We start from the raw sequence: 48,018 nt of genomic DNA, 5'->3' as shown, positions 1-48,018 counted from the left end.
TGTGGTTTCGCGACTTACACAATACCGCAATCCATCGTCCGTTTTCATTAATATCAAATGGTTACGTCATCAGTGATGCCTTAAGTAAGTGTCATTCGGGTCAGGCCCCAAGGGGAACTTCGGGCCCTGTCCTCAGGGCCCGTGGCGTCCTCGCGGCGCGTTTCATACCAGCTCGCGCCGTTCTTCCTTTGCCTTGCGGCGATCGCGCAGTACCGCGCGGATGATCAGCGCCAGCACCCCCAGGGTGAGGGCGGGCCAGATCAGCACGTAGAAACCATAGAGTGCGGTCATGTCGAATCTCCTTCGGGCGCCGCCGACGCACGGCAGCGCCCGCGTTGCGTTGGGTTCAGCGTGATGAGATCAGCGCTGGGCAGCCAGTCCGGCGGCAGCCGGGACGCCGTCGTCTTCGGAAGGGGTCGGCGCCTCATGGGGGGCGTCGTAGTCGCCGACTCGTTCGCCGATGGTGGCGAAGTCGAAGCGCTCGCGGCTGGCCAGGCTCATCACCACGCAGACCAGGGTGCTGGCGCCGTAGGCGGTGAGGGAGGCGAGCAGCACGGTGTAGTCGCGCAGGAAGCCGGTGGCGAAGACCAGCATGGCGATCAGCGCCAGGGCGCCGGCGACGAAGCCGGCGGTGCGGCCGAGGAAGCCGAACACCATCAAGCCGATGATCACGCCGCCACCGATGCTGGCCAGCAGTTCGAAGAACAGGCCGCCGGGGCCGGCCAGCTCCACCAGCTCGAAGCGCGCGGCACAGAACAGCACCATGGCCACCAGCACCGAGGTGGTGAAGGCTGCGTTGGTCACGCGATTCCAGAAGCAACTGGCGATGACCGGGAAGACGATGGCCCCCCACAGGGCGCCGACGAAGACCAGCATCACCAGGATGTCCAGGGAGAAGCTGGCGAAGACGATGCCGATGGCCGTGGCGACGATCATGGTCAGGCGCCCCACCAGCAGCATGCGCCGCGGATCGGCCTTGCCGCGGGCGAGGTTCTTGCCGTAGACGTCGGCCATCATGATCGCCGACAGCGCCGAGAGGTCGGAGTCGGCGGTGGAAGAGAGCGAGCCGATCACCAGGATGAAGAACAGCGCGATGAACACCGGCGGCAGGTAGCCGGAGACCATCTGCGGAATCAAGTTGTTCATGTCGCCGTTGAGCGGCTCCACGCCCAATGTGAGCGCCATCAGGCCGATCATGCCCAGGCCGATGACGATGGCGCCGTAGCCCACGGTGGCGGTGAGGAAGGTGGGTTTGATGTGGTCCTCGTTCACCGCGAACAGGCGCTGGGAGATGGTCTGGTTACCGATGGCGTAGGCGAGCACGGCGACGAAGAAGGGCGCGCCCTGGTTGAGGATGGCTTCGAAGGAGAAGAAGTTCGCCTGCTCGGCGCTCAGGGTGTCGAGGCCGGCGACCAATTCGCCGGGGCCGCCCATGGCGAAGAAGACGGCGGGGATGATCACCACGGCGATGGCCATCAGCGCCACCAACTGGGCGAAGTCGGTCAGTACCGAGGCGCGGAAGCCGGACCACAGGGTGTAGAGCAGCACGCCCAGGCCGGCGATGATCACCCCGGCCTGGAAGGAGAGCGGCGAGAGTACCGAGACCAGGGCGCCGGCAGCGGTGAAGTTCACCATCAGGCTGATCACGCTGCCCAGTACGTTGGAGAGTGCCAGGATCAACTGGCTGGAGGCGCCGTGGCGGGCGTGGATCAGCTCGCCCAGGGTGTGGGCGTTGGGGGCGAGCTTCCTGAAACGCCGGCCGAAGGGGTAGATGAAGAGGATCATCAGCGCCCCCCACAGGCCATAGTGGATCGGGCCTGAGACGCCGTAGGTGTAGCCGGAGGTAGCGGCGGCATAGAAGGAGGCGGCCCAGATCCAGGTGGCGGTCATGCTGGCGGCGCCGATGCCGAAGCCCACGCGGTGATTGGAGACCATGAAGGCGTCGGCATCTTCGTTTTTCTTGCGGATGCCGAGCGTCAGCAGGTAGGTGCCGCCGTAGAAGGCGAGCAGCAGCAGGATGACGGTCGGGGTCGAGAACTGGTAGAGCGATTCGCTGTTCAAGGGCGGTCCCTCGGCAAGTGGAACGGAGGCGTTCCGGGCATCCCGGGCGGGCCTGGATGCCGAACGCGGCGATGGAGCTGGGGGGGGTGCCAGGGTCACGACACACCGACGCTGTGCGGCAGCCCGACATCGGGCGACCGGCACCGGAAGCGGCGCGGCGTCAGGGGTGGCGATCAGGCACGGCAGAGCCTGCCGTGGGAGGCATTACCCCGCGAGGGGGAGGTCGGGCGGCGGGCGGCGCGGCATGCACCGGCCCTCATCGGCGTAGTGGCGCGACATGGATTCCTTCTCTATCGATGGCGTCGTCGACGGTCAGTCGAAGGTACGGCGATCCAGTCTGCGGTGAGGCAAGACCAGGGTGGCCTGGCGCGGTGGCCGCGGCCAGTCGGGGATCGGGGTTGTCGGTGTTGTCCTGATCCGGGGGCCATCACCCTACCCATCCGAAGGTCGAATGTCCAATCTGCCCCGATCCGGAAGGCAACTGCCCTCAGCTCCGGCGAAACCGGCGGTGCGGCTCGGGGCGCCTGGCACTCGACGGTTCCTGGCCCGCGGTCATGCTGCCCGCCACTACCAGCACCGCGGCCACCGGCAGCCGCCAGTCCGGCGCCGTCACCCCGGCGAGCACCAGGAAGAGGGTCGCCAGCACCGGCACGGCGTGGGCCAGGTTGCCCAGGCGCTGGGCCTGCGGGTCCTTGAGGGCACGGTCCCAGGCCAGCATGGCGATGCCGTAGGGCCCGAGCCCCAGGGCCGCGGTGGCCAGCAGGGCGTCGGGCGAGGGCAGGGTGCGCACCCCCTCCAACAGCAGGCTGGCGGCGCCAGTCATGACGCTGGCGATGAGCAGCAGGTGCGGCATGCGCTCGCCGAGGCGATAGGCGGGCACCCGGCAGGCCAGCGAGTAGAGCGCCCAGCACAGCGCCGCCACCAGCGCCAGCAGGTAGCCCTCCCAGGCGCCGGAGAAGCCGCCCGTCAGGGCCTGGGGAGCGACCAGCAGGGCGGCGCCCGAGAACGCCAGCAGTGCGCCCCCGAGCGTGGCCGGCGACAGGCGCCGCCGCGCCAGCCACTGGCCGGCCAGCAGGAAGAGCACCGGCCAGGTATAGGTGATCAGCGCTGCCTCGGCGGCCGGCGCCAGGGAAAGGCTGGCGAAGCAGGCCCCCACCGCCCCGGCCACCAGCAGCGACACCCCGAGGTAGACCACCACGCCATGCCGCCTCGTGAGCGGCGCCTCGCGATGCCGCCGGCGGCGCGCCATGGGCAGGGTGCCCAGGGCGCCGGCCAGCAGCGCCAGCGCCGAGAGGCGCAGCGGCGGCAGTTCGCCGGCGGCAGCCACCAGCAGCGGCACCAGCGCCCAGAGCAGCACCGCCAGCCCGGCGGCGCCGGCGCCTTGCCAGCCGGAACGGGTGAGATGGGGCGTCTGGATCTGCATGGCGGGACCTCCTGGCCTGGGTGGGTGGCGCAGGCATCCTATCCGGTCCACAATCATCACAAAATCGATCTTTATTGATTGAATTCATCAATATTGGTGATGTATTGATGCGCGCCCCGACCCTCGACCTGAACCTGCTGCGCACCCTGGTGGCCGTCGCCGATACCGGCAGCGTCACCGCCGCCGCGCGGCGCCTGGCCTACACCCAGTCCACCGTGAGCATGCAGCTGAGCCGGCTGGAGTCGTCGCTGGCGGTGGCCCTGCACGAGCGGGCGGGGCGGCGGCTGCGCTTCACCGCCGAGGGCGAGCGGCTGCTGGGCCATGCCCGCCGGCTGCTGGCGCTGAACGACGAGGCGCTGGCCGACATGCGCACGCGCCGGGTCAGCGGCGAGGTGAACCTGGGCATTCCCGAGGACTATGCGCCCTTGCTCACCTCGGTGTTCTCCTGGTTCCACCAGCTCTACCCCGAGGTGCGCCTGCAGGTGGCCTGCGGCACCAGCGTCCACCTGGTGGAACGGGTGCGTGCCGCCGAGCTGGATATGGCGCTGGTGACCCGTCAGCGCCATTCGCCGGGCGGCGAGGTGATCCGCCGCGAGCCGCTGGCCTGGGCGGTGGGGCTGGAGCGCCAGCCGGCGCTTTCCGACCCGCTGCCGCTGGCGCTCTATTCGCCGGGCGCCGACCTGTTCCGCGAGGTGGCCGAGGCGGCACTGGCCGCGGCGGGGCGCGACTGGCGGGTGGCCTACACCAGCCAGTCCATGGCCGGGCTGGCGCCGGTGGTGCAGGCGGGTCTGGCCATCGTGGTGGTGACGCGCAACATGCTCACCCCGCAGCTGCGGGCGCTGGACGAGTCGAGCGGCCTGCCGGCGCTGCCCGCCGTGGAGCTGGCCCTGCACCGCGCCGCGCGGCGGCCCACCGAGCCGGCCCGGCGCCTGGCCGAGCTGATCCGCGAGCAGCTCACCCTGGAGGGCTGAACGGCCGGGGAACTCTAGTCGTGGCGGGGCGAGGGCGAAGGGACCGAACGAGGGGCGCCGGGCACGGGTCGAAAGCCCCAATCCCGAGCGATATACTCGGGTACCCATCCACCGGCTGCGCCGCAGCCGTCGACCGGAGCCGCCATGTTTCCCGAGTTCACCCTGCGCTACGCCCGCCTGCCCGAGCGTTTCCACGTGCGCTTCGCCCCCGTGCCGGTGCCCGAGCCTCGGCTGGTGGCCTTCAACCGGCCACTGGCCGAGGAGCTGGGCTTCGACCTGGGCGCCTTCGACGAGCGCCAGGCCGCCGACTGGTTCGCCGGCAATGCGCTGCCGGAGGGTGCCGATCCCATCGCCCAGGCCTATGCCGGCCACCAGTTCGGCAACTTCGTGCCGCGCCTGGGCGACGGCCGCGCCGTGCTGCTGGGCGAGGTCCGGGACCGGAACGGGGGCCTGCGCGATATCCAGCTCAAGGGGGCCGGGTGCACGCCCTTCTCGCGGGGCGCCGACGGCCGCGCCCCGCTGGGGCCGGTGCTGCGCGAATACCTGATCAGCGAGGGCATGCACTGCCTCGGCGTGCCCTCCACCCGGGCGCTGGCCGCGGTGACCACCGGCGAGCGGGTGTTCCGCCGGGTGCCGGAGCCCGGTGCCGTGCTGACCCGGGTGGCGGCGAGCCACCTGCGGGTGGGCACCTTCCAGTACTTCGCCGCCCGCGGCGACCTGGAGGCGGTGCGCACCCTGGCCGACATGGCCATCGAGCGTCACTACCCGGAGCTGGCGGAGATCGATGCGACCCGGCGCTACCTGGCCCTGGTGGAGGCGGTGCAGGCGCGTCAGGCGGCGCTGGTGGCGAAGTGGATGGGGCTCGGCTTCATCCATGGGGTGATGAACACCGACAACTGCGCCATCGCCGGCGAGACCCTCGACTACGGCCCCTGCGCCTTCATGGAGGCGTACGATGCGCGCACGGTGTTCAGCTCCATCGACGAGGGCGGCCGCTACGCCTACCGCAACCAGCCGTGGATCGCCCAGTGGAACCTGGCGCGCTTCGCCGAGACCCTGATCCCGCTGATCGACGACGATCAGGAGCGCGCCGTGGAGCGGGCCACCGAGGTGATCAAGCGCTATGAAGGCCAGTACGAGGCCGAGTGGCTGGCGGTGATGCGCGCCAAGCTGGGGCTGGCGGCCGAGGAGGAGGGCGACCGCCAGCTGGCCGAGGACCTGCTCGAGGCGCTGCACGCCGGCCGCGCCGACTTCACCCTGAGCTTCCGCCGCCTGGCCGAGCTGGCCGGTGACCCGCAGGCCGAGGCCCCGCTGCTCGAGCTGTTCGAGCGCGACGACCCCATCCGCACCTGGCTGCCGCGCTGGCGCGAGCGGCTGGCCCGGGAGGGCATCGAGATGGCGGACATCGCCACGCGGATGCGCGCCGTGAACCCGCTCTATATCCCGCGTAACCACAAGGTAGAGGAGGCGCTGGCCGCGGCGGTCGAGAAGGACGACTTCGCCCCCTTCGAGGCCCTGCGCGAGGTGCTGGCCGAGCCCTTTACCGAGCAGCCCGGCCGCGAGGAGTACACCCTACCGGCGCCGCCCACCGAGCGCGTGTTCCGCACCTTCTGCGGGACCTGAGGAGCAACACGCCATACTCGTCCGCCCAGGTAGTTGGAAGAGTCTCTGTAGACGCGGGCGGGGGCGGCTGCTCGTGGGCTACTGCAGCTGGGCTTGGGTGGTCCGCTTCAGGGTCTCGGAAGGCAGCTCACCGAAGCGCGCCTTGTATTCCTGGGAGAAGCGCCCCAACTGCTGGAAGCCGCAGTCCATGGCGATGCTGGAGACGCTCTCGTGGGGGGCGGCCCGTTCCAGACATTGACGCGCGTGCTCGAAGCGCAGCCGACGGAAGTGGGCGATAGGCGAGACGCCGAAGTGGGCATGGAAATCGCGGTAGAGGCGCTCTCGGGAGACGCCGGCGACACGCTCCAGGTCGGCCAGGCCCAGCGGGTGGTCCAGGGAGTCCCGGAACAGGGTCTCGAGACGGGTGAGATAGGCCGGCCGACCCTGCTGGCGGTCCAGTAGTTCGCTTGAGTAGTTGTGGGGCTGAGTGTAGAGCAGGCTGGTGATCAGCGAATTCTCGAAGTTGCTCCACACCTCGGGCAGGTCGCACAGCGAGCTGTCTGCGTCCAACATCTCCTGTAGATTCGCGACCATTCGCCACCACTCCTGCACCGTGCCGCTCAGCGGCATGCGTGGATCGAAGATGACCGGGCGGGACAGTTCGCGGCTGAGCACCTGAGATAGCTTGCGTTCGATGGCCTGGCGCGACAACCGTACCAGGCGCTTCCGGCAGCTCTCGTCCATGCTCAGCTGCAGCGGCTGGCTGGGCGAGATGATGGCGGCCACATCGGTGTCGGAGCCGAAGGCGTTGCCCCGGAGCTCGAAGTTCTGGGTACCGTGCAAGGGCAGGCTGATGCTGTAGCTATGGGTCAGGTCGGCGATATCGATATGGACGGGAGTCGAATATTCGATGATGCCAATGGAGACGTTGCCCAGGCTGGTGCCCTGGTGACGAAAGCTGAGCTCTCGGGGGCGCGGCACCTCGAGGCGATGAGGGCCGTTGATGCCACTCATCCAGCGGCAGGCCGAGTCGGGGTTCTGGAACTCGGCAGCGATCTGTTGCCGCGTCGGGGCAGGGGATACAGTCATGGTTCCTCCTTGCCTCGCCGTCGGGAGTGGTTGTCATCGGGCCATCGCGATGGCCGTGGAGAGACGGTCGAGGCCAGTGTTCGCATATCGTTCTTATGTGCGCATTGCGAACTGGTGGGCTCATTTTGCCACCCTGGTCAAGCAATGACCAGTTCCATAGAAGATACCGCCAATCGGCGTTGAGACAAAGCCGCTTCCTGTTGCTTCCCTGAAGCCGTCACTGGCCGGCGCGGTTCAGAGACTGCCGGCATGGGCATCCTGCCTGGCGGAAAAAGTGAATAGCCTTCCTCCAATAACCGCATAGTGGCCCCAGGGGGGGATGCCTAAGGTTGGTCGTACCCGACAAGCAACAAGACGGTAACGACCGATGACAGCACAACGCTCTATCCCCGAGTGGCAGCAATTCGTCGAGAACTGTCTCGATTTCCGCCCCGATGACGGCGTCTACCAGATGGCCCGGGAAATGTTCACCGACGAGGCGCTGTTCGATCTCGAGATGGAACTGATCTTCGAGAAGCAGTGGATCTTCGCCTGCCACGAGAGCCAGATCCCGAACAACAACGACTTCATTACCATGCAGGCCGGTCGCCAGCCGATGATCATCGCTCGCGACGCCAAGGGCCAGCTGCGGGCCCTGGCCAACACCTGCCAGCACCGCGGCGCGACCCTGGTGCGCACCGAGTGCGGCAACCAGTCCACCTACACCTGCCCCTTCCACGCCTGGTGCTACAAGTCCGACGGCCGCCTGGTCAAGGTCAAGGCGCCGAGCGAGTACCCGGCGGACTTCGACAAGTCGAGCCGCGGCCTCAAGCAGGCACGCATCGAGAGCTACCGCGGCTTCGTCTTCATCAGCCTGGACGCCGAGGGGACCGAGAGCCTCGAGGACTTTCTCGGCGACACCCGGCTGTTCTTCGACATGATGGTCGAGCAGGCCGAGGACGGTGAGCTGGAGGTGTTGCCGGGCAAGTCCACCTACACCTTCAATGGCAACTGGAAGCTGCAGAACGAGAACGGCCTGGATGGCTATCACGTCAGCACCGTGCACTACAACTATGTCTCCACCGTGAAGCACCGCCGCGAGCTCGAGGTGCAGAAGCACGGCGACAACGGCGACACCCTCGACTACAGCAAGCTCGGCGCCGGCGACAAGGACACCGACGATGGCTGGTTCTCCTTCGCCAACGGCCACAGCCTGCTGTTCAGCGACATGCCCAACCCCCAGGTGCGTCCCGGTTACGCCACCGTGATGCCGCGCATGCTCGAGATCCACCCCCGCGAGCGCGCCGAGTGGACCATGCATCGCCTGCGCAACCTGAACATCTACCCGAGCCTGTTCTTCATGGACCAGATCAGCTCGCAGCTGCGCATCGTGCGCCCGGTGGCCTGGAACAAGACCGAGGTCATCAGCCTGTGCCTGGGCGTGAAGGGCGAGTCCGACGCCGACCGCGAGAACCGCATCCGCCAGTTCGAGGACTTCTTCAACGTCTCCGGCATGGGCACCCCCGACGACCTGGTGGAGTTCCGCGAGCAGCAGCGGGGCTTCCAGGCGCGTGCTTCCCGCTGGAGCGACATCTCCCGAGGGCACCAGGACTGGCAGTACGGCGAGACCCACAACAGCCGCGTGCTCGGCATCCAGCCGGTGATCACCGGCACCGAGTTCACCCACGAGGGCCTCTACGTCAACCAGCACGGCACCTGGCAGCGGCTGCTGCTCGAGGGCCTCGAAAAGAAAGCACTCAAGCTCCAGGAGGTGTAAGCCATGACTCTTCAGCAATCCATCGAGCAGTTCATGTACCGCCTGGCCGAGCTCTGCGATGACCGCGACTGGGACGGCTACCTCGACCAGTTCGCCCCGGAGTGCGAGTTCCACATCCCGCAGTGGAAGAACGAGGAAGAGGTCACCCGCGATCCCAAGCGCGAGATGTCGCTGATGTACTACGCCGACCGCACCGGTCTCGAGGACCGCGTCTTCCGCCTGCGCACCGGCAAGTCCGCGGCCTCAACCCCGCTGCCGCGGACCCTGCACCTGATCGACAACGTGCGCTGTGAGGAACAGGGCGGCGGCATCGTCCAGGTCAGGGTCAACTGGGTGACTCACTTCCATCGCTTCGGCGAGAGCAACCACTTCTTCGGCACCGCCGACTATACCCTGCGTGGCGAGGGCGACGGCTGGAAGGTCCTGCGCAAGCACAGCGTGCTGCTCAACGACAAGATCGATTCCGTGCTGGATTTCTACCACGTCTGAGTTTCTCTGGAGGGCGAGTCATGCATAACACAGCCGCCATCGTCTTTCGGGACGGCATCACGCGCTTCGTCAAGGTCGACGACAACGAGCTGCTGATGGACGCCGCCCAGCGCCACGGGGTCAACCTGCCGGTGGACTGCCGGGAAGGGGTCTGCGGGACCTGCCGCTGCCTGCGCGAGGCCGGCGAGGTCGACGTCGAGTACATCGACGAGGAGGCGCTGACCGAGGACGAGGTCGAGCAAGGTCACGTGCTGGCCTGCCAGACTCGCCTGCTCTCCAACCACGGCTCCTTCTACTTCGATGTCGACTCCAGCGTGTGCAGCGTGGCCACCGAGGTGCACGACGCTACCGTGAGCGCCGTGGAGCAGGTCTCCGACGCCGCCGCCATCCTCGAGATCACCCTCGACGATCCCGCCCAGGCGCTGAAGTACCTGCCCGGGCAGTACGCCCGCCTCGAGGTGCCGGGCACCGATGAATGGCGGGCCTACTCCTTCGCCACCTCGTCGGTGAAGGACGGCAAGCTGCGCTTCTTGATCCGCCTGCTGCCCAGCGGGGTGATGAGCGACTATCTGCGCGAGCGCGCCCGGCCGGGCGATGCGATCTCCCTGGAGGCCCCGCTGGGCGCCTTCTACCTGCGCGAGGTGCAGAACCCCCTGCTGATGGTGGCGGGCGGCACCGGGCTCTCGGCCTTCCTCGGCATGCTCGAGCAACTCGAGGAGGCGGGCGACTGCGCCCAGCCGATCCGGCTGTGTTACGGCGTGACCCAGGAGACCGACCTCAGCGAGCTCGACCGCCTGGATCGCTTCACCGACACGCTGCCGGACTTCGCCTACGAGACCGTGGTGATGAATCCCAGCGAGGCCTGGCGGGGCAGGAAGGGCGTGGTCTGCGATCTCTTCGACCTGGATTTCCTGGCCCGGCCCTTCGATGCCTACCTGTGCGGCCCGCCACCGATGATCGAGGCCTCGAAGCAATGGCTCGAGGAGCGCGACGTCGGCGAGCACCGGCTGTTCTTCGAGAAGTTCGTCTCGAGCTGACCGCCACCGCCGGGTGGCTCCCGCCCGGCTCCAGCGACTTTCATTGCATGCAAGCGGCGCCCCGAGGCGAGCCGCCTGGAGACTCCGATGTCCGACATCCTGATTCACGAGGTCGAGACGCTGCTGGTCGACCTGCCGACCATCCGGCCGCACAAGCTGTCGATGACCACCATGGCCTGCCAGACGCTGGTCATCATTCGCCTGCGGTTGTCCGACGGCACCGAGGGCCTGGGCGAGGCCACCACCATCGGCGGCCTGGCCTATGGCCCCGAGAGCCCCGAGGGCATCAAGCAGACCATCGATACCTACCTGGCGCCGCTGCTGATCGGCCAGGCGCCCGACAACCTCAACGCCCTGCGGGCGCGCATGGCCCGTCATGCCCGCGGCAACAGCTTCGCCAAGTCCGGGCTCGAGACCGCCCTGCTAGACGCCGAGGGCAAGCGCCGCGGCTTGTCGGTGGCGGCACTGCTCGGCGGGGCCCGCTGTGATCACCTGCCGGTGCTGTGGACGCTGGCCAGCGGCGATACCCAGAAGGACATCGACGAGGCCTTCCAGCGCCTCGAGGAGCGCCGCCACTGCGACTTCAAGCTCAAGATCGGCGCCAACCCGGTGGATCAGGACGTGCGTCACGTCGGTGCCATCAAGGCGGCGCTGGGTGACCGGGCGAGCGTGCGGGTCGACGTCAACCAGGCCTGGGACGAGGCCACCGCGGCCCGCGGTATCGATGCCCTGGAGGCCGCCGGGATCGATCTCATCGAGCAGCCGATCCCGGCCCGGGAGTTCGCTGGCCTGACCCGGCTGGCGCAACGCTTCGTGGTGCCGATGCTGGCCGATGAGGCGGTCCATGACGCCCGCGACGGCTTCACCCTGGCCGCCTGTGGCTTCGGCGATGCCTTCGCGCTGAAGATCGCCAAGGCCGGCGGGCCTCGCAGCGTCCTCGAGCTGGCCCATGTGGCCCAGGCGGCCGGCGTGAGCCTCTACGGCGGCACCATGCTGGAGGGCACCATCGGCACCGCGGCTTCCCTGCATGCCTGGTCGACCCTCGGCGAGCTGACCTGGGGCACCGAGATGTTCGGCCCGCTGCTGCTCAAGGACGACATCGTCGCCAGGCCGCTGCATTACCACGAGTTCGGCGTCGACCTGCCGACCGGACCCGGCCTCGGCATCACCCTCGACGAGGACAAGCTCAACCATTATCGGCGCCGCGACTGAGCCGCGCCCTGCATCCCAAGGAGACGCCCATGCTCTTCCAGGTGGAAATGACCGTGAAGCTGCCGCCGGACATGCCGGCCGAGCGGGCCGCCGAGATCAAGGCGACCGAGAAGGCCTACGCCCAGGACCTGCAGCGCGCCGGCAAGTGGCGCCACCTGTGGCGGGTCGCCGGCAGCTACGCCAATGTCAGCATCTTCGACGTGGAGGACAACGCCGAGCTGCAGGAGATCGTCTCGAACCTCCCGCTCTTTCCCTACATGGAGATCCGCGTCACGCCGCTGTGCCGTCACCCGTCCGCGATCCGCGAGGACGACAGCTGAACCCGGCCCCGCCGGTCGCCAACGACACGACAATAACCGAGGAAACGACCATGACCGTGAAGATCTTCGATACCCCCGAGGTGCAGGACTTCCTGAAGGCCGTCGCCGGCTTCGACCAGGACGGCGGCAGCGAGCGCGCCAAGCAGATCCTGCATCGCCTGGTCGGTGACCTGTTCAAGCTGATCGACGACTTCGACGTCACGCCCGAGGAGTTCTGGTCGGCGGTGAGCCTGGTGAACGAGCTCGGCAAGGAGACCCAGTTTGGCCTGCTGGCCCCGGGCCTGGGTTTCGATCACTACCTGGACATGCGCATGGATGCCGCCGATGCCGAGGCCGGCCTGACCGGTGGCACGCCGCGCACCATCGAGGGCCCGTTGTACGTGGCCGGCGCGCCGGAGCTCCAGGGCTCCGGACGCATGGACGATGGCACCGACACGGACGGCGAGGTGATGTGGCTGACCGGGCAGGTGCGTGACACCGACGGCAACCCGGTCGCCGGCGCCAGGGTCGAGATCTGGCACGCCGACTCCAAGGGCGGTTACTCCTTCTTCGATCCTTCGCAGAGCGAGTACAACCTGCGCCGCACCATCATCACCGACGCCGAGGGCCGCTACGCGGTGCGCAGCATCATTCCCTCCGGCTACGGCTGCCCGCCGGACAGCCCGCCCCAGCAGGTGCTCGACCTGCTCGGCCGTCACGGCCAGCGTCCGGCGCATATCCACTTCTTCGTCTCGGCGCCGGGGCACCAGCACCTGACCACCCAGATCAATCTGGCCGGCGATCCCTACACCTTCGACGACTTCGCCTTCGCCACCCGCGAGGAGCTGGTGGTGCCGGGCCAGCGGATCGAGGACGCCGCCGAGGCCGACAAGCGCGGCCTCGAGGGACCCTTCACCGAGGTGGTGTTCGACGTCGAGCTGTCGGCGACCGCGGATCCCGAGCTGCAGCATCGCCACAACCGCCCGCGGGCCAAGGAAGACGAGCAGGATCAGGCCAGCCAGCAGGCCGCTACCGCCAAGGTGTAACGCGCCCCGCGTCGATAGCCGGCCCTCCGGGGCCGGCGCCACCAGCGAAGACTACAACAAGAGAGACCCTCCTCATGAACACGCTCAAGACCCTGATGACCGCCGCCGTGGCGACCACCCTCGCCGTCGCCGCCTTCAGCGCCCAGGCCCGTGACTTCCGGCTGGGCCTGATCACCCCCCAGTCGCATATCTGGACCCAGGAGGCCGAGGGCTTCGCCGAAACCCTGGCCGAGCGCTCCGGCGGCGAACACAGCGTCAGCATCTTTCCCGCCCAGCAGCTCGGCACCGAGGCGCAGATGGTCCAGCAGCTCCAGGCCGGTTCCCTGGACATGGCCTTCCTGACCCTGGCCGAGATCTCCAACCGCATCCCGGACTTCGGCGCCCTCTACGCGCCCTTCCTGGTGGAGGACATCGATCATGCCGTGGCCCTGCTGCACTCGGACACGGCCGAGGGGCTGCTCGACAAGATGCCGGCTCAGGTCGGGCTGGTCGGGGTGGGCTACGGCATGGCCGGCATGCGCCAGATCCTCAGCCGTGAGCCCATCGACAGCGCCGATGACCTGAGCGGCCTCAAGGTGCGTATCACCCCCTTCGATCCGATCCGCGACTTCTATGTGGCCACCGGCGCCGCTCCCACGCCGCTGCCGCTGCCCGCGGTCTATGACGCCCTGGCCAATGGTCAGGTCGATGCCATCGACATGGATTACGACTCCATCCGACTGCTCAAATTCTACGAGCAGGCCGACAACCTGGTGATCGCCAATCACATGATGTTCCCCATGGTGGCGGTGGTCTCCGGGCGCGTCTGGGCACAGCTCGACGGGGTGGATCGCGAGCTGATCCGCAGCGCCATGGCCGAGCATGCCGACAACGTCATGACCCGCTTCCAGGAGCACCATGAGGCCTGGGGCGAGGAGCTGCGCAGCCAGGACATTACCGTCACCGAGGTCGGCCCCGCGTTCTTCGAGGATGCCATCGCCGACTGGGAGGCCACCTGGACGCCCAAGGCCCCGTCGCTGGCCGCGCTGCGCGAGACGGCCGCCGAGCTGGCCGAGTAACTCCCGCCCGATCCCGATCCCGAACCGCCCCGGCCAGGCGCCGGGGCACCTGGAGGCCGTCATGCTCAAACGACTCTCGTCCGGCATCGCCCGCTGTGAAGGGGTGATCGCGGCGGGGCTGGCAGCGGTGATCAGCCTGCTGATCCTGCTCAACATCGCCACTCGCTCGCTGGGCCATGCCCTCTATTGGACCGACGAACTGGCCATCCACGCCATGATCTGGATGACCTTCTTCACCACCTCGGCGGTGCTCAAGCGCCGCGAGGGCGTCGCCGTGACCCTGCTGGCCGATGCCCTGCCCGGCGGGTTGCGTCAGGGGCTGGATCTGCTCGTCGACGCCATGGTGCTGTTCTTCGCGCTCTTCCTGGCCGTGCTGTGCTGGCGCTGGTACGACCCGGCGACCCTGTGGGCCACCGGCTTCGACCTCCAGGCCTTCCAGGGGGAGACCTTCAACTTCATGTATTCCGAAACCTCGCGCACGCTGGGCATTCCCAAGTTCTGGGCCTGGCTGTGCCTGCCGATCTTCGCCGTCTCGCTGAGCCTGCATGCCGTCGTCAACCTGATCGACGGCCTGAAGGGCCTGGTGGGCGCGGAAAGGAGGCTCGCATGACTCTCGTCGTCTTCGCCGTGCTGCTGCTGGGTGCGGTGCCCATCGCCCTGGTGCTGGCGCTCACCGCCGCCTGGTATATCGCCGATTCCGGCAATACCCTGCTGTTCGCCTCCTATCCCCAGCAGCTCTACGGCGCCATCGAGAACTACGGCCTGCTGGCCATTCCGCTCTTTATGCTGGCCGGCGAGCTGATGAACGAGGGCGGCCTGACCCGGCGGCTGATCGACCTGGCGCGTATTCTGGTCGGCGGCTTCCGCGGCGGGCTGGTCTATATCAACCTGGTGGCCAACATGATGATGGCGGCCATCGTCGGCTCGGCGGCCTCGCAGATCGCCATCATGTCGCGGGCCATGGTCCCGGCCATGGAACAGGACGGCTACGACAAGCCCTTCGCCGCGGCCATTACCGCCGCCGGCGGCCTGCTGTCGCCGATCATCCCGCCGTCGATGCTCTTCGTGCTCTACGGGGTGATGGCCCAGGTGCCCATCGCCGACATGTTCATCGCCGGCATCATCCCGGGGCTGATGATGGGCGGACTGTTCTTCCTGGCCATCGCCGCGGTGGGCCTGGTGCAGCAGTATCCGGTGGGGGAGTGGCCGAGCCGCGAGCAGGCCAGGCGCTTTCTGCTGATGGGGCTGCCGGCCATGAGCATCCTGGTGATCATCATCGGCGGCATCCTCGCCGGCCTGGCCACGCCCACCGAATCGGCGGCCCTGGCCTCGCTGGCGGCGCTGCTGATCGGCCGCTATGTCTACCGCGACCTGACCTTCGCCCGACTGCCGGAGATCCTCCGGCGCACCGCCTTCAATGCCGGCCTGGTGATCATGCTGATCGGGGCCGCCGGGGTGTTCGGCTGGGTGGTGGTCTACGAGCAGCTGCCGCAGATGGCCGCGGCCTGGATCGCCGGGCTGACCGACGACCCCTTCCTGTTCCTGCTGCTGGTGGTGGGCATCCTGCTGCTGGTGGGGATGATCGTCGACGGCATCGCCGCGCTGATCCTGGTGGTGCCGATCCTGCTGCCCATCGCCCAGGGGCAGTTCGATATCACCGCCTACCAGTTCGGGGTGGTGGTCTGCCTGACCCTGGTGCTGGGGCTGCTGACGCCGCCGGTGGGCGCGGGGCTGTTTATCGGCTCGTCGATGACCGGGGTGCCGCCGCTGAAGATCTTCCGCGCGCTGTGGCCCTTCCTGCTGATGAGCCTGCTGGCCCTGGTGTTGCTGGCCTGGCAGCCCTGGCTGACCCTGGCGCTGTTGTGACCTTCACCCGGAAGTAAATAAAGCGCTTCCTTGTTAAGTTAGATTCGGATTGGGTCGAGACGAATTCAGGGAAGCGCTGTTGATTATTGTCCTCTTCTGTGACGCTTGATAATGATAAATACATGGCTGATGGGGCGTTTCCCAAGGAGGTGAGTGGAAGAAAGTCGCTGATATAAAGATTGTAATTTCCTTAATTTAATAAAATAATCTGGGATCTCTTGATGAAATTAAAAAAACCAGTCGCCCGGCCCAGGTTCGCTATACCCATAGCGCCGGGCCCAATACCTTCGCGGTCTCCCTGGAAGATCCCTCCTATGCGCTCTCGCCGGTCAACGGCGGGGCGGATATCGAGAACCCGCTGCCGACCCTGACTGCCCGCTATCAATATGGGCGCAACTTCGGCATCTCCGCCCTAGTCAAGGAACTCGCCACCAACGAGGCCACCAGTGGCATGGACGAGAGTGCCACCGGCTACGGCGTGGCCGCCCAACTGGCCCTGCCCCTGGGGAGCGCCACCACCTTCAAGGCCAATGCCACCGTCGGCAGCGGCCTGGGCAGCTACCTGAGCTACGTGCCGGACGCCGTAGCCGGCCTGCGTACCCCGGACGCCTATATCGACAACAACGGCTCGCTGGAGAGCGTCGATTCCCAGGCCTTCGGCGTCTCCCTGGAGCATAACTGGAACGGCGACTGGTCCAGCGCCATCGGTACCTCGCGCTTCAGCCAGGACCTGCCGGACGATATCGCCGGCTTCCAGGCCGGCCTGGATGAGGTCCAGTACTCCTTCGTCAACCTGATCTGGGACGTCAATCAACGCCTCTCCACCGGTATCGAGTATCAGCACTCCGATATCGAGCGGGTCAACGGCGAGTCCGAGGATGCCAGCCGGATCCAGGCCAGTGTGCAGTTCCAGTTCTGATTGCCGCGTTCTCCGTCCTTACCGGGAGCCTTCCGGCTCCCGACCTCTGCTTGCTTTGTGCCAGCCAATCGGCTGGCACTTTTTATGTGCGGCAAGTGCTTGGCTTTTATCTGGTTGGACGCCTTACTCGGGAGGATCCCCCATGAAAAAGCGCGAGTCAGTATCCGATATCACGGTGGGGATGGCGCTGAATGCCGCCAGCATCTATTGGCAAGCCGATATTGAAGCGGCTTTCCGGGAGGCGGGTGAGCGCTCCCTGGCGACCCGCAAGGTATCTCGAGACCTGCCCTATGGTCAGGCAGGGCTGCAGCGCTTCGATTTCTTCCCCGTGCCACGACCGCATGCTCGCCTGTTGATCTTTATTCATGGCGGCTACTGGCAGGCCATGGACAAAGCCGAGCATGCTCCGCTGCTGGCCGGGCATCTGGCCGCGGGCTGGGCCGTGGCAGTGCTCAACTATCGCCTGTGTCCCGAGGTCACCATCGCCGATCAGGTCGAGGACGTGCGCCAGGCCCTGCGCCATCTCTGGCATGGGGTCGAACGCTACGGCATCGACCGGGAGTGCATTCAGGTCGCCGGTCATAGTGCCGGCGGACACCTGGGAGCCTGCCTGGTCAGTAGCGACTGGCCGACCCTGGACCCGGCCATGCCGGCGACTCCGATCCGCTCCGCCTTGCTGATCAGCGGCATCTTCGACCTCGAGCCGATGCGCCATATGAGTTTCGGGCCGTTGCTCGGCCTGCCGGATGAGGAGACGGCCCGGGTGCTGAGTCCGCTGTGGACTGGCCCCAACCCCGGACTACGCCTGCATCTGGCCGTGGGGGAGTGGGAGAGCGAGGCCTTCCATTGGCAGTCTCGGGAGCTCGCCCGGTGCTGGGGCGAGCGGCTCGAAGGCATCGAGGTGTCGAGCGTGGCCGATACCCATCATTTCTCGGTGCTGGAAACCCTGTCGAGCGGGGCGCTGTTGCGGGCTTCCCTGGCCCTGGCATGACTCCGCGCCACCGTTGAGGCACCCCCTGGCCCGCTGCCCGGGAGGGGCGCACCATGGAGTGATCCGCCACGAGACGAGGAGGGGACGATGAGCAAGCCGCAGCGGGGCCGCACCTCGGTGAGCCTGGATGACGAGGGCGTGCACTGGGACCAGGAGATGAGCTACGGCCAGTATCTGGCCCTGGAGCCGCTGCTGGCCTGCCAGAGTCCCCTGACCGACGAGCATGACGAGATGCTGTTTATCGTCATTCACCAGGTCTCCGAGCTGTGGCTCAAGCAGTGTCTCCATGAGGCCCATGCGGCGGCGGCGCATATCGCCGCCGACCAGCTGAGGCCCGCCTTCAAGATGCTGGCCCGGATGGCACGCATCCAGGAGCAGATGATCCAGGCCTGGGAGGTGCTGGCCACCCTGACTCCGGCGGACTATGCCCGCTTCCGCGACAGCCTGGGCCAGAGCTCCGGCTTCCAGTCCTACCAGTACCGGGAGTTGGAGTTCCTGCTGGGCAACAAGCATCCCGCCCTGGTGGAGGTGCATCGCGCCCATCCCGAGCACTACCGGCGGCTCACCGAGGTGCTTCAGGCGCCCAGCCTCTACGATACCTGCCTGCGGCTACTGGCCCGGCGTGGCTTCGCCTTGCCCGACGAGGTGCTGAGTCGCGATTGGGCCGAGCCCTATGTGGCGTCTCCCGAGGTGGAATCGGCCTGGGCCGAGGTCTATGGCGACACCGAGCACCACTGGGACCTCTACGAGCTGGCCGAGAAGCTGGTGGACACCGAGTACCACTTCCAGCAGTGGCGCTTCAGCCATATGAAGACGGTGCAACGCATCATCGGCCACAAGCCCGGCACCGGTGGCACCAGCGGCGTCGGCTACCTTTCCAAGGCCCTGGAGCTGACCTTCTTCCCCGAGCTGTGGTCGGTGCGTACCCGGATGTAGGCCGGCAACGGGCGCCGACGGCGAGCGCCTGCAACGATACCGACTCCCTCGGTCGGCCCCCTCAGGACATCACCTTGAGGGGGCCGTTTTCCTTGAGGGTATTCATCGCCACCTGGGTGGCGATATCGCGAATGCCCTCCATGGGGCTGATGGTGGTGGAGAGGAAGTGGGAGAGCTCGGCGAGGTCGGCCACCCGCACCTTGAGGATAAAGTCGTGGCTGCCGGTCACGGCATGGCAGTCGATCACCTCGTCCCGGGCCAGCAGCTCCGCTACGGCGTCCCTGGGCGAGGCCATGCGGCCCTTATCCACCGAGAGGAAGATAAAGGCGGTGACCTTGAGCCCCAGGGCCTCCGGGTCGAGGCGCAGGGCATGGCCCTGGATGACCCCGTACTCCTCCAGGCGGGCGATGCGTCGCGAGCACTGGCTGGGGGAGAGGTTGACCGCCTCCGCCAGGGCGGCCAGGGTCAGGCGGGCATTTCGCTGCAGTGCGTGAAGAATCCGACGATCGAACCTATCAAGGGTTTCCATGTGTGTAAAATCTCTTATCGGCGCAATAATTTTGCATAACTTGAGCCATTGGCGCCAGATAACGCAAGCCTTTCCCGGCTCGTCTCTCCTAGAATTTGGGGCAGATTCCTCACCCGATTCCCTGGAGGCCCCATGACCCCGACCCTGGATAGCGTTCGTGAACTGGATCGCCGCGACCCCCTGGCCGATTTCAAGGCCCGCTTCGCCCTGCCCGAGAGCGTGCTCTACCTGGATGGCAACTCCCTCGGCGCCCAGCCCCTGGCCGCCCGGGAGGCCCTGGCCGCCACTCGGGATCAGTGGCGCGACGAGCTGATCAAGGGCTGGAATCAGGGCTGGTTCGATGCCCCGGAGCGCCTGGGCGACCTGGTGGCGCCGCTGATCGGCGCCGGGCCCGGCGAGGTGGTCGTCAGCGACAATATCACCCTCAACCTCTTCAAGCTGCTGGGCTATATCACCGAGTCCCAGGGGCGCTCGCGGCCGGTGATCCTCAGCGAGGGTGGTAACTTCCCCACCGATGGCTATATCGCTCAGGGGTTGTGTCGCTTCGCCGGCCTCGAGCATCGGGTGCTGCCGGAGGGGGCGGCGCTGGCCGACTACCTGGATGAGCGGGTCGCCGCCGTGGTGCTGAGCCAGGTCAACTACCGCACCGGCCGGTTGCGCGATATGGCCGCCATCACCGCCCAGGTGCATGAGCAGGGCGCCGAGATCGTCTGGGACCTGGCCCACTCCGCCGGGGCCCTGCCGGTGGACCTGCACGGCTGTGGCGCCCGCTATGCGGTGGGCTGCACCTACAAGTACCTCAACGGCGGCCCCGGGGCGCCGGCCTTTCTCTATGTGCATGAGGAGCACCAGGCCGGCGGCTGGCAGCCGCTTTCCGGCTGGCATGGCCACGCGGCGCCCTTCGCCTTCGACGGCGACTATGCGCCGGCCCCGGGCATCACCCGCTTCCGTACCGGCACTCACTCGGCGCTGATCTATGCCCCCCTGGAGGCCTCCTTGCGGCTCTGGCAGGAGGTGGACATGGCCGCCCTGCGGGAGAAGAGCCTGGCCCTGGGGGAGCTGTTCCGCGACTGCCTGACCGACCTGCTCGAGGCCGAGGGGATCGAGGACATCACCCCGGCTCAGGCGGAGCGTGGCAGCCAGGTGGCGCTGATTCACCGCGAGCATGGCTATGCCATCGTCCAGGCGCTGATCGGCCGCGGCGTGATCGGCGATTACCGGGAGCCCGGGCTGATGCGTTTCGGCTTCACGCCCCTCTACCTCAGCTACGAGGACGTCTGGCAGGCGGCCCGCCACTTCCGCGAGGTGGTGGAGAGCCGTGAATACCTCGACGCGCGTTTCCGGGTGCGCTCGGAGGTCACCTGAGATGGGCTTCGATCAGGATCGTGCCGCTCGGGAGCAGGCCTATTCGCCGAGCCGCTGGGCCCGGGACTGCGAGGCGAGCCTGGCGCGCCAGGCCGAGCTCGGCGCCCGGCTGCGCGAGCGCCATCCCCCGAGGCGCCTGAGCTATGGGGCGGGACCGCGGGAGGGGCTCGACCTCTTTCTCCCCGGGGGGCAGGGGCCCTGGCCGCTGATGGTCTTTCTGCACGGCGGCTATTGGCAGGAACTGGACGCCGCGGCCACCGACTTCATGGCCGTGCCCTGGCTGGGACGGGGCTGGGCCTTCGCCTCCCTGGATTATCCCCTGGCGCCGCAGGCTGGTATCGAGGCCATGGTGGCGGCCTGCCGCCGTGGCATCGCGGCCCTGCGCCGCGAGGCGAGCGCCCTGGGGTTGGATGGCCGGCTCCATCTGGGCGGCCATAGCGCCGGGGCCCAGCTGGCGCTGATGAGTTGCCTGGGGGAGGGTCGCCTGACGGGCATCGCCGGCCTCTGGCTGATCAGCGGCATCTATGACCTGCGCCCCCTGGTGGGCACCTATATCGATGCCCCCCTGTGGCTGGATGACGAGCGGGCCGCGCGACTCAGCCCTTTGTGCCAGGACCTGCGGGGCCTGCCGCCGCTGCGCCTGGTGCATGGCGAGCTCGATCCGCCTGCCTTCCGTGCCCAGGGCGAGGCGCTATATGAGCGCGCCCGGGCGGCCGGGGGGGCAGTGGAACTCCGCCCGCTGCCCGACTGCGATCACTTCGACATCCTCGAACGGCTCGATGCGCTGCCGCGCCGAGCCGACTCCTTAACCCGATGAGATAACTCCAATGACAATATCGCAAGCCAAGAGTCCCGGCGTGGCATCCGCGCCGGGGGAGGCGCCGGCGCGCGCCCAGTTCTCCAGCCGCTTCGGTTTCCTGATGGCCGCCGCCGGCGCGGCGGTGGGCCTCGGCAATGTGTGGAGCTTTCCCTCCATGGCCGCCAACAACGGCGGCGGTGCCTTCCTGCTGGTCTATGTGGTGATGGCCTTTATCCTCGCCTATCCGGCGCTGATGGCGGAGCTGACCCTGGGACGCTATGCCCAGAGCGGCATCATCAATGCCATGGGCCGGGTGGGCGGCCGTGGCCTGCCACGGCGCCTGGGGCAAGGGGTCGGCGGCCTGGCGCTGCTGGCCGCCTGCCTGGGGCAGGCCTTCTATGCCATCGTCACCGGCTGGCTGATCGGCTATGCGCTATTGCCGCTCTCTCGGCTGCTGGGCCTCGAGGGGGCGACGGCCTGGCTCGCCGAAGGGAGCTTCTGGCGGGATTGGAGCCTGGCCCTGGTGGCCATGGTGATCACCGCGGCGGTGGTCCTGGCCGGGGTGAACCAGGGCATCGAGCGCTGGACCAAACGGTTGATGCCGCTGCTGCTGGTGATGCTGCTGGGACTGATCGCGGTGATGCTGGGCTTTCCCGGCGCCAGCGAGGGGGTAAAGACCTACCTGGTGCCGGACCTGTCGCGGATCGATGGGCAACTGCTGCTGGACGCCATGGGACAGGCCTTCTTCTCGCTCTCCATCGGCGTCGGCGCCATGGTGGTCTATGGTTCCTACCTGAGCCGCAAGGCCAACCTGCCGCGGGTCGGCGCCCAGGTGATGCTGATCGATATGGGGGTGGCCTTCATCGCCGGTCTGCTGATCATTCCGGCCATGTTCGTGGCCCATGGCCTGGGGGTGGAGGTCTTCAACGAGGCCGGTGAGCTGCAGAGTTCGGCGACCCTGCTGTTTATGGTGATGCCGGCCATGTTCGAGGCCATGGGGGCGCCGGGGCTGGGCCTGGAGCTTGTCTTCTTCGTGCTGCTGGCCATCGCCGCCCTGACCTCCATGTTCCCGGTGCTGGAGGTGCCGGTCTCGACCCTCGAGGAGACCGGCCTGGTCCGCCGTCGCCCGGCCACCTGGCTGATGGCGCTGGTGACCTTCGTCATTGCCACCGTGATCCTGGCTTACTTCGACCCGCTGTTCGACTGGGCCATCACCCTGACCATCAGTTACAGCATGCCGCTGGTGGGGGGATTGGTGTGTCTCTATGTGGGCTGGTTGCTGTCGCGCAATGCCAAGCTCCAGGAGCTGCGCCAGGGGGCGCCGGAGATCGAGCGTACCCTGTTCTGGAGGCTCTGGCCCTGGTATATCCGCCTGGTCTGTCCGCTGCTGATCCTGGTGGTGATGCTGCGTGGCCTGGCCTGAGGGCATCCGCTCAGGGCGAGGCCTCGGGCAGCACCAGCTCTCGCGTCTCGCCCATCAGGAAGGCGCGGTTGGTCTCCAGGGCCTCGCGCAGGAAGTCCCACAGCAGGCGCACCCGGGCCAGCCGGCGCTGCTCCTGGCGGGCGGTGATCCAGAACTGGCGCACCACCTCCACCTCGCCCTCCAGTACGTTGATCAAGGCTTCCGAAGTGCTCGCCATAAAGCACGGCAGTACGGCGAGGCCGGCGCCGTGCCGGCAGGCGGCGTGCTGGGTGGTGACGCTGGTGCTGCGCATGGCGAAGTGCGGTGGGGCGCCCACCACCGCCGGGTCGAGCAGCGGTTCCAGGTAGCTGAGCTGTTCGCTGAAGATCAGGTCATCGACGTAGCCGATCAGCCGGTGCCGGCCCAGCTCGGCGAGCCGGGTCGGGGCGCCGTGGCGCGCCAGGTAGTCGCGACTGCCGTAGAGCCGCAGCCGGTAGTCGCACAGCCGCGAGATCACCAGCCCCGGGCTCACCGGGCGCTCCACGGTGATCGCCAGGTCGGCCTCGTGGCGGCTCAGGTTGACCACCCGGGGCAGGGCGAGCAGGTCCAGGGTCACCCCGGGGTGGCGGTCGCAGAAGGCCGAGAGCAGCGGCGCGATGACCCAGGTGCCGAAGCCCTCGGTGACCCCCAGGCGGATCTGGCCGCTGACCCGGTGGTCCTGGTCGCTGAGGCTCTCGCCGGCCTCCACGGCATGGCGGGCCATCTCCTCGGCGTGGGCGAGCAACTGCTGGCCCGCCTCGGTGAGCTGGTAGCCGTGGGTGCTGCGCTCGAACAGCTGGGTGTTGAGCCGCTGCTCGAAGCGTCGGGTGCGCCGCGACAGGGTGGAGTGGTCCAGCCCCAGGCGCCGGGCGGCGTCGGAGAGGCGCTGGCCGCGCGCCACCTCGAGGAAGATCTGGATGTCCTGCCAGTCGAGCATGGTGTCGTCCCGTTGTGCGATCATGCACAAGCAATGTGCCCGAGTGCGTGTTGTCTCGCCATCCTACGCCTGGATAGACTCGATTCCATCAGGCTTCGTGCCGGCATGCACATAAAGTCGAATGCCGGAAGCCGATGTCCAACGACAGGCAAGGCCAGGGCGTGACGGCGCCTCCCGCGCTTCCGCCATCGCCCGACAAGACGACAAGAGAGGAGCACGCCACCATGTCCATCCGCGAGATTCCCCTGTATATCGACGGCCAGGCCGTCCCGTCCCAGAGCCAGGAGTGGCGCGATGTCATCAACCCGGCCACCCAGGACGTGGTGGCCCGGGTCCCCTTCTGCACCGCCGAGGAGGTCGAGCGCGCCGTGGCCAGCGCCAAGACCGCCTTCAAGGAGTGGCGCAAGGTGCCCCTGGCCAAGCGCCAGCGCATCATGCTCAGGTTCCAGGCGCTGATCCGCGAGCACACCGACGAGCTCGCCGCGCTGATCACCGAGGAGCACGGCAAGACCCTGCCCGATGCCGCCGGCGAGGTGGGCCGCGGCCTGGAGGTGGTGGAGCACGCCTGCTCGATCACCAGCCTGCAACTCGGCGAGCTGGCCGAGAACGCCGCCAACGAGGTGGACGTCTACACCCTCAACCAGCCGCTCGGCGTGGGGGCCGGCATCACCGCCTTCAACTTCCCGATCATGCTGCCCTGCTTCATGTTCCCGCTGGCCATCGCCACCGGCAACACCTTCGTGCTCAAGCCCTCCGAGCAGGACCCCAGCTCCACCATGCGCCTGGTCGAGCTGGCCCATGAGGCCGGCATCCCGGCCGGGGTGCTCAACGTGGTGCACGGCGGCCCGGACGTGGCCAACCAGATCGCCGACCACCCCGACATCAAGGCGCTCTCCTTCATCGGTTCCAGCCACGTGGGCTCGCTGCTCTACAACCGTGCCGCCGCGGCCGGCAAGCGCATGCAGGCGATGATGGGGGCCAAGAACCACTGCGTGATCATGCCCGATGCCAACCGCAGCCAGGCGATCAACAACCTGCTGGGCTCCGCCTTCGGTGCCGCCGGCCAGCGCTGCATGGCCAACTCCGTGGTGGTGCTGGTGGGCGAGGCCCGCGAGTGGCTCGACGACATCGTCGACGGCGCCCGCAACATGAAGGTGGGCCCGGGCATCCAGCAGGATGCCGACCTGGGACCGCTGGTTTCCCCGGCGGCCAAGGAGCGGGTCGAGCGGCTGATCGGCGCCGGCGAGGAGGAGGGCGCCAAGCTGCTGGTGGACGGGCGCGGCTTCGAGGTGGCCGGCTATCCCCACGGCAACTTCGTCGGCCCCACGGTGTTCGCCGACGTGAAACCCGAGATGACCATCTACCGCGAGGAGGTCTTCGGCCCGGTGCTCTGCGTGGTGAGCGTCGATACCCTCGACGAGGCGATCGAGTTCGTCAACGCCAACCCCAACGGCAACGGCACCTCGATCTTCACCAACTCCGGCTGGGTGGCGCGTCGCTTCGAGACCGAGATCGACGTCGGCCAGGTGGGCATCAACGTGCCGATCCCGGTGCCGGTGGCCTACTTCAGCTTCACCGGTTCGCGCGGCTCCAAGCTTGGCGACCTGGGGCCCAACGGCAAGCAGGCCATCGCCTTCTGGACCCAGACCAAGACGGTCACCGCCCGCTGGTACGAGCCGGAGAACGTCTCCGGCGGTATCAACAGCACCATCTCGCTGCACTGATCGCCACTCCCCGGGCGCAGAACGCGGCCCCGTCTCGCGAGAGGCGGGGCCGTCTTGTCTAGCGCTCGGGCACCCCGAGGGTGGCGAACAGCTCCGCCAGTTCCGGGTCCGCCCGCTGGGCGCGGAGGACGGCGGGGTCCACCACCGAGAAGCGGCCGGCCGAGGCTGTCAGGTACGGCTGGCCGGTCGCCGCGTCGACGAAGCGGACCTCCGGCACCTTGGCGAGGCATTGCCTGAGGAAGGCGCAGTTCCTGGCGATCGCCAGGCTGTCGTCATCGGGATAGACCTCCGCCGGGCAGGTCGCCAGGGTATTGATCCTCTTGTAGCGGTCGATGTTGACCAGGCCCAGGGGCGCCAGGATGTGCAGGACCTCGCGGGTGCCGTGGGCGATGGTCGTCGGCGGGGTATGCTTGGGGACGCTGTTGTCCAGGAAGTGGTACTCGAGCCGGGGATGCCGGCTGTCCAGCCACTTGAAGAGCAGCTTGGGCATGCCGTCATAGGCCTCCACGCAGTGCCCCAGGAAGTCCTCCACTGCCTTGTAGCGTCCTCGCGCCAGGCCGCGCTCCCAGCCGCGTTCCACCGTCGCCTCCGGCGGGGTGACGACGAAATAGAAGTACATGGTGGCGACATGTTTCGCATAGGTGGCGTCCAGGAGCCGCGGGACCCGGTCCAGGGCGAAGCTGTCGAAGCGGAACCGGTCGATCAGCAGGTTGGGGATGGAGCGGTCGCGCCGGGCCCTGTCGCGGATGTGGCGGTCGAGCTTGGCATCGATCAGCTTGACCTCCTTGCCGGCCAGGCGGCCGGCATACTTGTAGGCCTCGCCCAGGGCCTCATAGTCGAGCAGCAGGCGGCGCCAGATGTCGGGGGAGATGGTGCCGTACTGGTCGGGCTGGATGCCCAGGTCTCGCAGGGTGTCCTTGAGGAAGGGGCGCAGGGAGCTCTTGCCGGCTGCCGAGGCCCCCTTGAGGCTGATCAGGATCGGCTCTTGGGCGCAGGGGAGCCGGCCGTAGCCCTCAGCCTGCCTGGCCCGTTCGACATGGGGCGCGATCCGTTGCCCGAGGTGGCGGCTGCCGAAGTCGTTGCACACGTGCCGGGTGATCAAGCCGGCCAGCAGTTCCCGGTCCAGCCCGATATGGCCCTGGGTGGCGCCGATCGCATTCAGCACCCGGTAGGTGCTCTTGTAGATGGCCCGCTCCAGCTCGTCACTGGCCGCCAGCCCCTTGTCCTTGATGGTGCGGATCACGTCATGATGGCGCTCCTCGATGGAGCGAGGGTCCGCCTGCTGGCGTGGCGCCCGACGCTTGCCGAACCACCGGGACAGCCACGAGCCGGGCTCGGGCTCGAGCGCCGTCGGCTCGGGGGCGAAGGCCGCGGCGAGGATGCCGCCCACCCGGTCGTGTATCTCGTCATGCAGCCGGTCATATTCCTGCTGGAACGCCGGCATCCGGGGGGCCAGGTAGTCCGACAGGATCTTGCCGGCGATGCCGCGGAAGTGCTGCCCCAGGAGCTCCTCCTCCTCCCCCTCGAGCACCACCACATCGGCCGTCACCTGCACGATCAACTCGTGCAGCACCAGGCGCTCCGCCCGGAACGCGACCAGCTCCTCTTCCGGGAGCCCGGTGAGGGCGCTCAGCTCGGGGATGTCGGCGAGGCGGGTATGGACGTTGGCCGTGCAATGAATCGTCTCCAGGGCCTTGTAGCGCCTGGGCAGGTCGGCCTCCAGGCCGGGGTTCCACGCCGAAAACTCGGGACCATCTCGATCGGGCATATCGGGAGTCCATGCATGCTGCGTCGTGTCGGGGCTTGACGAGGGCCTCGTCGGGCACCGCTTCGTGAGCCTAGCCGCTTCCCAGGTCGAGAGGGACGGCCGGCCCCCATGGAGCGATAGTGGCCGACCTCGCATCGTGGGGCAATCCCCGTGGGAGGAGCGCTGCGTTGGGGCGCCTTGGGTGCCGATCCCTGTTATGTTGATGTCCTTAGCCGTTAAGCCGCATTGTGATGCCAAAGCGGCTTGCCACCGCATCGCAGGGAATGGAGCAAGGCATGGACCAGCTATCCGCAGGGCTTTACGAAAGGCTGATTGATGAGGAGCTTCAGCAACAACTGACGGTTCACCCGGAGCTAAAGCCGGTGTTAAAGGCACTGGATGATGAATCAGCACCCTATGCCTATACCCAGTTCGTCAGCCAGTTGCTGATGCAGGCGCTCCGAATTCTTGACGCCGAACAGCGCCTCCCGCTCCTGAACCGTTTGATCGATCTGCTGTCGGCGACCGATGGCCTTGACTATCTGGCTCGTAAGCGTCTTCTGAGTACCGATAGGCCTTTGCTCACCGCATTAGGGAGAGTACCAGAGACGCTTCCACGTCCTATCACTCCGCTGGCCACGAGTGCCCTCCTCACCGGCCTGGGACATGATCCGCCTTTGGAACATGAGCTGCGTGCCGAGATGACTACGGCAGATGGCGTCGATATTCTTGTCTCCTTTATCAAATGGTCGGGTTTGAGACTCCTCATGCCGGCATTCGAGCGCCTCGCCGAGCGTGGCATGCCGGTTCGCCTGATTTCTACCAGCTATATGGGCGCCAGCGACCCAGCGGCGCTGGAGTGGCTGGCCAGGCAACCCAATGTTTCTGTGAGAGTTTCCTATGATACCGGCGGAACCCGACTGCACGCCAAGGCTTATCATTTTCTGCGCAACAGCGGCTACTCCACTGCTTATATCGGTTCGGCCAACATGTCCCATTCGGCCATGACTCAGGGGCTGGAATGGACGGTTAAGGTGACTGCGCAGGATATGGCGCACATTATAGATCGCTTTGTTGCCGAGTTTTCCGCCTATTGGGAAAGTGACGAGTTCGAGCCCTTTACCGAAAAAGATTTCAGTCGTTTCCGAAAGGCCATAGCCGCACATAAGGCTCGAGATCGTAGCGGGGTGGCGTTCTTCGCCGAGATCACCCCGCGCCCGTTCCAACTGCGTATTCTGGAATCCTTGGATGCAGCTCGTCAGCGTGGATCTCATCGTAATCTCGTGGTTGCGGCCACCGGTACGGGAAAAACAGTCATCTCTGCGCTCGACTATCGCCGTACCTGTGAGCGCGAGGGTGGCAGAATACCGCTGCTCTTTGTGGCACATCGCAAGGAAATCCTGGAACAGGCCCAGGCCTGCTTCCGTACGGTGCTGCGTGACCAGAACTTCGGTGAGCTCTGGGTCGGTGAGTATGAGCCAACTGAACATTGGTATCTGTTCGCTTCCGTGCAAACTCTCAATAACCGTCGCCCATGGGAGAGACTGGGGAAAGATTACTTTAAATATATTGTAATCGATGAGGCGCATCATATTGCGGCAGGCAGCTACCATGCTTTAAGTAAAGAGGTTGAGCCGGCATTTCTGCTGGGGCTAACAGCGACGCCTGAGCGGATGGATGGTAGCAGTATCCTGCCGGACTTCGAGGATGAATTGGCGGCAGAGATCCGTCTGCCAGAGGCGCTAGAGGAGAAGCTGCTTTGCCCCTTCCATTACTTCGGTGTCAGTGACAGCATTGACCTTAGTGACGACAGTCTTTGGCGAAATGGCCGCTATGATGTTGGGCAGTTAGAGGTCCTGCTGACCGGTGATGACTTTCGGGCTCGGCAGCGCGTCGACACTGTGCTGCAGGCGCTTGAACGCTATCAGCCGGATCTTGACGGCATGCGGGCAGTGGGCTTCTGTGCCGGTGTGCGCCACGCGGAGTATATGGCCGATTGCTTCAACCGCTTAGGATCCGACTATGCCTCGGCAGTGCTGTTGGGCAGCACGCCCACCGAAGTGCGCACGGAGCGATTGCGCAACTTTCGCGAAGGGCGTTTGCCTTTTTTGTTCACCGTCGATGTATTGAGCGAAGGGGTCGACGTTCCCGATATCAATCTGGTGATGTTTCTTCGACCGACGGAGAGCCTGACGGTCTTTTTGCAGCAACTGGGGCGTGGGTTGCGCCATGCTCCCGGCAAGGAGTGCCTGACAGTGTTGGATTTCGTCGGGCAAACCCACCGGCGCTACCGCTTGGATTCTAAGTTCACTGCCTTGCTCTCAGGGCAGCGCCAGCGGTTGGACCGTGAAGTGGAGGCAGATTTTCCCAGCTTACCGCCGGGCTGCAGCATTCAGTTAGAGCGCGTGGCACGCGAGCGGGTGCTCGGTAAGATTCGCGCTATTCTCGACGATCTTAATCACTTTATCCTCGAGACGATTCGTACCTGGCCTCTGGAGGTTGGTCAGCCGCTGACCTTCGGTCGCTTTGTGGAGGTGACTGGGCTCTCACCGGTTCAGGTTCTGTCCCGTCGCAGCTGGTCCGAGTGGAAGGCTATAGCACATCAGCAGTCTCTACCCGATGATCCGGATCTCCTCCAGGCGAGGAAGGCGTTGGCGCGCATTGCCCTACGTACCGACCCAGAACTGCTCAAGGCCATCGAAGCGCTTGGTAAGAACTTCCCAGAGGTGACGGAGCCACCTGGTTGTTACGACGATACGAAGAAAACGACGCTGCATTATCTGTTGTGGGGAAAAAAGGGGGAGAGCGTCGGCGTACAGGACCTCGATCAGTCGCTGGAGAAATGGCAAGCCAATCCCAGCGTGGCCAAAGACGCAGCGGAGATAGCCGCTTGGCGGCGCGCCCACCAGCATGTTCCTCTGCGAAAGCTCGAGAACATCCCCTTCGACAGTAACCTACTGCTGCATGGTGCCTACGGCACCGCCGAGATTAAGTCGGCGCTCGGTTTGGCGAGCCTGGAGAGGCCGGGGCCAACTGGGCAGGGGGTTATCCATGCGAAAGACCTCAAGGCCTATATCCATCTTGTGACCTTTGAGAAAGACGAGCGGGACTTCTCTCCGACCACCCGCTATCGTGACTACCCCATCAGCCGTACCCTGCTTCATTGGGAAAGCCAGTCGAACACCTCGCAGGTGAGTGCTACCGGCCAAAACTACCTTCACTTCCTGGAGCGGGGCTATACTATCCTGTTCTTTGCTCGCTTGACCAAACGCATCGATGGCAAGACGGCGCCATTTATCTTTCTGGGCCCGGCGAAGGCGCTGAAAAATTACAAGGGCAATCGCCCCATCGCCATGACCTGGGAGCTTGAGTACCCGATACCCGCAGAACTTTTTGAGGAGGCGCGCCCGGCGTAGTGCCCGAGGGCTGGTGCGCTGTGAGGTGGCTAAGCTCTTACACCTACGGGCAATTATTTACGTTAACGTAAGCTGCGATCTTGTAGCCTTCACTACACAATGACAACCCCAGGAGCCTCCATGACCCAGCCCATCAGCCGCTTTCCCGTTCCCGACTCGATCCACGACCTGCCCGAGGATATCCGTGACGCCATGCTGGCGGTGCAGGAGAAGGCCGGCTTCGTGCCCAACGTCTTCCTGATGCTGGCCCACCGCCCCGACGAGTTCCGCGCCTTCTTCGCCTACCATGACGCCCTGATGGAGCGGGAGTCCGACACCCTGACCAAGGCCGAGAAGGAGATGATCGTGGTGGCCACCAGCGCGCGCAACCGCTGCCTCTACTGCGTGGTGGCCCACGGCGCCCTGGTGCGCATCTACAGCAAGGATCCGCTGCTCGCCGACCAGGTGGCCGTCAACCACCGGGTGGCCGGGCTCAGCGAGCGCCATCGGGCGATGCTCGACTTCGCCTTCCACAGCGGCCTGGAGGTGGGCGAGCTCACCGAGGAGTGGGAGGCGCGCCTCACGGACGCCGGCTTCACCCGCGATGACATCTGGGACATCGGCGCCATCGCCGCCTTCTTCGGCATGTCCAACCGCCTGGTCACCCTGGCCGGCACCCCGCCCAACGAGGAGTTCTACCTGATGGGCCGGGTGCCGCGGGAGCAGGGCTGACGATCGTCAATAGTGACGCAGGGCTTCGCGAAGTAGCGCCAGCACCGGCTCCAGCTGGCTCTCGTGGAGGACCAGCACGCTCACGCCGGGGGCGTGTTCCTTGGCTTCCGTGTAGGGCATGGCGGGGTTCCGGGGGTGGTCGTTAGAGCCGGGCGCATGCGCTATCATGGCTCTCGATCCTTCCGTTATCGGCCAGGCGGCCGGGACTTGAGGGAGGATCCCCACAATACATTCACTGTCGCCAGGGGAGTCCCGCCGCACCTTGCCGCGCGGGCTGAGAGGGCCACCAGCGCCGACCCTGGAACCTGATCCGGTTAATACCGGCGGAGGAAGCGCGACATGCCCTACCTGACGTCTGCCGTGCTCGGCGCGGCGCTACTGTGCTTTGCCTTCCTGGGCCTGCGGGCCCGGCGGGCCGACGGCCCCCTCGACGACTACGTGACCGCCCGCAATTCCCAGGGCGCCCAGGCCATCGGCCTGTCGTTCCTGGCCTCGAGCATGGGCGCCTGGATCCTCTTCGCGCCGCCCGAGATCGGCGCCTTCGTGGGCCCGGTGGCCCTGGCCGGCTACGCCATCGGCTCGTCGCTGCCGTTCATCGTACTGGGCCTCTACGGGCCGGCAATCCGCCGCCACCTGCCGCAGGGTCGCAGCATCGGCGAGTTCGCCGAGGCCTGCTACGGCCCCGGGGTGCGGCGTTTCGTGTCGCTGGTGTCGATCCTCTACATGGCCTGTTTCCTGGCGGCGGAACTGACCGCCATCGGTGCCATCGCTTCACTGCTCTCCGAGGTGCCGCCGGCGCTGGTGGTGATCGGCGTGGCGCTGGTCACCCTGGTGTATACGGTGCTGGGCGGGCTGCGCGCCAGCCTGGCCACCGACCGCTGGCAGGCGTGGCTGCTGCTGGCCCTGCTGGCGCTGGTCGCCGGGGTGGCGCTGTGGCGCCTGCCACCGCTGCCCGCCGAGGCGGTGATGCCCTCGGCACCCGCCGGCAGCGCGCTCTCCGTGGCGCTGACCCTGGTCATCGCGGTGACGGCGGCCAACCTCTTCCACCAGGGCTACTGGCAGCGCATCTGGGCGGCCGAGGACGACCGGGCGCTGGGCCGTGGCGCCCTGCTGGGCGGGGCCAGCGCCCTGGTGGTGATCCTGGCGATCGGCGCCCTGGGCATGCTGGCGGCCATGCATGCGCTGCCGCTGGGCGAGCCGCCGATCCCGTTCTTCGCGCTGCTCGCCGAGGCGCCGGGCTGGCTGGGCCTGCCGGCGCTGGTGCTAGCCGTGACCCTGGTGGCCTCCAGCGTGGATACCCTGCAGAACGCCATCGCCTCCCTGGCGGTGGCCGGCTCCGGCAGGCGCGGGCTCTCCGTCAGGGCGGCGCGCCTGGTCACGGTGGCACTGATGGTGCCGGTGGTGTGGATCGCCTTGCAGGGGCTGTCGGTGCTGCGCCTCTTCCTGATCGCCGACCTGCTGTGTGCGGCCATTGTGGTGCCGGTGCTGCTGGGCCTGTGGCGGCGCATGGGCCCGCTGGCCGCGGTGGCCGGCGGCATCGCTGGCCTGCTCGGTGCGGTGCTGCCCGGGGCCGTGGCCCAGGGCGGCCTGGCGGCCGGCCTGCTGGCGGCGAGCTTCCCGGGCGGCATCCCGACCCTGCTGCCCTTCCTCGGCGCCCTGCTGGCCTCCACCCTGGTCAGCCTGCTGATCGCCTGGTGGCGGCCGGCGTCGCGTTCTCCCCTGGCCAGTGAAGGAGGTGCCCGATGACCACGCGTGCGACCTGGAACGAATGGGCCAGCGGCCGCGAGGCGCCGTGCATCACCGACTGGCTTCGCGAGATCAGCGAGCCGGACTGGTCGGCGACCGTGAATCATCCGCTGTTCGATGCCCTGGCCGCCGGGCGGCTCTCCGGCGAGGCCTTCGCCGCCTACATGGTGCAGGACTACGGCTTTGTGGATCCCTTCACCGCGCTGATCGGCCACGCCATCGGCCATGCGCCGGGCATGGCGGATCGCGTGGTGCTGGGCCGGTTCATGGGCATGCTGACCAGCGACGAGAACGATACCTTCCAGCGCACCTTCGAGGCCTTCGAGGTGCCGCAGTCGGTGCGCGAGGCGCCCGACTACCTGCCGGCCACGCTGGCGTTTCGCGACCTGCTGCACGATACCGGGCACGGTGGCAGCTACGCCGAGATGCTGGCGGTACTGGTGGTCACCGAGTGGCTGTACCTCGAGTGGGCGATCCGCATCACCCGCGCCGAGGGGCTGCATCCGCTGATGGGCGAGTGGATCGACCTGCACGACAACCCGGCCTTCCAGGACTTCGTGGCCTGGCTGCGCCGGCGCCTGGACGAGGAGGCGGCGGGGCTGGATGACGCGGCCTTCGCGCGCCTGGCCGAGCGCTTCCGCGACACCGTGGTCCGGGAGCGGGCCTTCCACGATGCCGTCCACCCCCGCTGAGACCATCGCCGGCAGGGTGGGACCGTCGCCCCGGGCGGGTTGCCAGGCCGGCCGCCGCCAGCCACCCTCTGAGGGTCAATCCCGATCGGCCAGAGGAGGCCCTGCCATGAGCGATACCCCCCAGGATCCCCGTCGCCGCCACTCCGCCCCGGTGGTGGATGGCCCCGGCAAGGCGGCCAGCCGCGCCATGCTGCGCGCGGTGGGCTTCAGCGACGAGGACTTCGTGAAGCCCCAGGTGGGTGTCGCCTCCACCTGGAGCATGGTCACCCCCTGCAACAGCCACATCGGTGAGCTCGCCGAGCAGGCCCGCGAGGGCGCCGACGCGGCCGGCGGCAAGGGGGTGGTGTTCAACACCATCACCATCTCCGACGGCATCGCCAACGGCACCGAGGGCATGAAGTACTCGCTGGTGTCGCGGGAGGTGATCGCCGACTCCATCGAGACGGTGGCCGGCTGCGAGGGCTTCGACGGCCTGGTGGCGATCGGCGGCTGCGACAAGAACATGCCCGGCTGCCTGATGGGCCTGGCGCGGCTCGACCGGCCGAGCGTCTTCGTCTACGGCGGCACCATCCTGCCCGGCGAGGGGCACACCGACATCGTCTCGGTGTTCGAGGCCATGGGCGCCCACTCCCGCGGCGACCTGGATCTGATCGAGCTCAAGCAGATCGAGGAGACGGCGATTCCCGGCCCCGGCTCCTGCGGGGGCATGTACACCGCCAACTCCATGGCCTCGGCCATCGAGGCGCTGGGCATGAGCCTGCCGGGCAGCTCGGCGCAGAATGCCGTATCGCGGGAGAAGCGCGACGACTGCCACGCCGCCGGGGCCGCCGTGCTCGAACTGCTGGAACGCGATATCAAGCCCTCCGACATCATGACGCGCCGGGCCTTCGAGAACGCCATCACCGTGGTGATCGCCCTGGGCGGCTCCACCAACGCCGTGCTGCACCTGATCGCCATGGCCCGCACCATCGGCGTGGACCTCTCGCTCGCCGACTTCACCGCGATCGGCCGCCGCGTGCCGGTGCTGGCTGACCTGCGCCCCAGCGGCCACTACATGATGAGCGAGCTGGTGGCGATCGGCGGCATCCAGCCGCTGATGAAGACCCTGCTGGACGCCGGGATGCTGCACGGCGACTGCCTGACGGTGACCGGCCGGACGCTCGCCGAGAACCTGGCGGACATCGCCTCCTACCCCGACGACCAGCAGATCATCGCCCCGCTGTCGGCGCCGCAGAAGGCCGAGAGTCACCTGCGCATCCTCTACGGCAACCTGGCCCCGGAGGGCGCGGTGGCCAAGATCACCGGCAAGGAGGGCACCCGCTTCACCGGCACGGCGCGGGTGTTCGGCTCGGAGGAGGAGGCCCAGGCCCGCATCAACGACGGCAGCGTGGTGGCCGGCGACGTGGTGGTGATCCGCTACGAGGGGCCCCGCGGCGGTCCCGGCATGCGCGAGATGCTGACCCCCACCTCGGCGATCATGGGGCGCGGCCTGGGCAGCGACGTGGCGTTGATCACCGACGGGCGCTTCTCCGGGGGCAGCCACGGCTTCGTGGTGGGCCACGTGACCCCCGAGGCCTTCGACGGCGGGCCCCTGGCGCTGGTGGAGGACGGCGACACCATCACCATCGACGCCGAGAGCGACCTCATCGAGGTGCATCTCTCCGACGAGGAACTGATGCGCCGCCGCGCCGCCTGGCGCCAGCCCGAGCCGCGCTACACCCGCGGCGTACTGGCCAAGTACGCCCGCCTGGTCAGCTCCGCCAGTACCGGGGCGGTGACCGACCAGGCGGAGTGAGGGGTGCCGCATGAGAGGCTGAACTTTTCTGTTGCCGTGTTATCATATCTGATAACCTTTTCTTGCCAAGGATGGCCCGGATGAGTTGGCAGATCGATTTCTATGCCGGGGTTGAGGACGACATCCTCGCTATGCCACCCAAGATACAGGCCAAGATGCTGAGACTGCTGGAGATGGTGGAACAGCATGGTGCCAACCTCGGGCCTCCACATACGGAACCGATGGGAGATGGACTATTCGAGATCAGGGCAAAGGCAAAGGAGGGCATCGGACGGTCCCTGTTCTGCTACAGGGAGGGACGTCACATAGTGATCCTGTATGCCTTCATGAAGAAAAGTCAGAAGACGCCCCGTCAGGCGCTTGAACTTGCCCGTCTACGGCAGCGAGAGGTGCAGCAGAGATGAGTCTGAAAGCACTGAAAGAGAAGGCGCTCCAGAACCCGGCCGTCAAGGCCGAGTATGACCGGCTTGCACCGGAGTTCGAGCTGGCCACTACCCTGATCAGCATGCGTCAGCAGGCTGGTTTGACCCAGGAGGAGCTGGCGCGGCGCATGCATACCCAGAAAGGAAATATCAGCCGGCTGGAGCGCGGTGACAGCAATCCTGGCTGGAAGACCATTCAGCGATATGCGCGGGCCTGTGGATTCGATCTCTCGATGCAGTTCCACCGTCATGAAGAGCATGCCGTCAGTTGATCCTGAAACCTGGTCACGAGAACGCCCCTGCCGGCATGCCGGCGGGGGCGTTCTTGCCTGATTGCCGGGCCGGTCACGGCTCGCTCTGCGCGGTGGGGCTCAGGCGCAGGTGGGCACGCAGCCGCCGGGCGAGGATGTCCACACCGATGTTGAGCAGGGCGGTGATCACGATGAGCACCATGGCGCGGTCGAAGCGCAGCTCCTGGATGGCGCTGTCGACGTGGAAGCCCAGGGTGGCGATGCCGAGAATGCCGAGTATCGCCGTCTCGCGCATGATGATCTCCCAGCGGTAGAAGAGCAGTGCCAGGAAGGGGCCGTAGACCCGGGGCGCCACCTCGTAGGCGTAGCGGTCCATGCCGCCGGGGGCGTCCTGACGCAGCTGGACCTCGTTGCTGCGGCGTCCGACCAGGTGGCCGATGATGCCGCCGTTGTGCAGCGCCAGGGCGACGACCGCCGGCAGCATCGAGGGCCCCCACAGCTGCAGCAGGATGAAGGCCAGCAGGTATTCCGGGGTGGAGCGCATCACCACCAGCAGGCCGTGCCCCAGGGTGCCGCCCAGCCGGCCGGTGAAATGCCGCGAGATCAGCGGGAAGAGCGCCATCGCCAGCACGCCGGTGAGCACCAGGGCGATCTGGGTCAGCAGCAGGGTCTGCCAGATGCCGGGCAGGGCCTGGTGGACGAGCAGCTCGCTCAGCCAGGGCAGCAGGCCGCCGAGCCCCTCGCCGTGGCGCAGCGGGGCGGGCACGATGTCCTCGGTGAAGAAGCGCGAGACGTTGCTCCAGGTGATCGGCAACCCGGTACCCAGCAGGAAGGGGGAGACCAGCAGGTAGAGGGGCAGCAGCCGGGGCCGCGCCCACCATCGCAGGGAGGCGATCAGGGCGTAGAACAGCAGCAGCAGCGCGCCCACCGTGGCGTAGTGGCCCTGGGCGAAGGCGGCCGAGAGGTGGAAGCCCAGGGTCGGCATGCCGACGAAGCCCAGCACCGCGCTGGAGCGCAGGCCGCACTCCAGGCGATAGGCGGTATAGCTGACCAGGTGCGGCCAGGCCTGGCTGATGCGGGTGTAGACCAGCGCCGAGAGCCGCCCGGCACGGTGCGGCAGGGTGCGTTCCGGCTGCGGGTCGCCCTCGTCGAGGATCTCCGCATAGACCTTGGCGAAGGTGCCGGCGTAGGGGATGGCGATGGCCAGCACCCCGGTGAGGGGGTGCAGGCCGAAGCACTGCAGGAAGATCAGCGCCCAGAACAGTTCGTGGATGGCGCGGATGAAGGCGCAGAAGGTGCGCACCCAGAGATGCCGGAAGAGCAGCGCCAGCAGCATGCCCGAGACGACGCCGAGCCCGACCCCTGTGAAGGCGAAGGCCAGGGTGCGCAACAGGGCCTCGCCCAGGGAGTCGACGCGCGAGAAGTCGGGCTGGATCAACCCCATGAACAGGTGGCCCAGCGCCTCCCAGGGCGCGTGGGTGCTGATCTCGAAGTCGCCGAACGGCAGGCACGCCACGGCCAGCAGGACGAGTCCCAGGGTGACGCGACGGGTGGCGGTCAGCGGCATGATCAGTAGAGCGGCAGCAGGTCGTGGGCGGACAGGCGCCGGCTGGGCTGGTCGACGGCGATGGTGCCGTCGCGGATGCCGATCACTCGCGTGCAGAAGCGCAGCGCCAGTTCCACGTCGTGCATGGCCAGCACGGCGGTGGGATAGGCGTCGGTGAGGGCGCTCAGGACCACCTCGGAGAGGGGACCATCCAGGGCCGAGACCGGCTCGTCGGCGAGCAGCATCCCGCCGCCCTGGTGGATGACCCGCGCCGCGGCGACGCGTTGGCGCTGCCCGCCGGAGAGCTCGCCGCAGGGGGCCCAGAGCTTGTCGTCGAGGCCGAGCCGGCCGAGCAGGGCGGCGACCTCCGTGACGTCGCACTTCCGCGCGCGCACCAGGGTGAGGAGGTTGCGCCACCAGGGGTGACGGTCGAGCCGGCCCATGTAGACGTTGTGGAACACCGAGAGGGTGGCCACCAGGCCCAGGTCCTGGGGCATCAGGGCGGCTCCTTGGTCGCGCCAGCGGTCATACATCACCGACAGCAGCGTCGACTTGCCGGCGCCGCTGCGGCCGACCAGCGCCAGTCGCTCGCCGGGCGCCAGCGTCAGGCTCAGCGGGCCGAGCACCCGGGCCGCGCCATAGCTGGCGACGGCGTCCTCCAGCGCCAGCGGGGTCATCGGTCGAGTAGTTCCAGGGAGCGCGCGACCTCGAGGATCTCCCGGTAGTCGTCGTTCTCGGCCGGGATGAAGCCCGAGCGCGGGAAGCGGGCCAGCAGGTCGGGATCGTCCATGTCGAGCAGCGCCTGCTGCAGGCGGTCGGTGAAGCCGTCCCCGAAGCGCTCGTCGATGTCGCCGCGCACCGTCCACTGATAGTCGGGGTAGGGCGGTGTCTCCCAGATCACCCGGACGCGCTCGTCATCGACGCTGCCGCTTGCCACCTCGTTCTCCCAGGCCTTGTAGCTGACCACCCCGGCCTGGTAGGCGCCGGACTGCACCACCGCGATGGTGCGACTGTGGTTGCCGCTGAAGCCGACCCGCTCGAACAGCTCCTCGGGCGCCGCCCCGAGGTCGCGGCGCAGGAAGTATTCCGGCATCAGGCGTCCGGAGGTCGAACTGCGGGAACCGAAGCTGAAGGTCAGGCCGCGCAGCGCCTCGGGGGCGCTGTCGCCGTCATGCGGCTCGAGGCCGGTGGCCCGATTGGCGATGACGTAGCTCTTGTACTCGGGATCCTCCACGCCCTGGGCGATGGCTCGGGAGCCCGGCACCAGCTGGCGCGCCTGCACCCCGGTGAAGCCGCCGAACCAGGCCAGCTGCACCTGGTTGTTGCGGAAGGCGGTGACCGAGGCGGCGTAGGAGGTGACCGGCACGAAGCGCACCTCGACGTCGAGCTCCTCGGCGAGGTAGTCGGCCACGGCCTGGAAGCGCTCCTGGAGGCGGGTCTCGTCCTCGTCGGGGATGGCGGTGAACACCAGGGGCTGGGCGGCGGCCAGGGAGGAGGCCAGGAGCAGGGCGAGGGCAAGCGGCAGGCATCGAAGCATGGTCGGAGTCCTTTCGGTGGATCATGAAGGGGTGCGCCGGCGGCAGCGGCATGATACCGGATAATGCCGTGACAACGCCTCTCAGACGGCGCAGGTTCGGAAGCCCGCCAGGGTGTCGTTACGGTCCGGGGTGAAGAAGTTGCGATAGCCGGTGTGGATCAGCCGTGACCGCGTGGCCCAGGCGCCGCCGCGCAGCACGTAGCGGCCCTCGCGGAACCAGGGGGCCGAATAGTCGCGGTAGAGATCGGGCTGGAAGCCCGGGAAGGGACCGAAGGGCGAGGCCGTCCACTCCCAGACGTTGCCCAGCATCTGGCGGCAGCCGAAGGCGCTATCGCCCTCGGCCAGGGCAGCCACGTCGAGGCGCCCCAGGCGCCAGCCGTCCAGGTTGGCCAGGCCGGCGTCCGGCGGCGCCTCGCCCCAGGGATGGCGGCGCTTGCCCGGCGCCAGGGAGCGGCCGTCGGCGCTCGGCTCCCGGCTGGCGGCGACCTCCCATTCGGCCTCGCTGGGCAGGCGGCGGCCGGCCCAGCGGCACCAGGCCTCGGCCTCGTACCAGCTGACGTGCACGACCGGCTGATGGGGGGCCAGCGGCCGCCAGTGATCGAAGGCGCGCTCTTCCCAGTGCCCGGCGTCGGTGCGGCGCCAGTAGACCGGGGCCTGGAGCGCCTGACGTTCCCGCCACTGCCAGCCGGCCTCGCTCCACAGCTCGCGCCGTTGATAACCGCCGTCGTCGACGAAGGCGGCGAAGTCGGCGTTGGTGACCGGCGCCCGGGCGATGGAGAAGGGTGCCACCTCGACCTCCAGGGGCGGCTTCTCGTTGTCGAAGCGGAAGGGCAGGGTCGCGTCGGAGCCCAGCCGATGGCGCCCGCCGGGGATGTCGACGTCCCCGGGCAGGGCCCCGGCGGCGGGGTGCCCCTTGGGTGGCGTGCCCAGCGCGGGGGGCGGGTCGCCCAGGGTCTGGCGGGTGTAGAGGAAGGCCTCGCCGTGCATGTCCTCGTGCAGGGTGGTGAGCTGATAGACATAGCTCTGGGCGGCACTGGCGTCGCCGTCGGGCAGGCGCTCGAGCATGGCCTGCTGCACCCGTGACAGGTAGTCCAGGGTCTCCTCGCGTGACGGCAGCGGTAGCGACCAACGGTCGTCATGGGCGATGCTGCTGGAGTCGTACAGCCGGTCGGCGCCGGCGAGCTGGTAGTCGGGGAGCTCATGGAGGCCACGCAGGGCGAAATGGTCGTGGAAGAAGCCCAGGTGGCCGAGTTCCCACAGCGGCGGATTGACGATCGCCAGCCGCGGGCCGAGGTCGCGGGCCTCGAGGATGTCCTGCATCAGGGCCAGGCTGCGCTGGCGGGCATCGATGAGCATCGCCGCCAGCTCGTCGGCGGCCCTGGGCGGTGTCGGGGGTGTGCTGACTGGTGTGAAAGGCATGCTGTCCTCGCAAGGAAAAGGCTGGAGGTGCCATGGCATTGAAGGTAGCCCTGATCACACCGGCGGGTCGAGGGTCGCATGCCGGCAACCGGGCCACGGCGACCCGCTGGGCGGGGCGGCTGCGGGAGCTGGGGTGCCGCGTGCGGGTCTCGGGATCCGGGGAGGGGGCCGATGCCTGCCGCCTGGCCGGCCGGCCACCGGACCTGGTGCTGGCGCTGCATGCCACGCGAAGCCATGCCGCCATTCGTGCCTGTCGCGAGGCCTTCCCGGCGTGCCCGCTGGTGGTGGTGCTGACCGGGACCGACGTCTACCGCTTCCAGCACAGCCATCCCGGGATCTTTCGCGACAGCCTCGAGGCCAGCGATGCCCTGGTCGGCCTGCACGATTGCCTGGCCGAGGACCTCCCGCCGCGCTTCCTGTCGCGCCTGCAGGTCGTCCACCAGTCGGCGCTACCCCTGCCGCCCGGTGCCCCGCAGGCCGGCCGCCGCTGGTTCGAGGTGCTGGTCGCCGGCCATCTGCGCGAGGAGAAGGACTCGCTGCGTGCGGCCCTGGCCGTTCGCGACCTGCCGGCGTCCTCGCGGCTGCGCGTGGTGCAACTGGGGGCCGCGCACAGCCCGGACTGGGCCGATGCCGCCCGCGAGGAGATGGCCCGCAACCCCTGTTACCGCTGGCTCGGCGACCTGCCCCGCTGGCGGGTGCGCCAGTGGATGGCCCGGGCCCGGCTGATGGTGATCAGCTCGCGCATGGAAGGGGGCGCCAATGTGGTCAGCGAGGCCTGCGTGGCCGGCCTGCCGGTGCTGGCCTCGGCGATCCCCGGCAATCGCGGCCTGCTGGGCGAGGAGTACGCCGGCTACTTCCCGGTGGCGGATACCGCGGCCTTGAGGGACCTGTTGCTGCATGCCGAGGCGACCCCGGCCTTCGTCGAGGGGCTCCGGCGGCAGGTGCAGGCGCGCGCGCCGCTGTTCCGCCCCGAGGCCGAACGGGAAGGGTTGGCGCGGGTGATCGCCGCCTGCGGGCTCACCCCCTGACTCGGCAAGCGCCGTCCCTCAGGCGGATGGGCTCCAGTGCCTCGCCGGCCTCGAGGACGCGGCCGATCACGGCGGCCCCGGCGTAGCCCCGGGCGTGCAGGGCGTCCAGGCAGGTCGCGGCGCGTTCGGCGGGCACGCTGGCCAGCAGGCCGCCGGCGGTCTGGGGGTCGAACAGCAGCGGGTAGCGGGGGTGCGCGACCCAGGCCGCCTGGTCGCGGAGGGCTCGGCGCAGGCGCACGTTGGCGGGCTGCAGCGAACTCAGGATGCCGGCGGCGACGGTCTCCTCGGCGCCCTCGAGCAGCGGCAGCGCCGCCAGGTCGAGCTCGGCATCCACCCCCGAGGGGCGCGTCATCTCGACCAGGTGGCCCAGCAGGCCGAAGCCGGTGAGATCGGTGCAGCCGGTGGCGCCGTGCTCCCTCAGGCAGGCCGCGGCCTCGCGGCTGGACTGGACCATGCTCGCCAGCGCCGCGTCGATCCAGCGCCCCCGGGCGGCCAGCCGGGCATGGGCGGCGAACAGGGTGCCGGTGCCGATGGGCTTGGTCAGGATCAACACCTGGCCCGGGCGCAGGCCGCCTTTCGTCAGGGCGCTATCGCCGTCGGCATCGATCAGGCCGTTGACGGCGAAGCCCAGGGCCAGCTCGCTGCCCTCGCCGGTGTGCCCGCCGACCAGGGCGCAGTCGGCGGCGTTGAGCACCTCGAGGGCGCCGCTCATCATCTGGAAGACGGTGTCCTCGACCTTGGCCTCGAGTCCCTGGGGGACCGTGGCCACGGCGGTGGCGGTCTGGGCCTCGGCGCCCATGGCGAAGATGTCGCCCAGGGCGTGGTTGGCGGCGACCTTGCCGAACACATAGGGGTCGTCGATGAAGGCGCGGAAGAAGTCCACGGTATGCACCATGGCCTTGCCCGGCGGCACCCGCACCACGGCGGCGTCGTCCGGGGCGTGCAGGCCCACCAGCACCTCGTCCCGGTCCACCGGCTGGAGGGTCGAGAGGGCCCGGGACAGCACCGAGGCGCCGACCTTGGCCCCGCAGCCGCCGCAGCGCATGGCGATGGCCGAGATCGCTTGGGCGTTCTCCTCCGCGTCGAGGGCCACCTTGCTGGGCCGGGGCGTCCGCATTGCCTCGCCTTCCATCGGCGGCAGGTCGTTGAATTTGGCCATGAAGCGCCGGTCGATGCCGTCCTTCCAGCGCCACACCCAGTCGCCGGCCAGGTAGAGTCCGCCGCGTGACGCCACGGCATGCCGGTCGCCGGTGCTGATCAGCGCCAGCCACTGCGCCTGGGGACGGTAGGCCTTGAGGGGCTTGCCGGTCACGGCGGCGCGCAGGTTGTCGGCCAGTGGGCGTCCCTGGCGCACGGCGAAGACCCCGGCCTTCTCCCGGGGGTGGTTGACCTGGTGGGCGATATCCCCGGCGGCGAAGACGTGCGGGTCGCTCAACGACTGCAGGGTATCGTCCACCTCGATGAAGCCGTCGTCGTCGAGTGCCAGGCGGGTGTCGCGCAGCCAGGCGGCGCCGCCGGCATCGGTGACCCAAACGATCTCGTCGGCGGCGTGCCAGGTGCCGTCGGCGCCCTGCAGCCGTCCCCCCTCGACGCCGATGATCTCGGTGGCGGTGTGGACCTCGACACCGCGCCTGGCCAGGGTGGCGTCGAAATGGGCGCGCACGCGGGCATTATGGGTGGGCAGGAGGCGCTCGCCGCGGGTGAACAGGGCAAAGGTCAGCTCACCGGGATCGCGGCCCAGGGCCTTGAGTTCCCGGCGGAGCCGGTACTGCATGGCCAGCAGCAGCTCGACCCCGCCGGCGCCGCCCCCGACCACCGCCACCCGGGTCCGGCCCGGGTGGCGCTTGAGGCGTTCGAGCAGCGACTGCCAGCGGTCGTTGAAGCGATGGATGGGCTTGACCGGCACGGCGTGATCGCCGGCCCCGGTGACCGAGCCCACGCGCGGCGTCGAACCGATGTTGATCGACAGCCGGTCGTAGGGCACCGGGGGGCGCCCCCGGCAGAGCACCCGGCGGGCAGCGTGGTCGATGCCGACGGCCTCGTCGCCGAAGAAGCGCGCCCCGGCGTACTCCGCCAGCCGGCGCAGGTCGATATGCACTTCGTCGTAGCGGTAATGCCCGGCGACATACCCCGGCAGCATGCCCGAGTAGGGGGTGTGCGTATCGCGGCAGATCAGGGTGAGCCTGACGCCGGGTTCGGGCTTCATGGCGAAACGCTTGAGGACGCCGACGTGGGAGTGGCCGCCGCCGACCAGCACGATATCCCGTAACACCGGCTGCTGCGGTTGCTGCATGGAGTGTCTCGCTCTAGATTGGGAAAGCGGTCGCGTGTCCTGCCTGGATGGATCCTACCGGCGGGACGCCATCCTGTCGCCAGCGAGGGGTTTCGATGTCCAGTGCAGTGCGCTTCCATGACCAGCATGTCGATGCGACGGGGGTGTCGTTTCGGGACGACGCGATCGCCGGACTGAGCCTCGCGCGCAAGCGCCTCGCCCCCAAGTATTTCTACGACCGACGCGGCTCCCTGCTCTTCGAGGAGATCTGTCGCCAGCCCGAGTACTACCTCACCCGCACCGAGGAGGGCATCCTGGCCGACGCCGCCGAGGAGATCGCCGCGCTGGTCGGGCCGGAAGCGCTGCTGGTCGAGCTGGGCAGCGGGGCCAGTCGCAAGGTACGCCTGCTGCTGGAGGCGCTGCGACCGCGTCGCTACCTGGGGATGGATATCTCCCACGACTTCCTGCTGCAGAGCACCCGTCGCCTGGCGGCCGACTACCCCTGGCTCGAGGTGCACGCGGCCTGGACGGATTTCTCGGAGCGGCTGTGCTTGCCGGTGGGTCTCGAGGGGCGGCGAGTGGTGGCCTTCTTTCCCGGTTCGAGCATCGGCAACTTCACCCCGACCGAGGCCGAGGCCTTCCTCGCCCGGCTACGCCAGGCCCTGCCCCGGGGCAGTGGCGTGCTGATCGGCGTCGACCTGGTCAAGGACCGGCGTGTCCTCGAGGCGGCCTACAACGATGCCGCCGGTGTCACGGCGGCCTTCAATCTCAACCTGCTGGAGCGCATGCGCCGGGAACTGGGCGCCTCGGTGGCGCCCGACGACTTCCGGCATCGCGCCTTCTTCGATACGGCGGCATCGCGCATCGAGATGCACCTGGTCAGCGAGTGCCGGCAGGCCCTCGTGATCGATGGGCACCGCTTCGACTTCGCCCCAGGCGAGACGCTGCATACCGAGAATTCCTGCAAGTACAGTCGCGAGGGGTTCCAGGCCCTGGCCAGGCGCGCCGGTTATCGGCCGAGCGCGGTGTGGAGCGATGCCGAGGGGCTGTTCAGCGTGCACTATCTCGCGAGTGGCTGAGGCCCCTCGGGACCACGCCCCCGCCGAGAGGGGCGTATGGCCATGACCGAGCGGTTCAGTGGGTGGTGCTGTGGTGCTCGAGGGTGCGGTGGACGAGGCGCAGCTCGTCGAGGGAGAGGTGCTCCAGCTTCCCCGAGAGGAGGTCGCTGATCTTCTGCATCGGCAGGCCGGCGCGGCGGGCGATCTCGCGGCTGCCGAGGTCTGACACGGCGATCAGCCGGGTCACGATGCGCATGAGGCGTGTACGTTGTTCCAAGTCCCTGACATCGAGGTCAGGGCTGCTTCGCGGAGGGTCGATAAGGTCCGCGGATCGGGAAGGTCGTGCCGTGCTCATGATGCTCCAGTAGGCGGTTGCGACAGGGACACTATGGGGGCTATCCGGGGATTTTGCCAGTGTCGATTGGATGATCCTTTCGTGGCACTGTAAATGCCTCGCCCGAGACGCCTTCGACCAGGGAGACGGCATGTACGACTTCATCATCATCGGTGGCGGCATCCTGGGGATGTCCACCGCCATGCAGCTCAAGCAGGCCTGGCCCGACAAGCGAATGCTGCTGGTGGAGAAGGAGGCGGGGCCGGCCCGCCACCAGACCGGTCGCAACAGCGGGGTGATCCACGCCGGGGTCTACTACACCCCGGGCAGCCACAAGGCGCGCTTCTGCCTGGAGGGCAACCGCGCCACCAAGGCATTCTGCGAGGCCCACGGCATCGCCTACGACAGCTGCGGCAAGCTGCTGGTGGCCACCAGCGAGCTGGAGATGCGTCGCATGCAGGCGCTGTGGGAGCGCACCGCGGCCAACGGCCTGGAGCGCGAGTGGCTCTCGGCGGAGCAGCTGGCCGAGCGCGAGCCCAACATCACCGGCCTGGGCGCCATCTTCGTGCCCTCCAGCGGCATCGTCGACTTCGCCGAGGTGGCCCGTGCCATGGGCGCGGAGTTCGAGCGCCTGGGCGGCGAGATCCGCTACGGCGTCAAGGTCACGGCCCTGGAGGAGCGCTCCGGCGAGGTGGTGGTGAACACCGGCGGTGACGCCATCAGTGGCCGCTACCTGGTCTCCTGCGCGGGGCTGATGGCCGACCGGGTGATCCGCATGCTCGGCCAGAACCCGGGCTTCACCATCTGCCCCTTCCGCGGCGAGTACTACCGGCTGCCGGCCAGGCACGATCGCATCGTCGACCACCTGATCTACCCGATTCCCGACCCCGCCATGCCCTTCCTGGGCGTGCACCTGACGCGGATGATCGACGGCGGGGTGACGGTGGGGCCCAACGCCGTGCTGGCGTTGAGCCGCGAGGGCTATCGCTGGCGCGATGTCTCGCCCCTCGACCTGGCGCGGATGTTCAGCGACCCGGGCATCCTCCGAGTGCTGGGACGCAACCTGCGCCCCGGCCTCGCGGAGATCAAGAATTCCCTGCACCGGCGTGGTTACCTGGAACTGGTGCGCCAGTACTGTCCGAGCCTGACCCTGGACGACCTGGAGCCCTGGCCGGCCGGGGTGCGTGCCCAGGCGGTGACGCGGGGCGGCCGGCTGGTCGACGACTTCCTGTTCGTCAACACCCGGCGCAGCGTGAACGTGGGCAATGCCCCGTCGCCGGCGGCGACCTCGGCGCTGCCCATCGGGGCGCACATCCTCGGCAAGGTGCGGGAGCTGGTCGAGGGATGAGGCGGCCCACGACCATGGTGGCATTGCCGATATTCCCGGAAAACGTAGAAATCATGCCGTTAGCCTCTCACGCTGGGGGCGTGCTAGCTTGATTCCAGACGTCGATCCGACTCCGGCGTCGACAATGACAACACCACAACCTGGTTCCAGGACCGGAGGAATGCCATGCAAGTCTTCAAGTATGCCGTCGCCGCCTCGCTGATCGCGACGGCCCCGCTGGCGGTCGCCCAGCAGCAGCTCTCCATCGCCACCGGCGGCACCGGCGGCACCTACTACCCCCTGGGCGGTGGCCTGGCCGAGATGATCGGCGAGCACATCGAAGGGTACGATGCCGTGGCCGAGGTCACCGGCGCCTCGGTGGAGAACATGGGGCTGGTGTGGCGCGGCGACTCCGACCTGGCCCTGGCCCTGGCCGACACCGTCCACCAGGCCTATAGCGGCACCGGCGACTTCGAGGGCCGCCAGCTGGAGAACATCCGTGCCCTGGCCTCCGTCTACCCCAATGCCGTGCAGATCGTCACCCTGGCCGATTCCGACATCGAGTCGCTCGCCGACCTCGAGGGCAAGGTGGTCTCCGTCGGTGCGCCGGGCAGCGGCACCGAGCTCAACGCCCGCGCCCTGCTCGAGGCCAACGGCATCAGCTACGACGACTTCGATCCGCGGCGCCTGAACTTCAACGAGACCGCCGACGCCATCCGTGACGGCGACATCGACGCCGGCTTCTGGAGCGTGGGGCCGCCCACCAGCTCCATCCTCAACCTGGCCACCACCCGCGACATCCGCCTGATCGGCCTGTCCGACGAGGAAGTGGCCAAGGCCCGCGAGGCCGTCTCGGTGTTCGCCCCCTACGAGCTGCGTGCCGACCTCTACGAGGGCATGGAAGAGGGCGTGCAGACCATCGGCATCCCCAACGTGCTGGCCGTCAGCAGCGAGATGGACGAGGAACTGGCCTACCAGATCACCAAGATGCTCTTCGAGCGCACCGACGAGCTGATCGAGGTGCATCCGGCGGCCAACGACACCACCGTGGAGTTCAGCGTCGACTCCACGCCGATCGCCTTCCATCCCGGCGCCCTGCGCTACTACGAGGAGATCGGCGCCGAGATCGCCGACCACCAGCGCCCCTGAGCGGTGCGTGCATGGTGC

At 67.9% G+C, this 48,018-nt stretch carries 42 protein-coding genes; 29 read left to right on the top strand and 13 right to left on the bottom strand.

Going from position 1 to position 48,018, the window contains the following annotated elements:
- Nucleotides 1–162: 162 nt before the first annotated feature.
- From QWY80_RS02635 to QWY80_RS02625, 3 genes are all read right to left on the bottom strand, one after another.
- Entirely contained in the window at nt 163–291 is a 129-nt protein-coding gene (locus tag QWY80_RS02635) for a putative transporter small subunit (RefSeq protein ID WP_290229124.1), read from the bottom strand.
- Between the two features lie 69 nt (nt 292–360).
- The gene (locus tag QWY80_RS02630) at nt 361–2,061 is read right to left on the bottom strand and encodes a sodium:solute symporter family protein (RefSeq protein ID WP_290229123.1); all 1,701 of its coding nucleotides are present in this window, start codon (nt 2,059–2,061) and stop codon (nt 361–363) included.
- A 487-nt stretch (nt 2,062–2,548) separates the two neighbouring features.
- Nucleotides 2,549–3,484 (bottom strand): DMT family transporter, encoded by a 936-nt coding sequence (locus QWY80_RS02625; RefSeq protein WP_290229122.1) that lies wholly within the window; start codon nt 3,482–3,484, stop codon nt 2,549–2,551.
- A gap of 107 nt (nt 3,485–3,591) precedes the next feature.
- Between QWY80_RS02625 and QWY80_RS02620 the strand changes: the two genes are divergently transcribed.
- Nucleotides 3,592–4,455, top strand: a complete 864-nt coding sequence (locus QWY80_RS02620) for a LysR substrate-binding domain-containing protein (RefSeq protein WP_290229121.1) — start codon at nt 3,592–3,594, stop codon at nt 4,453–4,455.
- Between the two features lie 144 nt (nt 4,456–4,599).
- Complete coding sequence (locus tag QWY80_RS02615) at nt 4,600–6,078, top strand: protein adenylyltransferase SelO (protein ID WP_290229120.1); 1,479 nt, start codon at nt 4,600–4,602, stop codon at nt 6,076–6,078.
- 78 nt (nt 6,079–6,156) lie between these two features.
- Here the strand turns inward: QWY80_RS02615 and QWY80_RS02610 are convergent, their stop codons facing one another.
- The gene (locus QWY80_RS02610; protein ID WP_290229119.1) at nt 6,157–7,146 is read right to left on the bottom strand and encodes an AraC family transcriptional regulator; all 990 of its coding nucleotides are present in this window, start codon (nt 7,144–7,146) and stop codon (nt 6,157–6,159) included.
- Between the two features lie 367 nt (nt 7,147–7,513).
- Between QWY80_RS02610 and antA the strand changes: the two genes are divergently transcribed.
- From antA to kynA, 12 genes are all read left to right on the top strand, one after another.
- Nucleotides 7,514–8,902: an anthranilate 1,2-dioxygenase large subunit gene (antA, locus tag QWY80_RS02605; protein WP_290229118.1), complete on the top strand. Its 1,389-nt coding sequence runs from the start codon at nt 7,514–7,516 to the stop codon at nt 8,900–8,902.
- Nucleotides 8,903–8,905: 3 nt separating this feature from the next.
- Nucleotides 8,906–9,391, top strand: coding sequence for an anthranilate 1,2-dioxygenase small subunit (gene antB, locus QWY80_RS02600; RefSeq protein ID WP_290229117.1), 486 nt, complete (start codon nt 8,906–8,908; stop codon nt 9,389–9,391).
- A gap of 20 nt (nt 9,392–9,411) precedes the next feature.
- Complete coding sequence (antC, locus tag QWY80_RS02595; protein WP_290229116.1) at nt 9,412–10,428, top strand: anthranilate 1,2-dioxygenase electron transfer component AntC; 1,017 nt, start codon at nt 9,412–9,414, stop codon at nt 10,426–10,428.
- A gap of 87 nt (nt 10,429–10,515) precedes the next feature.
- Nucleotides 10,516–11,640: a muconate cycloisomerase family protein gene (locus QWY80_RS02590; protein ID WP_290229115.1), complete on the top strand. Its 1,125-nt coding sequence runs from the start codon at nt 10,516–10,518 to the stop codon at nt 11,638–11,640.
- A 29-nt stretch (nt 11,641–11,669) separates the two neighbouring features.
- On the top strand, nt 11,670–11,960 hold the full coding sequence (gene catC / locus QWY80_RS02585) for a muconolactone Delta-isomerase (protein ID WP_290229114.1): 291 nt from the start codon (nt 11,670–11,672) through the stop codon (nt 11,958–11,960).
- 50 nt (nt 11,961–12,010) lie between these two features.
- Nucleotides 12,011–12,985, top strand: a complete 975-nt coding sequence (gene catA, locus QWY80_RS02580; RefSeq protein WP_290229113.1) for a catechol 1,2-dioxygenase — start codon at nt 12,011–12,013, stop codon at nt 12,983–12,985.
- Nucleotides 12,986–13,059: 74 nt separating this feature from the next.
- Nucleotides 13,060–14,043 (top strand): TRAP transporter substrate-binding protein, encoded by a 984-nt coding sequence (locus QWY80_RS02575; RefSeq protein ID WP_290229111.1) that lies wholly within the window; start codon nt 13,060–13,062, stop codon nt 14,041–14,043.
- Nucleotides 14,044–14,104: 61 nt separating this feature from the next.
- Nucleotides 14,105–14,653, top strand: a complete 549-nt coding sequence (locus QWY80_RS02570) for a TRAP transporter small permease (protein ID WP_290229110.1) — start codon at nt 14,105–14,107, stop codon at nt 14,651–14,653.
- Nucleotides 14,650–15,909: a TRAP transporter large permease gene (locus tag QWY80_RS02565; RefSeq protein ID WP_290229109.1), complete on the top strand. Its 1,260-nt coding sequence runs from the start codon at nt 14,650–14,652 to the stop codon at nt 15,907–15,909. Before QWY80_RS02570 ends, QWY80_RS02565 begins: the two co-directional genes overlap by 4 nt.
- A 451-nt stretch (nt 15,910–16,360) precedes the next feature.
- A complete protein-coding gene (locus tag QWY80_RS02560; RefSeq protein WP_353960434.1) occupies nt 16,361–16,828 on the top strand; it encodes a hypothetical protein in 468 nt (155 codons plus the stop codon).
- 142 nt (nt 16,829–16,970) lie between these two features.
- Nucleotides 16,971–17,819 (top strand): alpha/beta hydrolase, encoded by an 849-nt coding sequence (locus QWY80_RS02555; RefSeq protein WP_290229108.1) that lies wholly within the window; start codon nt 16,971–16,973, stop codon nt 17,817–17,819.
- Nucleotides 17,820–17,906: 87 nt separating this feature from the next.
- Complete coding sequence (gene kynA / locus QWY80_RS02550) at nt 17,907–18,755, top strand: tryptophan 2,3-dioxygenase (RefSeq protein WP_290229107.1); 849 nt, start codon at nt 17,907–17,909, stop codon at nt 18,753–18,755.
- Nucleotides 18,756–18,816: 61 nt separating this feature from the next.
- On the opposite strand, the gene QWY80_RS02545 is transcribed toward kynA, so the two are convergent.
- Nucleotides 18,817–19,284 carry an Lrp/AsnC family transcriptional regulator gene (locus tag QWY80_RS02545; protein WP_290229106.1) on the bottom strand — a complete coding sequence of 156 codons (468 nt, stop codon included), beginning with the start codon at nt 19,282–19,284 and terminating at the stop codon, nt 18,817–18,819.
- A 132-nt stretch (nt 19,285–19,416) separates the two neighbouring features.
- On the opposite strand from QWY80_RS02545, the gene kynU reads away from it, so the two are divergent.
- From kynU to QWY80_RS02530, 3 genes are read left to right on the top strand one after another with little or no spacing between them, the layout of a single operon-like run.
- Nucleotides 19,417–20,649: a kynureninase gene (gene kynU / locus QWY80_RS02540; protein ID WP_290229105.1), complete on the top strand. Its 1,233-nt coding sequence runs from the start codon at nt 19,417–19,419 to the stop codon at nt 20,647–20,649.
- A 1-nt stretch (nt 20,650) separates the two neighbouring features.
- Nucleotides 20,651–21,466 (top strand): alpha/beta hydrolase, encoded by an 816-nt coding sequence (locus QWY80_RS02535; protein ID WP_290229104.1) that lies wholly within the window; start codon nt 20,651–20,653, stop codon nt 21,464–21,466.
- Between the two features lie 10 nt (nt 21,467–21,476).
- Nucleotides 21,477–22,871 carry a sodium-dependent transporter gene (locus QWY80_RS02530; RefSeq protein WP_290229103.1) on the top strand — a complete coding sequence of 465 codons (1,395 nt, stop codon included), beginning with the start codon at nt 21,477–21,479 and terminating at the stop codon, nt 22,869–22,871.
- A 10-nt stretch (nt 22,872–22,881) separates the two neighbouring features.
- Here QWY80_RS02530 and QWY80_RS02525 read toward each other — a convergent pair whose 3' ends face one another.
- Nucleotides 22,882–23,850, bottom strand: a complete 969-nt coding sequence (locus QWY80_RS02525; protein WP_290229102.1) for a LysR family transcriptional regulator — start codon at nt 23,848–23,850, stop codon at nt 22,882–22,884.
- A 200-nt stretch (nt 23,851–24,050) separates the two neighbouring features.
- On the opposite strand from QWY80_RS02525, the gene QWY80_RS02520 reads away from it, so the two are divergent.
- Entirely contained in the window at nt 24,051–25,550 is a 1,500-nt protein-coding gene (locus QWY80_RS02520; RefSeq protein ID WP_290229101.1) for a CoA-acylating methylmalonate-semialdehyde dehydrogenase, read from the top strand.
- A 58-nt stretch (nt 25,551–25,608) separates the two neighbouring features.
- Here the strand turns inward: QWY80_RS02520 and QWY80_RS02515 are convergent, their stop codons facing one another.
- The gene (locus tag QWY80_RS02515) at nt 25,609–27,318 is read right to left on the bottom strand and encodes a DEAD/DEAH box helicase family protein (protein ID WP_290229100.1); all 1,710 of its coding nucleotides are present in this window, start codon (nt 27,316–27,318) and stop codon (nt 25,609–25,611) included.
- A 275-nt stretch (nt 27,319–27,593) separates the two neighbouring features.
- Here QWY80_RS02515 and QWY80_RS02510 point away from each other — a divergent pair, with 275 nt between their 5' ends.
- The 7 genes from QWY80_RS02510 (at nt 27,594) to QWY80_RS02480 (ending at nt 36,351) form a co-directional block, all read left to right on the top strand.
- Nucleotides 27,594–30,713 (top strand): DEAD/DEAH box helicase, encoded by a 3,120-nt coding sequence (locus QWY80_RS02510; RefSeq protein ID WP_290229099.1) that lies wholly within the window; start codon nt 27,594–27,596, stop codon nt 30,711–30,713.
- Between the two features lie 120 nt (nt 30,714–30,833).
- Entirely contained in the window at nt 30,834–31,424 is a 591-nt protein-coding gene (locus QWY80_RS02505) for a peroxidase-related enzyme (RefSeq protein WP_290229098.1), read from the top strand.
- A gap of 339 nt (nt 31,425–31,763) precedes the next feature.
- On the top strand, nt 31,764–33,170 hold the full coding sequence (locus QWY80_RS02500) for an SLC5/6 family protein (RefSeq protein ID WP_290229097.1): 1,407 nt from the start codon (nt 31,764–31,766) through the stop codon (nt 33,168–33,170).
- Complete coding sequence (locus QWY80_RS02495) at nt 33,167–33,862, top strand: TenA family protein (protein WP_290229096.1); 696 nt, start codon at nt 33,167–33,169, stop codon at nt 33,860–33,862. The genes QWY80_RS02500 and QWY80_RS02495 overlap by 4 nt, the downstream gene beginning before the upstream one ends.
- 106 nt (nt 33,863–33,968) lie before the next feature.
- Complete coding sequence (gene ilvD, locus QWY80_RS02490; protein WP_290229095.1) at nt 33,969–35,657, top strand: dihydroxy-acid dehydratase; 1,689 nt, start codon at nt 33,969–33,971, stop codon at nt 35,655–35,657.
- An 80-nt stretch (nt 35,658–35,737) separates the two neighbouring features.
- Nucleotides 35,738–36,061, top strand: coding sequence for a type II toxin-antitoxin system RelE/ParE family toxin (locus QWY80_RS02485; RefSeq protein ID WP_290229094.1), 324 nt, complete (start codon nt 35,738–35,740; stop codon nt 36,059–36,061).
- Nucleotides 36,058–36,351, top strand: coding sequence for a helix-turn-helix domain-containing protein (locus QWY80_RS02480; protein ID WP_290229093.1), 294 nt, complete (start codon nt 36,058–36,060; stop codon nt 36,349–36,351). The genes QWY80_RS02485 and QWY80_RS02480 overlap by 4 nt, the downstream gene beginning before the upstream one ends.
- A 73-nt stretch (nt 36,352–36,424) precedes the next feature.
- On the opposite strand, the gene QWY80_RS02475 is transcribed toward QWY80_RS02480, so the two are convergent.
- The 4 genes from QWY80_RS02475 to senA form a co-directional block, all read right to left on the bottom strand.
- Complete coding sequence (locus tag QWY80_RS02475; protein ID WP_290229092.1) at nt 36,425–37,897, bottom strand: PhnE/PtxC family ABC transporter permease; 1,473 nt, start codon at nt 37,895–37,897, stop codon at nt 36,425–36,427.
- 2 nt (nt 37,898–37,899) lie between these two features.
- Nucleotides 37,900–38,553, bottom strand: coding sequence for an ATP-binding cassette domain-containing protein (locus QWY80_RS02470; protein WP_290229091.1), 654 nt, complete (start codon nt 38,551–38,553; stop codon nt 37,900–37,902).
- Nucleotides 38,550–39,413: a putative selenate ABC transporter substrate-binding protein gene (locus QWY80_RS02465; RefSeq protein ID WP_290229090.1), complete on the bottom strand. Its 864-nt coding sequence runs from the start codon at nt 39,411–39,413 to the stop codon at nt 38,550–38,552. Before QWY80_RS02465 ends, QWY80_RS02470 begins: the two co-directional genes overlap by 4 nt.
- Nucleotides 39,414–39,494: 81 nt before the next feature.
- Nucleotides 39,495–40,832 carry a selenoneine synthase SenA gene (senA, locus tag QWY80_RS02460; RefSeq protein ID WP_290229089.1) on the bottom strand — a complete coding sequence of 446 codons (1,338 nt, stop codon included), beginning with the start codon at nt 40,830–40,832 and terminating at the stop codon, nt 39,495–39,497.
- Between the two features lie 32 nt (nt 40,833–40,864).
- On the opposite strand from senA, the gene senB reads away from it, so the two are divergent.
- Nucleotides 40,865–41,860 (top strand): selenoneine biosynthesis selenosugar synthase SenB, encoded by a 996-nt coding sequence (senB, locus tag QWY80_RS02455; protein WP_290229088.1) that lies wholly within the window; start codon nt 40,865–40,867, stop codon nt 41,858–41,860.
- Here the strand turns inward: senB and selD are convergent.
- Entirely contained in the window at nt 41,850–44,153 is a 2,304-nt protein-coding gene (gene selD / locus QWY80_RS02450) for a selenide, water dikinase SelD (protein WP_290229086.1), read from the bottom strand. The two genes, senB and selD, sit on opposite strands and share 11 nt — an antisense overlap.
- Nucleotides 44,154–44,248: 95 nt before the next feature.
- On the opposite strand from selD, the gene egtD reads away from it, so the two are divergent.
- Nucleotides 44,249–45,211, top strand: a complete 963-nt coding sequence (gene egtD, locus QWY80_RS02445; RefSeq protein ID WP_290229085.1) for an L-histidine N(alpha)-methyltransferase — start codon at nt 44,249–44,251, stop codon at nt 45,209–45,211.
- 55 nt (nt 45,212–45,266) lie between these two features.
- Here the strand turns inward: egtD and QWY80_RS02440 are convergent, their stop codons facing one another.
- Entirely contained in the window at nt 45,267–45,545 is a 279-nt protein-coding gene (locus QWY80_RS02440) for an XRE family transcriptional regulator (RefSeq protein ID WP_290229084.1), read from the bottom strand.
- A gap of 130 nt (nt 45,546–45,675) precedes the next feature.
- Here QWY80_RS02440 and lhgO point away from each other — a divergent pair, with 130 nt between their 5' ends.
- Complete coding sequence (gene lhgO, locus QWY80_RS02435; protein ID WP_290229083.1) at nt 45,676–46,872, top strand: L-2-hydroxyglutarate oxidase; 1,197 nt, start codon at nt 45,676–45,678, stop codon at nt 46,870–46,872.
- Between the two features lie 165 nt (nt 46,873–47,037).
- On the top strand, nt 47,038–48,000 hold the full coding sequence (locus QWY80_RS02430) for a TAXI family TRAP transporter solute-binding subunit (protein WP_290229082.1): 963 nt from the start codon (nt 47,038–47,040) through the stop codon (nt 47,998–48,000).
- Nucleotides 48,001–48,018 lie beyond the last annotated feature (18 nt).

The organism is Halomonas ramblicola (genome assembly GCF_030409215.1).
GTDB lineage: Bacteria > Pseudomonadota > Gammaproteobacteria > Pseudomonadales > Halomonadaceae > Halomonas > Halomonas ramblicola.
This window is presented reverse-complemented; position numbering and strand designations above follow the sequence as displayed.

Bases quoted from the DNA above. Each gene is read 5' to 3' on its own strand.
- QWY80_RS02570 (WP_290229110.1), top strand. From the start codon at position 14,105: ATGCTCAAACGACTCTCGTCCGGCATCGCCCGCTGTGAAGGGGTGATC.
- catC (WP_290229114.1), top strand. From the start codon at position 11,670: ATGCTCTTCCAGGTGGAAATGACCGTGAAGCTGCCGCCGGACATGCCG.
- QWY80_RS02530 (WP_290229103.1), top strand. From the start codon at position 21,477: ATGACAATATCGCAAGCCAAGAGTCCCGGCGTGGCATCCGCGCCGGGG.
- QWY80_RS02525 (WP_290229102.1), bottom strand. From the start codon at position 23,850: ATGATCGCACAACGGGACGACACCATGCTCGACTGGCAGGACATCCAG.
- antA (WP_290229118.1), top strand. From the start codon at position 7,514: ATGACAGCACAACGCTCTATCCCCGAGTGGCAGCAATTCGTCGAGAAC.
- kynU (WP_290229105.1), top strand. From the start codon at position 19,417: ATGACCCCGACCCTGGATAGCGTTCGTGAACTGGATCGCCGCGACCCC.
- QWY80_RS02480 (WP_290229093.1), top strand. From the start codon at position 36,058: ATGAGTCTGAAAGCACTGAAAGAGAAGGCGCTCCAGAACCCGGCCGTC.
- QWY80_RS02505 (WP_290229098.1), top strand. From the start codon at position 30,834: ATGACCCAGCCCATCAGCCGCTTTCCCGTTCCCGACTCGATCCACGAC.
- QWY80_RS02470 (WP_290229091.1), bottom strand. From the start codon at position 38,553: ATGACCCCGCTGGCGCTGGAGGACGCCGTCGCCAGCTATGGCGCGGCC.
- QWY80_RS02615 (WP_290229120.1), top strand. From the start codon at position 4,600: ATGTTTCCCGAGTTCACCCTGCGCTACGCCCGCCTGCCCGAGCGTTTC.
- QWY80_RS02620 (WP_290229121.1), top strand. From the start codon at position 3,592: ATGCGCGCCCCGACCCTCGACCTGAACCTGCTGCGCACCCTGGTGGCC.
- QWY80_RS02590 (WP_290229115.1), top strand. From the start codon at position 10,516: ATGTCCGACATCCTGATTCACGAGGTCGAGACGCTGCTGGTCGACCTG.
- senA (WP_290229089.1), bottom strand. From the start codon at position 40,832: ATGCCTTTCACACCAGTCAGCACACCCCCGACACCGCCCAGGGCCGCC.
- QWY80_RS02575 (WP_290229111.1), top strand. From the start codon at position 13,060: ATGAACACGCTCAAGACCCTGATGACCGCCGCCGTGGCGACCACCCTC.
- senB (WP_290229088.1), top strand. From the start codon at position 40,865: ATGGCATTGAAGGTAGCCCTGATCACACCGGCGGGTCGAGGGTCGCAT.
- ilvD (WP_290229095.1), top strand. From the start codon at position 33,969: ATGAGCGATACCCCCCAGGATCCCCGTCGCCGCCACTCCGCCCCGGTG.
- QWY80_RS02535 (WP_290229104.1), top strand. From the start codon at position 20,651: ATGGGCTTCGATCAGGATCGTGCCGCTCGGGAGCAGGCCTATTCGCCG.
- egtD (WP_290229085.1), top strand. From the start codon at position 44,249: ATGTCCAGTGCAGTGCGCTTCCATGACCAGCATGTCGATGCGACGGGG.
- QWY80_RS02500 (WP_290229097.1), top strand. From the start codon at position 31,764: ATGCCCTACCTGACGTCTGCCGTGCTCGGCGCGGCGCTACTGTGCTTT.
- antC (WP_290229116.1), top strand. From the start codon at position 9,412: ATGCATAACACAGCCGCCATCGTCTTTCGGGACGGCATCACGCGCTTC.
- QWY80_RS02475 (WP_290229092.1), bottom strand. From the start codon at position 37,897: ATGCCGCTGACCGCCACCCGTCGCGTCACCCTGGGACTCGTCCTGCTG.
- antB (WP_290229117.1), top strand. From the start codon at position 8,906: ATGACTCTTCAGCAATCCATCGAGCAGTTCATGTACCGCCTGGCCGAG.
- QWY80_RS02495 (WP_290229096.1), top strand. From the start codon at position 33,167: ATGACCACGCGTGCGACCTGGAACGAATGGGCCAGCGGCCGCGAGGCG.
- QWY80_RS02515 (WP_290229100.1), bottom strand. From the start codon at position 27,318: ATGCCCGATCGAGATGGTCCCGAGTTTTCGGCGTGGAACCCCGGCCTG.
- QWY80_RS02465 (WP_290229090.1), bottom strand. From the start codon at position 39,413: ATGCTTCGATGCCTGCCGCTTGCCCTCGCCCTGCTCCTGGCCTCCTCC.
- selD (WP_290229086.1), bottom strand. From the start codon at position 44,153: ATGCAGCAACCGCAGCAGCCGGTGTTACGGGATATCGTGCTGGTCGGC.
- QWY80_RS02610 (WP_290229119.1), bottom strand. From the start codon at position 7,146: ATGACTGTATCCCCTGCCCCGACGCGGCAACAGATCGCTGCCGAGTTC.
- QWY80_RS02625 (WP_290229122.1), bottom strand. From the start codon at position 3,484: ATGCAGATCCAGACGCCCCATCTCACCCGTTCCGGCTGGCAAGGCGCC.
- QWY80_RS02565 (WP_290229109.1), top strand. From the start codon at position 14,650: ATGACTCTCGTCGTCTTCGCCGTGCTGCTGCTGGGTGCGGTGCCCATC.
- QWY80_RS02510 (WP_290229099.1), top strand. From the start codon at position 27,594: ATGGACCAGCTATCCGCAGGGCTTTACGAAAGGCTGATTGATGAGGAG.
- QWY80_RS02520 (WP_290229101.1), top strand. From the start codon at position 24,051: ATGTCCATCCGCGAGATTCCCCTGTATATCGACGGCCAGGCCGTCCCG.
- lhgO (WP_290229083.1), top strand. From the start codon at position 45,676: ATGTACGACTTCATCATCATCGGTGGCGGCATCCTGGGGATGTCCACC.
- QWY80_RS02485 (WP_290229094.1), top strand. From the start codon at position 35,738: ATGAGTTGGCAGATCGATTTCTATGCCGGGGTTGAGGACGACATCCTC.
- QWY80_RS02440 (WP_290229084.1), bottom strand. From the start codon at position 45,545: ATGAGCACGGCACGACCTTCCCGATCCGCGGACCTTATCGACCCTCCG.
- QWY80_RS02430 (WP_290229082.1), top strand. From the start codon at position 47,038: ATGCAAGTCTTCAAGTATGCCGTCGCCGCCTCGCTGATCGCGACGGCC.
- catA (WP_290229113.1), top strand. From the start codon at position 12,011: ATGACCGTGAAGATCTTCGATACCCCCGAGGTGCAGGACTTCCTGAAG.
- QWY80_RS02545 (WP_290229106.1), bottom strand. From the start codon at position 19,284: ATGGAAACCCTTGATAGGTTCGATCGTCGGATTCTTCACGCACTGCAG.
- QWY80_RS02635 (WP_290229124.1), bottom strand. From the start codon at position 291: ATGACCGCACTCTATGGTTTCTACGTGCTGATCTGGCCCGCCCTCACC.
- QWY80_RS02555 (WP_290229108.1), top strand. From the start codon at position 16,971: ATGAAAAAGCGCGAGTCAGTATCCGATATCACGGTGGGGATGGCGCTG.
- kynA (WP_290229107.1), top strand. From the start codon at position 17,907: ATGAGCAAGCCGCAGCGGGGCCGCACCTCGGTGAGCCTGGATGACGAG.
- QWY80_RS02560 (WP_353960434.1), top strand. From the start codon at position 16,361: ATGGACGAGAGTGCCACCGGCTACGGCGTGGCCGCCCAACTGGCCCTG.